The organism is Streptomyces panaciradicis, assembly GCF_023516615.1.
GTDB lineage: Bacteria > Actinomycetota > Actinomycetes > Streptomycetales > Streptomycetaceae > Streptomyces > Streptomyces panaciradicis.
In genome coordinates, this window is the sequence record NZ_JAMGBF010000017.1 from 1 (window position 1) to 57671 (window position 57671).

The window sequence follows — 57671 nt, forward strand, 5'->3', positions numbered from 1 at the left end:
GGGAGGTGAACACTCCCTGAAGAAGGGCGACGCCCCTACCGCCAAGCAGATGCGCCGCCCCACCCCTCTTACAAGGGAGCCTCCATCATGCCTGTCTCGCTGATCCACCCCGGCCGGCAGACCGGGGTCTCAGCACCGAGGATCGTTCGGCGTACGGCCCGCAGCTGCGCGGTGTGCGGCAAGACGCGCTGCCAGGACGCGAATGCCTGCCGTACGGCCTTCGGCACCACTGAGTGGCTGGAGTGCCCTGCCTGCGCGGGCAGCGGCTACGACACCACTGGATTCCAGCTCTACTGCCCCGACTGCGGTGGCGCGAAGGTCCTGGAGGTCGAGATCGTCGACGCTCCGGGGGTGGTCGAGTGACGGTGTTCCCCATCGCCCCCGAAGCCGTGGCCAGTGCTGCGGCCGCCGTGGGCACCGACCCCGTGACCCTGGCTGATCTGCTCCGGGTCGCCTCGGCTCCCGGCTTCGAGCGCTGGCGCGATCAGGTGCGCCGTACGGGTGGCTGCTCGGACCCGATCCATCTGTCCGGTACGACGATCACCCGTGACGCCCGGACCGGGGATGTCCTCTACTCGTACTCCACGGCGGAGGAGCCGGGCGGACGTCTGCGGGTCGCCTGCGGGAATCGGCGGGCCTCTCGCTGCCCTTCCTGCGCCTGGACTTACGCCGGAGACGCCTACCACCTGATACGGGCCGGGCTTACCGGTGACCCGCGCATGGGCATCCCGGACGGCGTACGCATCCACCCCGGCGTGTTCGCCACTCTGACCGCGCCCTCCTTCGGCCCGGTCCACAATCGTCCCGAGACCGGCCGCTGCCGCTGCGGTGTCGCCCACTCCCAGGACGCCCCGGAACTCGGTACCGCGCTCGATCCAACGACGTACGACTACGCCGGGGCCGTCCTGTGGAACAACCATGCCGGGGACCTCTGGCGCCGGTTCACGATCTACCTCCGCCGGGAGATCGCCGCCCGCGCCGGGATCACTCAGAGCGCGCTCCGGGAGGTCTGCCGAATCTCCTTCGGCAAGGTCGCCGAGTTCCAGAAGCGCGGGGCGATCCACTTCCATGCCATCGTGCGCCTGGACGGCCCGACCGGTCCCGATGACGCCCCGCCTGAGTGGGCCAGTACGGCGCTGCTCGGCGACGCGATCCGCGATGCCGCCGCCCGTGTGTCCGTCCCGGTCGCGCCTGCCGGTGACATCCCGGCGCGCGTCCTGCGCTGGGGTGCCCAGGTCGACGTACGTGCCATCGGCACCGACGGTCAGGAGCTGACCGAGCAGGCCGTGGCCGCGTACGTCGCGAAGTACGCCACCAAGGCCGCCGAGTCCACCGGCACCGTTGATCGCCGCGTCGGGGAGCTCTCGGAACTCGACAAACGGCCGGATCTTCCCGACCACACCCGCCGCTTGATTCGAGCCTGTCATGCGCTTGACCGGCACTACCCGGACCGCAAGCTCTGGGCCTGGGCCCACATGCTCGGCTTCCGCGGCCATTTCCTCACCAAGTCCCGCCGCTACTCCTCGACCTTCGCCGAGCGCCGCCAGGTCCGCGCCGACTTCCGCGCCCGCCAGGAGCGTCGGGAGCGCGGGCTGTCCGAAGACCTGGACGACTCGGAGAGCTCCACGCTCGTGCTCGCCCACTGGTCCTACGCCGGTCACGGCCATACGCCCGGCGAATCCTGGCTCGCCGCCTCCATCGCCCGTGACATCCGCCATAACCGCGAAACCGCACGAGAAGAACTCCCCGCCCTGCTCGACCTGGAAGGAACCCCCGCATGACCGCCGCGCCCGAACTGCTCACCGTGACCGAGACCATGGCCCGGCTGAAGGTCGGCCGCACCAAGGTCTACGACCTGATCCGCACACGGCGCCTGCCTTCCCTCAAGGTCGGGGGATGCCGTCGCATCCCGGACTACGCCGTACGTGACTTCATACAGAGTCAGATGGAGTTGGGGGAGGCCGCCTGATGGCCAAGAGACGCCCCAACGGTGGGGGAACCATCAGCAAGCGCAAGGATGGCCGCTACATGGGCCGCGCGTACGTCACCGACACCGACGGCAACCGTGTCCGCAAGACCGTCTACGGCTCCTCGTGGGACGACGCGAACGAGAAGCTCGGCAAGCTCCAGGACCAGGAGCGCAACGGCATCCCGGTGCCCTCGCGTACATGGACCCTCGGCGAGTGGCTGCCGTACTGGCTGGAGCACATCGTCAAGCCGGAACGGGAGCACAACACCTACGCCAAGTACGAGTCCAAGGTCCGGCTCTACCTGCTTCCCCACCTCGGCAAGAAGCCGCTCACCAAGCTGACGCCAGCCCAGCTCCGCGCCCTCATGGCCACGCTGAGACGGGAGGAGGTGGGCGCGGCCACCCGCTTCGAGGTGCTGCGCGTCCTCAGGAACGCCCTCAACCGAGCCATGCGCGAGGAACTGCTCACGCGCAACGTCGCGCTCCTGGTCGACATGCCCAAGGTCGCCAAGGACAAGGGCGCCGCCTGGAACGCCCGGGAAGCGATCACGTTCCTGCGCTCCGTCCGCGCGCACCGCCTCTACGCGGCCTGCGTCCTGGTGCTCGTCCTGGGCCTGCGTCGAAGTGAGGTCCTCGGCCTGCGCTGGCAGGACATCGACTTCGAGGCCGGCCGGTTCACCCCGGTCAAACAGGTGCAGCGCGAGAAGGGCGTCGGCCTGGTCCTCAAGGACCTCAAGACCGAGTCCTCACAGGCAGTGCTCCCCCTGCCCGAGTTCTGCGCCCGCGTCCTCGACGAGCGGCGGGAACTCCAGGAACTGGAGCGAAAGATCGCCGGTGCCAACTGGGCTCAGCGGGACGGTCACGATCTGATCTTCTCCTCGGAGCATGGCGGCATGATCGACCCCACCGGCTTTTCCCGGACCTTCGATCGCCTCGTGAAGCGGGCTGGCGTCCGACGCATCACGGTCCGGCTCGCCCGGCACACCTGCGGCACCCTGCTGGCTTTCCTGAAGGTGCATCCCAAGGTCGCTCAGGCGATCCTCCGGCACAGCCAGATCAGCATGACCATGGACGTCTACACGCACGTGGTCGGTGACAGCGAACGGGAGGCCGTCGCGCTGCTCGCTGAGCTTCTGGAAGATCCGCTCATCGGCTGATCGTGGCCGTTGGTGTCAAGCGTTGGTGTCAAAAGACCCCCGGACCGATGGTCCGGGGGTCTTTTCGCTGGTGGGGCTAACAGGATTTGAACCTGTGGCCTCATCCTTATCAGGGATGCGCTCTAACCAACTGAGCTATAGCCCCGCCGCGCTCTGCGGTGTGTGTCCCGCGCGCTGACTCCTGAAGATTAGCGCACGACGTGGGCAGTCCCAAAATCGATACCCGTCAGGGCTCACTCGTCCTCGGCGAGCGTCAGCTCGATGCCCCCGACGAAGCCCGCGGAGAGGTTGTAGATGAAGGCGCCGAGGGTCGCCAGCGCCGTCGCGAGGACGACGTCGATGACCGCGATGATCGCGGCGAACATCAGCACGTGCGGCAGCGACAGGAACGACTGCAGGTCGAAGCCGTTCGACTCGTTGGAGCCGGTCGCCTCCGAGAGGGTGCCGCCCACCGACGAGAAGACGCCCATCGCGTCCATGACCATCCACAGCACCGCCGCGGCCACGACGGTGCAGATGCCCAGCGCGATGGAGAGCAGGAAGCTCATCTTCATCACCGACCACGGGTCGGCCTTCGCCACCCGCAGACGGGCCTTGCGGATACGGGGCGTGGTGCGCGCGCCGGTACGGGGACGGCGCACGGCACCGGTCGACGTCCGGTCCGGCCCCGCGCCGGCCGGCTCGGGGTAGGCCTGCGGCGGGTGGTAGGGCCCGGCGGGCTGCTGCGGCCGGCGCTCACCGGGGAGCGGGGAGGCCGCCTGCTGCGCCGGCGGGGTGGACGGCGCCGAGGGCCGGTCCCCCTGCGCGGGCGGAGCCGCCCCGGCCGCCTGCTGCGTCTGCGGACCTCGGGTGTCCGTCACGGTTCCCCCTTGGGATCCCTGGGAGTCGGCCGAGGGCGGACTGGTCGGGTCCGCCTCGACCTTGCGAAGTTGGGTCGTCTGCGGATCCGCCGCACGCGCGGCGGAGCCACGGCCGCCGCCGTCCGCATCCGTACCCGTCGGGGTACCGGCCGATCCGGCGCCCGTGGCTCCGCTCACGATGACTCACTCCTCGTGCTACTCGGCCGAGGGCGACTCACCCTCGTCCGTGCCGGTGGTCGCGGCACCTTCGGCGGTCTCGTCCACGATGTCCCCACCGTCGACCTCCTCCGCCTCGCGCCCCGCCTCGGCGTTACGTGCGATGCCGACCACGGCATCGCGCTTGCCCAGGTTGATCAGTTGGACGCCCATGGTGTCACGGCCCGTCTCCCTGACCTCGTTGACTCGCGTACGAATCACACCACCCGACAGCGTGATGGCGAGGATCTCGTCGGTCTCCTCGACCACCAGCGCGCCGACGAGCGAACCGCGGTCCTCCACGATCTTGGCGGCCTTGATACCGAGGCCTCCGCGACCCTGGACGCGGTAGTCGTCGACTGCGGTCCGCTTCGCGTACCCGCCGTCTGTGGCAGTGAACACGAACGTACCGGGTCGAACAACATTCATCGACAGAAGTTCATCGCCCTCGCGGAAACTCATGCCCTTGACACCGGAGGTGGCCCGGCCCATGGGACGCAGCGCCTCGTCCGTGGCGGTGAACCTGATCGACTGTGCCTTCTTGCTGATCAGAAGCAGATCGTCATCGGCCGATACGAGCTCCGCTCCGATCAGTTCGTCATCGGAACCGTCCTCCGTCTCACGGAGGTTGATCGCGATGACGCCGCCGGAACGAGGCGAATCGTAATCCTTCAGAGGCGTCTTCTTCACCAGACCCCCCTTGGTCGCCAGGACCAGGTAGGGCGCCGCCTCGTAGTCGCGGATCGCGAGGATCTCGGCGATGGCCTCGTCCGGCTGGAAGGCGAGCAGGTTCGCGACGTGCTGGCCGCGCGCGTCACGGCCGGCGTCGGGAAGCTCGTACGCCTTCACCCGGTACACGCGGCCCTTGTTGGTGAAGAACAGCAGCCAGTGGTGGGTGGTGGAGACGAAGAAGTGGTCGACGATGTCGTCTTCCTTCAGCTTCGCCCCGCGCACGCCCTTGCCGCCGCGCTTCTGCGCCCGGTAGTCGTCCGTCTTGGTGCGCTTGACGTAACCGCCGCGGGTGACGGTGACGACGATGTCCTCCTCGGCGATGAGGTCCTCGATGGACATGTCGCCGTCGAAGGGCACCAGCATCGTCTTGCGGTCGTCGCCGTACTTCTCCACGATCGCCGCGAGCTCGGCGCTGACGATGCCGCGCTGACGGACCGGGGAGGCGAGGATCTCGTTGTACTCGTTGATCTTCGCCTGGAGTTCGTCGTGCTCCTGGACGATCTTCTGGCGCTCCAGGGCGGCCAGTCGGCGCAGCTGCATCTCCAGGATGGCGTTCGCCTGGATCTCGTCGATCTCCAGGAGGTCCATCAGGCCCGTGCGCGCGATCTCGACGGTGTCGCTGCGCCGGATCAGCGCGATGACCTCGTCGATGGCGTCCAGGGCCTTCAGCAGGCCGCGCAGGATGTGCGCGCGCTCCTCGGCCTTGCGCAGCCGGAAGCGCGTACGGCGGACGATGACCTCGATCTGGTGCGTCACCCAGTGGCGGATGAACGCGTCCAGGGAGAGCGTGCGCGGGACGCCGTCGACCAGCGCCAGCATGTTGGCGCCGAAGTTCGACTGCAGGTCCGTGTGCTTGTAGAGGTTGTTCAGGACGACCTTGGCGACCGCGTCCCGCTTGAGCACGATGACCAGGCGCTGGCCGGTGCGCGAGGACGTCTCGTCGCGGACGTCCGCGATGCCGCCGATCTTGCCGTCCTTGACCAGGTCGGCGATCTTCTGCGCGAGGTTGTCGGGGTTGGTCTGGTACGGCAGCTCCGTGACCACCAGGCACTGGCGGTTCTGGATCTCCTCGACCTCGACGACCGCCCGCATGGTGATCGAGCCGCGGCCCGTGCGGTAGGCCTCCTCGATGCCCTTGCGGCCGACGACGAGCGCCCCGGTCGGGAAGTCGGGGCCCTTGATGCGCTCCATGAGCGCGTCCAGGAGCTCCTCGTGCGAGGCCTCCGGGTTCTCCAGGTACCACTGGGCGCCGGCCGCGACCTCGCGCAGGTTGTGCGGCGGGATGTTGGTCGCCATGCCGACCGCGATACCGGCCGAGCCGTTGATCAGCAGGTTCGGGAAGCGGGCCGGCAGGACGGTCGGCTCCTGGGAGCGGCCGTCGTAGTTGTCCGTGAAGTCGACGGTCTCCTCGTCGATGTCGCGGACCATCTCCATCGACAGCGGCGCCATCTTGCACTCGGTGTAGCGCATGGCCGCCGCCGGGTCGTTGCCCGGAGAGCCGAAGTTGCCGTTGGAGTCCACCAGCGGCATCCGCATCGACCACGGCTGCGCGAGCCGGACCAGCGCGTCGTAGATCGAACTGTCGCCGTGCGGGTGGTAGTTGCCCATGACGTCGCCGACCACGCGGGCGCACTTGTAGAAGCCGCGCTCGGGGCGGTAGCCGCCGTCGTACATCGCGTACAGGACGCGGCGGTGGACGGGCTTGAGACCGTCCCGGACGTCGGGCAGCGCACGGGACACGATGACGGACATCGCGTAGTCCAGGTACGAGCGCTGCATCTCCGTCTCGAGCCCGACGGGCTCGACACGCATCGCGAGGTCGCCGCCCTCTTCAGGGGTGACGGGAGTGTTCTCGTCGGCCATTGCTGGTGAAGATCCTTCCTGGTGCGGTCAGCTGAGACCGACTCAGATGTCGAGGAAGCGGACGTCCTTGGCGTTGCGCTGGATGAACTGGCGCCGGGCCTCGACGTCCTCGCCCATCAGGACCGAGAACAGGTCGTCGGCCTGGGCGGCGTCGTCGAGGGTGACCTGGCCGAGGACGCGGTGCTCCTGGTCCATGGTGGTCACGCGCAGCTCCTCGGCGTTCATCTCGCCGAGGCCCTTGAAGCGCTGGATCGAGTCCTCGCGCACCCGCTTGCCGCGCTGGCGGCCCATCTCGATCAGCGCGTCGCGCTCGCGGTCCGAGTAGGCGTACTCCACGTCGTCCCGGCCCCACTTGATCTTGTACAGCGGGGGGCGCGAGAGGTACACGTGCCCGGCCTCGACCAGCGGCCGCATGAAGCGGAACAGGAAGGTCAGCAGCAGGGTGGAGATGTGCTGGCCGTCGACGTCGGCGTCCGCCATCAGGATGATCTTGTGATACCGGAGCTTCTCGATGTCGAAGTCCTCGTGCACACCCGTGCCGAAGGCCGAGATCAGCGCCTGGATCTCCTGGTTCTGCAGGATCTTGTCGATCCGCGCCTTCTCCACGTTGAGGATCTTGCCTCGGATGGGGAGGATCGCCTGGTACTGCGGGTTGCGGCCGGACTTGGCCGAGCCGCCGGCGGAGTCACCCTCGACGATGAAGATCTCGCACTTGGTGGGGTCGTTCGACTGGCAGTCCGACAGCTTGCCCGGCAGGGACGCCGACTCCAGCAGGCCCTTGCGGCGGGTCAGGTCGCGGGCCTTGCGGGCCGCCACGCGCGCGGTGGCCGCCTGGATGCCCTTGCGGACGATGTCCGCGGCCTCGTTCGGGTTGCGGTCCAGCCAGTCCTGCAGGTGCTCGTAGACCGCCTTCTGCACGAAGGTCTTGGCCTCCGTGTTGCCCAGCTTGGTCTTCGTCTGGCCCTCGAACTGAGGCTCGCTCAGCTTCACCGAGATGATCGCGGTCAGACCCTCGCGGATGTCGTCACCCGTGAGGTTGTCGTCCTTCTCCCGCAGCAGCTTCTTGTCGCGCGCGTACTTGTTGATCAGGTTCGTCAGCGCGGCGCGGAAGCCCTCTTCGTGCGTACCGCCCTCGTGCGTGTGGATGATGTTGGCGAAGGAGTACACGCCCTCGCTGTAGCCGCTGTTCCACTGCATCGCGACCTCGAGGGACAGGCTCTTGTCCTTGTCCTCCGCCTCCAGGTCGATGACGGTGGGGTGCACCACCTCTCCCTTGCGGGAGTTGAGGTACTTCACGAAGTCGACGATGCCGCCCTCGTAGTGGTACGTGACGGTCTTGACCTCGTCCTTGACGTCCGCGCCGGCCTCGTCCGCCCCGGTGGTCGCCTTCGCCGAGTCGCGCTCGTCGGTGAGCTTGATCGTCAGGCCCTTGTTGAGGAACGCCATCTCCTGGAAGCGCCGGGAGAGCGTCTCGAAGGAGTACTCGGTGGTCTCGAAGATGTCGGCGTCGGCCCAGAAGGTGACCGCGGTGCCGGTCTCCTCGATCGCCTCGTGCTGGGCGAGCGGGGCGGTCGGGACGCCCATCTTGTAGTCCTGCGTCCAGCGGTGGCCGTCGGTCCTCACCTCGACGGAGACCTTCGACGACAGCGCGTTGACGACGGACACACCCACGCCGTGCAGACCACCGGAGACCGCGTAGCCGCCGCCGCCGAACTTGCCGCCCGCGTGCAGCACGGTCAGCACGACCTCGAGGGCCGGCTTGCCCTCCGAGGCGACGATGCCGACCGGGATGCCGCGGCCGTTGTCGACGACACGGACGCCGCCGTCGGCGAGGATCGTCACGTCGATGGTGTCCGCGTAACCCGCCAGGGCCTCGTCGACCGAGTTGTCGACGACCTCGTACACGAGGTGGTGCAGGCCTCGCTCACCGGTCGAGCCGATGTACATGCCGGGGCGCTTGCGGACCGCGTCCAGGCCTTCGAGGACGGTGATGGCGCTGGCGTCGTACGAGGCGGTGACCTCGCCGTTCGACGAGGTCACCGCGGCGTTCTCGCCGGCGTCGGTGGACGGGATGTTCTCGTTGGGGTTGCCGGAATCGGCCACGAAGCGCCCTTTCTGGCACAGCACGAGCCAGGCTCGTCGGCGGGGTTGCCGGAGCGGCTGCGGCATGTTGCGTTGGTAAGCCTTGATCAGCGTTGCTCAGCTTTTCCCGGGCGTCCCCACGACTGGGGCGGGATTGGCTTCCAGTCTACCGGTAGCGCCGACAGTGATGGGGGTTTGCCGGTACCTGAGTCCGCATGTGCCGCCCTCAACCGGTCTTCTCCGGGTCCCCATATACGGAGCGGGGCTCCAAGAGGCTCACGGAGGCATTCAGCGCTTCTGGCTGTCAACCCTTGGCTACTTGGGAGTCAGGTCCCGATTCGCGACCGCGCGCGGCCGTACGACGGCACGGCGAACCGGCGTGCGAGCGGACCGCCCACAGCCTGTGGATGTGAGGTCTGTCACCCGTACGTATCGCCGGGTCCGGTGCTGCCCGGGGCACGCAGGGGACCGTAGCGACGGACGGGTCCGGCGGGGCCCTGCACCTTGATCACCCGCACCCGGCCGTGCCCCAGATCCTCGTTGAGACGGGCCACCAGGGTCGGCGCGAGCAGCCGCAGATTCGTCGCCCAGGCCGTGGAGTCGCACCGCACGACGAGCACCCGCTCGTCCTCGTCGTACTTCTCCGGCTCACAGTGCTTGGCCACGTCCTCGCCGACGATCTGCGGCCAGCGCCCCATCACCCCGCCGACCGCGGCCGGCGCCTCCCAGCCGCGCTCGGTGATCAGACGGTTGATCGCGGCGCCGAACGCCATCGGGTCGCGCCCGTCGGCCCGGGCACCGGAGCGCAGCCCGCCGCGCCGCGCCTGCTTCTTCTGCTGCGCGGCGTCCCCACGCGCGCGTGCGGCCTCCTTCGCCGCGCGCAACGCCACGCGCGCGAGGTCGACACCGCTGGGCTCGGGGGTCTTGCCGGGTGTGGGCTCCTGGTCCGTCATGCGCGCTCCACCGTCCCCTCCGACACCGTGTACCGCGTGCCGGTCAGCACGTGCGGTACGTCGTCGTCCACCGCGGCCGTCACCAGCACCTGCTCGCCGGGCGCGACCAGCTCCGCCAGCCGCTCCCGGCGGCGCGTGTCCAGCTCGGCGAAGACGTCGTCCAGCACCAGCACCGGCTCGTTGCCCTCGGCCCGCAGCAGGTCGTAGGAGGCCAGCCGCAGTGCCAGCGCGTACGACCAGGACTCGCCGTGCGACGCGTACCCCTTGGCGGGCAACTGACCCAGCTTCAGCAGCAGATCGTCCCGGTGCGGTCCGACGAGGGTGACGCCGCGTTCGATCTCGCCCTTGCGCGCCTCGGCGAGCGCCGCCATCAGCTGCTCGTAGAGGTCCTCCCGGGTGTGCGCCTCACCGGGGGCCGACGGCTTGTAGTCGAGGGCGACCGGCCCGCCGCCGGGGGCCAGTTGCTCGTACGCCTTGTCGGCCAGCGGCTGGATCGCGGCGATCAGGTCCAGACGCTGGGCGAGCAACTCCGCGCCCGCGCGCGCCAGATGCTGGTCCCACACGTCGAGCGTGGACAGGTCCATGGAGCGGCCGCCGTGACGCCGGGCCAGCGCCGCGCTCTTGAGCAGGGTGTTGCGCTGCTTGAGGACGCGTTCGTAGTCGGAGCGCACGCCGGCCATGCGCGGCGAGCGGGCGGTGATCAGCTCGTCGAGGAAGCGGCGCCGCTCGCCGGGGTCGCCCTTGACCAGCGCCAGGTCCTCCGGGGCGAACAGCACGGTCCGTACGATGCCCAGCACGTCACGCGGCTTGACCTGCGAGGACCTGTTGATGCGGGCCCGGTTGGACTTGCCGGGGTTCAGCTCCAGCTCGACCAGCTGCTGCCGCTCGCCCTGTCTGACCTGCGCCCGGATCACGGCGCGCTCGGCGCCCATGCGCACCAGGGGCGCGTCGGTGGAGACCCGGTGGCTGCCGAGGGTGGCGAAATAGCCGACGGCCTCGACGAGGTTGGTCTTGCCCTGGCCGTTGGGGCCGACGAAGGCGGTGACGCCCGGGTCGAGCGGCACCTCGACCCGGGCGTACGAGCGGAAGTCGGCCAGCGACAGATGCGTGACGTGCATGGTCGGTCGCCGACCTCCCCCAGCTTGTGGACTGTTTCGACAGCCCTGTGGATTACTTGCTCTCGACCGCGTGGCCGCCGAACTGGTTGCGCAGCGCCGCGATCATCTTCATCTGCGGAGAGTCCTCCTGGCGCGACGCGAACCGCGCGAAGAGGGAGGCCGTGATCGCCGGGAGCGGCACGGCGTTGTCGATGGCGGCTTCCACAGTCCAGCGTCCCTCACCGGAGTCCTGTGCAAAACCCTTCAGCCTGTCCAGGTGCTCGTCCTCGTCGAGGGCGTTGACCGCGAGGTCCAGCAGCCAGGAGCGGATGACCGTGCCCTCCTGCCACGAGCGGAAGACCTCGCGCACGTCGGTGACCGAGTCGACCTTCTCCAGCAGCTCCCAGCCCTCGGCGTAGGCCTGCATCATCGCGTACTCGATGCCGTTGTGGACCATCTTCGCGAAGTGGCCGGCGCCGACCTTGCCGGCGTGCACCGCGCCGAACGTCCCCTCGGGCTTGAGGGCGTCGAAGACCGGCTGCACCTTGGCGACGTTCTCCGCGTCGCCGCCGTACATCAGCGCGTAGCCGTTCTCCAGGCCCCAGACGCCGCCGGAGACGCCGCAGTCGACGAAGCCGGTGCCCTTGGCCGCGAGCTCCTCGGCGTGCTTCTCGTCGTCCGTCCCGCGGGAGTTGCCGCCGTCCACGACGACGTCGCCCGGCTGCAGCAGCTCGCCCAGCTCGTCGATCGTCGACTGGGTGGGGGCACCGGCCGGGACCATCACCCAGACCACGCGCGGGGCCGCGAGGCTCTCCACCAGCTCTTTGAGGCTGTGGACGTCCGCGAGGTCCGGGTTGCGGTCGAATCCGACGACGGTGTGGCCCGCGCGGCGGATCCGCTCGCGCATGTTGCCGCCCATCTTGCCGAGGCCGACGAGACCGAGCTCCATCAGAGTTGTTCCTTAGGTCGCTGTGTGGCGTGTGAGGCACGTTCGTACCCATGTCCGAGCCTAAACCCGGACGCTCGCGCACACCTGTGGGCATACGCGCTCATACGTACGCCCTCACCTGCGGCTTCTCCCCAGAAGGGCGTCGGGTTGTCCACGTCCTGTGGACAACCCGACGGACGTCCGGCCGCGTCAGCCGCTCAGCCGCACCGGCATGATCAGGTACTTGTAGGCCTCGTCCGCCTCGGCGTCCAGCGCCGGCTTGCCGCTCAGCAGCGCGGGCTTCGTCGAGGTCGTGAACGACAGCTGGGCCACCGGGGAGTCGATCGCGCTCAGGCCGTCCAGCAGGAACGTCGGGTTGAAGGCGATCGAGATGTCGTCGCCCTCCAGTTGCGCGTCGACCCTTTCCACAGCCTGTGCGTCGTCGCTGGAGCCGGCCTCCAGGATGAGCACGCCCTGCTCGAAGCTCAGCCGCACCGGGGTGTTGCGCTCGGCGACCAGGGCCACACGCTTGACGGCCTCCACGAAGGGGGCGGTCTCGATCACGGCGACGGAGTTGAACTCGGTCGGGAACAGCGTGCGGTACTTCGGGAGGTCGCCCTCCAGCAGCCGGGTCGTGGTGCGCCGGCCGGCGCCCTCGAAACCGATCAGGCCCTCGCCCGCACCGGAGCCGGACAGCGCCAGGGTCACGCTGTCGCCGCTGGTCAGCGCCTTGGCGGTGTCCAGGAGGGTCTTGGCGGGCACCAGGGCGACCGCGGAGGCCTCGGGGTTCTCCGGCTTCCACAGGAACTCGCGGACCGCGAAGCGGTAGCGGTCGGTGGAGGCGAGCGTGACGGTGTCGCCCTCGATCTCGATGCGCACACCGGTCAGGACGGGCAGCGTGTCGTCACGGCCGGCCGCGATGGCGACCTGGGAGGCGGCGGAGGCGAAGACCTCGCCGGGGACCGTGCCCGTCGCGTTCGGCATCTGCGGCAGGGCCGGGTACTCCTCCACAGGCAGGGTGTGGAGGGTGAACCGCGAGGAGCCGCAGACCACCGTCGCCCGTACACCGTCTGTGGAGATCTCCACCGGACGGTTGGGCAGGGCGCGGCAGATGTCGGCGAGCAGGCGGCCCGAGACGAGGACCGTGCCCTCCTCCTCGACCTCCGCCTCCACCGAGACCCGCGCGGAGACCTCGTAGTCGAAGCTGGACAGGCTCAGGGCCCCGTCCTCGGCCTTCAGCAGGAGGCCGGCGAGGACAGGCGCCGGCGGACGGGCCGGAAGGCTGCGCGCCGCCCAGGCCACGGCCTCCGCGAGTACGTCGCGTTCCACCCGGATCTTCACTGTTGCCGCCTCCTGCTGTTGCCGGCGCTTCTCGGCCTGCGTGGCTTCGTCGTCTGTCTCGGTGCTCGTCCCGGTGTAGTGGGCCCCCTGTGCGGGGAAGGACACCGGGGAACAGTCTGACGCACCGCACTGACAGTAGGTGCCTCTCGGGGTCAAGTCGTGACGAGGGGCAGCCGGGAGCCGGACGGCGAGTTGTGCACAGGGCCCTCTTCGAAACGGACTTCCCACTCTCTCTAGTCGGGAGTAGTAGTAGGGCCTGTGGATACGGTGGATAACCCTGTTTTCCCAGCTCAGATGCGAGATTTTGTCCACGGGCCCTGTGGGCGACGACGGTGGACAACTCGGTGGTTCTGTGGAGAACAGAAAGTTCTGCACATCCCGTGCACAGGCTGAGGCGACTTCTCCCCAGCGTCGTCCCCAGCTTTACCCGCCTTTCCCACAGCCCAACCCGGCACCTTCGTGTGACGGCTTTCACTCGGCCCGGTGATCGGGCGGGTCGGGTTGCCGAACAGTGGACAGCCATGTGGAGAAGCTGGGGATCGCTGGGGACAACCGCCCCGGGCCTGTGGGTTGTCGGTGGACAACTTCGTGCACAGCTTGTGGATCACTCGCTTGTCCACAGTCTGTGGACATCCTTCGTCCACGAATCCACAACCTGCTGACCTGGTGCGATGTCCTTTCCCCAGCGTGCCTGTGGACCATGATCTGGACAACTCGGCAGTCCCCAGGATGTGGACGGAAGAAAGTCACCGAATCTGTGGAGAGAGGCCGTAACCAGGCAGGTAATCGAACAGGCGGCGACGGCGGCATGAAGAAGGGCGCCCCCGGGATCTCGTCCCCGGGGGCGCCCTCGGCGTCGTCAGCCGGCCTGTGTCAGCCGTTCTTGATGCGGTTCGTCAGCTCGGTCACCTGGTTGTAGATCGAGCGCCGCTCGGCCATCAGATTGCGGATCTTGCGGTCCGCGTGCATCACCGTCGTGTGGTCGCGGCCGCCGAACAGCGCGCCGATCTTCGGCAACGAGAGGTCCGTCAGCTCACGGCACAGGTACATGGCGATCTGGCGGGCCGTGACCAGCGCGCGGCCGCGGGAGGTGCCGCACAGGTCCTCGACGGTGAGGCCGAAGTAGTCGGCGGTCGCGCTCATGATGGCCGTCGAGGTGATCTCGGGCGCCGAGTCCTCGCCGCCGGGGATCAGGTCCTTCAGGACGATCTCGGTCAGGCCCAGGTCCACCGGCTGCCGGTTCAGCGAGGCGAACGCCGTCACCCGGATCAGCGCGCCCTCCAGCTCGCGGATGTTGCGCGAGATCCGGGAGGCGATGAACTCCAGCACCTCCGGCGGCGCGTTGAGCTGCTCCTGCACCGCCTTCTTGCGCAGGATCGCGATCCGCGTCTCCAGCTCGGGCGGCTGGACGTCGGTGATCAGGCCCCACTCGAAACGGTTCCGCAGCCGGTCCTCCAGCGTCACGAGCTGCTTGGGCGGCCGGTCGCTGGAGAGCACGATCTGCTTGTTGGCGTTGTGGAGCGTGTTGAAGGTGTGGAAGAACTCCTCCTGCGTCGACTCCTTGTCCGCGAGGAACTGGATGTCGTCGACGAGCAGGATGTCCATCTCGCGGTAGCGCTTGCGGAAGCTGTCGCCCTTGCCGTCGCGGATGGAATTGATGAACTCGTTGGTGAACTCCTCCGAGCTCACGTACCGCACGCGCGTGCCCGGGTAGAGGCTGCGGGCGTAGTGCCCGATCGCGTGCAGCAGGTGCGTCTTGCCGAGTCCCGACTCCCCGTAGATGAACAGGGGGTTGTACGCCTTCGCCGGTGCCTCGGCGACGGCCACCGCGGCCGCGTGCGCGAAGCGGTTGGAGGCGCCGATGACGAAGGTGTCAAAGAGGTACTTCGGGTTCAGGCGCGCCGTGGGCTCGCCCGGGCCGGTCGCCGGCGCGGGCTTCGCGGCCAGCGGGCCGGGGGCGCCGCTGGAGGCGGGCAGCTGGGAGCCGACGGGGCCACCGCGGTGGACGTGCCCGGAGCCGGCAGGCGGCTCGGACAGCTCGCGCCGGCCGTCGCGCTGGTCGTAGTCCTGGCGTCCGCGGTCGTAGTCGGAGCGCGGCTTGTCGTAGTCGGGGCGGCCCTGGTCGTAGTCCGGGCGCTGGCCGTCGTAGGAGGGGCGCTCCATCGGCTGCGGGCGGTAGTCCTGGGCCGCGGAGTTGCCGTACGAGTCCTGGGGGGAGCCGTAGGAGTCCTGGGACGGGGAGGCGTACGGGTCCCGCTCGGGGAAGCCGAGGCGCTGCTGCTGCCAGCCGTAGTCGTCCTGCGGGGGACGCGGCCAGGCGCCGGGCTCGGGGCGCTGGTACTCGCCCGGATAGGCGGGGCGGGCCGTGGGCAGCTGGTCGCCGGGCGCGCCGGGCATCTGGTCGGGCCGGCCGGGGCGGTGGTCGTCGGCGCGGTGGCGGCCGTAGCCCTCGTACTGGCCGTTGTCGTAGCCACCGGAGGAGGGGAGCTCGGGTTCCTCGTAGCGCTGCTGGCCGCGGGCCGGGGGCGCCGGAGGGGCGGGGGGCTCGTTCGCGGAGTCGTCGACGGTGATCGCGATCCGGATCGGGCGGCCGCACTCGCGGCTCAGGGTCTCGCTGACGATCGGCGCGAGGCGCCCTTCGAGCACGCCCTTCGCAAACTCGTTCGGTACGGCGAGCAGCGCGGTGTCGGCGACGAGCGCGAGGGGCTGGCAGCGACGGATCCAGTGCTCGTCCTTCGTCTCCACACCCTGCCCGCGTCCCTCACCCAGGAGCTGCTCGAGTACTCGTGGCCACACTGCGGCAAGATCGGCAGGTACGTCAGCCACAGGGCACGCTCTCTCACGGGTCCCACGAACGTGTGGTTGTGGGACGGGTAGGGATTCACAGGGGGTGGAGCCATGAACAAGGGTTCAAGGGAACGAATCGGAGTTCAGTCACGGTAGTCAGGGCGACGGGTGCGGTTCAAGTTGTTGTCCCCAGCCTGTGGATAGTGTCTCTCCGTGATCCCTGGTTTGACCGGATGGCGTAGCCGCGCGTACCGTAACCAGGTCGAGTTGTCGATGGCTGCTGCCGCCTGCCTCCGAAGGGCACAGATCGCGTCAGGTGATCGGGAAGCGGTGCACTCGGGCGTAACTGCGAGCTACTCGTGGGCGCACGGTGACAGCCAGCACGGCACCCGCAACCACCGATTTGATTTCTGGAGCCCCCGAGTGAGCAAGCGCACCTTCCAGCCGAACAACCGTCGTCGCGCCAAGACCCACGGCTTCCGCCTGCGCATGCGGACCCGTGCCGGCCGCGCCATTCTCGCGAACCGTCGCGCCAAGGGTCGCGCCAGCCTGTCCGCCTGATCCCGGTCAGGTCATGCCGTCGTGCTGCCCACCGAGAACCGGCTGAGGCGGCGCGAGGACTTCGCGACCGCGGTACGACGAGGGCGCCGGGCCGGCCGCCCGTCCCTCGTCGTCCATCTACGCAGCGGTGCCACGGACCCGCACGCGCCTGGGGAGAGCGCTCCCCCGACGCGTGCGGGTTTCGTCGTGAGCAAGGCCGTGGGCGGTGCGGTCGTACGCAACAAGGTCAAGCGCAGACTGCGTCATCTGATGCGCGAGCGGGTGGCTCTCCTGCCCCCCGGTAGCCTGGTAGTCGTACGAGCGTTGCCCGGCGCGGGCGATGCCGACCATGCACAACTGGCCCGAGACCTGGATGCCGCCCTCGAGCGGCTGCTGGGAGGGGGCGCGCGATGAAGTACCCACTGCTGGCTCTGATCAAGCTGTACCAGTGGACGATCAGTCCGCTGCTCGGGCCGGTGTGCAAGTACTACCCGTCGTGTTCCCACTACGGCTACACGGCCATCGACCGGCACGGCGCGATCAAGGGCACGGCGCTCACCGCCTGGCGCATCCTGCGGTGCAATCCGTGGTCGCTGGGCGGTGTGGACCATGTGCCGCCCCGCAAGCGTCCGCGATGGCACGAAATGCTGCGTGACGCGTGGCGTGCACGCAGGGGCGGGTCCTCCGCCGCCGCAACGGCCCCCGAAGAGAATCCTGTTTCGAGCACCGAAGAGAATCCTCCTTCGAGCCCGGCCGCAGAGACCTCGTCCCATGCCCAAGGAGCATGATTAGTGGACACGATTGCCAGCCTCTTCAGCTTCATCACGACACCCGTCTCATGGGTCATCGTCCAGTTCCACTCCGTCTACGGGAAGATCTTCGGTCCCGATACGGGCTGGGCCTGGGGCCTGTCCATCGTGTCCCTGGTGATCCTGATCCGTATCTGCCTGATCCCGCTCTTCGTGAAGCAGATCAAGGCCACTCGGGCGATGCAGACGCTCCAGCCCGAGATGAAGAAGATCCAGGAGCGCTACAAGAACGACAAGCAGCGCCAGTCCGAAGAGATGATGAAGCTGTACAAGGAGACGGGTACCAACCCGCTCTCCTCGTGCCTTCCCATCCTGGCGCAGTCGCCGTTCTTCTTCGCCCTGTACCACGTGCTCAACGGCATCGCGACGGGCTCCACGATCGGCGTCATCAACGAGTCGCTGCTCGCCAGCGCCCGTAAGGCGCACATCTTCGGCGCCCCGCTGGCGGCGAAGTTCACCGACAGCTCGGCGAAGGTGGAGTCGCTCGGCGCCTCCCTGACCGACGTCCGCGTCGTCACCGCGATCATGATCGTCATGATGTCGGCGTCGCAGTTCTACACGCAGCGCCAGCTGATGACGAAGAACGTCGACACCACGGTCAAGACGCCGTTCATGCAGCAGCAGAAGATGCTGATGTACGTCTTCCCGGTCATGTTCGCCGTCTTCGGCATCAACTTCCCGGTCGGTGTCCTCGTCTACTGGCTGACCACCAACGTGTGGACCATGGGCCAGCAGATGTACGTCATCCACAACAACCCGACCCCGGGTTCCAAGGCTCAGGCCGCCTACCTGGAGCGTCTGGCCAAGCACGTCACGCACCACGGCAAGGTCCGCCGGCGCAGCGAGAAGACCATCGTCAAGGCGATCGTCGCCAAGGGCCGCGACCGCAACGAGTTCGAGCGCAAGTTCATCAACGGCCTCACCAAGGCCGGCCTCGCCGCCCAGACCGACGGCACCGTGGTGAAGAGCGACGTCGCCGTGGCCACGCAGACCGAGGACGGTACGCCGACCACCGGCACCGCCGCCCCCAAGCGCCAGCAGCCCAAGCGTCAGACCAAGGCCCAGCGTCAGTCCGGCACGGCCAAGCCGGGTGAATCCGGACCGACCACGTCGCTGAGCAAGTCCGACGAGCCCGAGGACGCCAAGCCCGAGGACGCCAAGCCTGCCGCCGCTGCCAAGAAGGCCGCCCCGCAGACCGGCAGCGGCACCCGCAGCAAGGCTCAGTCCGGGCAGCGCAAGGGCCCGCAGCGCCCCAAGTCCCCGTCCAAGAAGTAAGAAGGAGCCCATCCCGTGACGGAAGGCACCACCTCCGCCGCTGCCGAGGGTGCAGACACCCTGACCCGCCTGGAGCAGGAGGGCGAGATCGCGGCGGACTACCTCGAGGGTCTGCTGGACATCGCCGATCTCGACGGCGACATCGACATGGACGTCGAGGCCGACCGCGCCGCTGTCTCGATCATCAGCGACACGGGGAGCCGAGACCTGCAGAAGCTGGTCGGCCGTGACGGTGAGGTGCTGGAGGCGCTTCAGGAGCTCACGCGCCTGGCCGTGCACCGGGAGACCGGCGACCGCAGCCGTCTGATGCTGGACATCGCCGGCTACCGCGCCAAGAAGCGTGCCGAGCTCTCCGAGCTGGGCGCCAAGGCCGCGGCCGACGTCAAGAACACCGGTGAGCCGGTGAAGATGAAGCCGATGACGCCGTTCGAGCGCAAGGTCGTACACGACGCGGTCAAGGCCGCGGGCCTGCGCAGCGAGTCCGAGGGCGAGGAGCCGCAGCGCTTCGTCGTCGTCCTTCCCGCCTGATCGGTCCGTACGTTCCTCCGGCCCCGTCTGTAGCGCAGACGGGGCCGGACTTTGTCAGCCTGGTAGTTCTGGTGGTCGGCGCTCCGATGCGTCGATGCGGTACGGAAGGACGGTCCCCGTGACGGAGGCAGCGGAGCTCCCCCCTGCGCCCGAGCAGGCGCGTGAGGTGTTCGGTGATCGCTTCGCGGACGCGGTTCGCTATGCGGAGCTGCTCGCCGAGGCGGGTGTGCAGCGCGGTCTCATCGGCCCACGCGAAGTGCCCCGCCTGTGGGAGCGGCACCTGCTGAACTGCGCGGTGCTCTCGGAGGTCGTGCCCGAGGGCGTGACCGTGTGCGACGTGGGCTCGGGTGCCGGTCTGCCCGGTATCCCCCTGGCGCTCGTCCGGGAGGACCTGAAGATCACGCTGCTGGAACCCCTGCTGCGGCGCACGAACTTCCTCACCGAAGTCGTGGAGCTGCTGGGTCTCGACCATGTGACGGTCATGCGGGGCCGGGCCGAGGAGGTCATGGGCAAGCTGCCGTCGGTGCACGTGGTGACCGCACGGGCCGTGGCGCCGCTGGACCGCCTGGCCGCATGGGGTATTCCGCTGCTGCGTCCGTACGGAGAGATGCTGGCGCTCAAGGGGGACACCGCCGAGGAGGAGCTGAAGGCCGCCGCCACGGCTCTGAGCAAGCTCGGCGCCGTGGAGACCTCGATCCTGCACGTCGGTGAGGGCGTCGTCGATCCCCCGTCCACCGTGGTGCGGGTGGAGGTCGGCGAGAGCCCGGGCGGTGTGCGTTTTGCGGCCAAGCGAGCCAAGGCGGCTCGAACGGGCAGGGCTCGTCGGCGTCGCTGATCTCGCCGACGCCGGTTCATTCGGCGTCGGCGGCGATCCGTCCTGCCGACGAGACGTACTCCACACAAGCTGCCAAACCGATGCATGCCGGAGTGTCGCGGCAGTTCGACCCTCGTTGCGCTGCATCGTGTTTCACGTGAAACGTCGCTCACTGCTGCACGGCATCATCAGCCGGGGCCGCGCTGCGGCCGAACCCCGCGACCGCAACAAGCCCCTTGGTTCACTCGATGAGGGAACCGAGTTGTCCACAGAGGTGGATTTCTCCACAGAACCCCAGGCCTCACTGGTTCGCGACCCCGAAGACATGGGAGGCTCTGTTCATTGCGAGCCTGAAGTCGAGGAGAGTGAATCCTTGCGGTCCGACGCCAACATCGCGGGACCGATGACCGATCCGGTCCCCGGTCCCCGTACCGAGTCGATGGGGGAGGATGTTTCACGTGAAACACCGCCCCCGATGGACGACACTCCGATCGGTCGTGCTGCCCAACTGGCCGTGGAGGCTCTGAGTCGCGCGGGCGAGGGCCTGCCGCGGCCCGAGCAGACCCGTGTCATCGTGGTCGCCAACCAGAAGGGTGGCGTGGGCAAGACGACGACGACGGTCAACCTCGCCGCCTCGCTGGCCGTCCACGGAGGCCGGGTCCTCGTGATCGACCTCGACCCGCAGGGCAACGCGTCCACGGCCCTGGGGATCGACCACCACGCCGAAGTGCCGTCCATCTACGACGTTCTGATCGACAGCAAGCCGTTGGCCGATGTCGTCCAGCCCGTCCCGGATGTCGAGGGGCTCTTCTGCGCGCCCGCCACGATCGATCTCGCCGGTGCGGAGATCGAGCTGGTGTCCCTGGTGGCACGTGAGAGCAGACTCCAGCGCGCGATCCAGGCCTACGAGCACCCCCTGGACTACATCCTCATCGACTGCCCGCCCTCCCTCGGTCTGCTGACGGTCAACGCGTTGGTCGCCGGCGCGGAGGTCCTCATCCCGATCCAGTGCGAGTACTACGCGCTGGAGGGCCTGGGGCAACTGCTGCGCAACGTCGACCTGGTGCGGGGGCACCTCAACCCCAACCTGCATGTATCGACGATCCTGCTCACCATGTACGACGGCCGGACGCGGCTCGCGTCACAGGTCGCGGAAGAGGTGCGCACCCACTTCGGCGACGAGGTGCTGCGGACGAGCATTCCCCGCTCGGTCCGTATCTCCGAGGCGCCGAGCTACGGACAGACAGTGCTGACCTACGATCCGGGGTCCAGCGGTGCGTTGTCCTATCTTGAGGCGGCACGAGAAATCGCGCTGAAGGGTGTCGGTGTCAGTTACGACCCGACGCAGGCCCATATCGGCGCCCAGAGCAACCCGAGCATGGTGGAGGGTATTCAGTGAGCGAGCGACGGAGGGGTTTGGGCCGTGGACTCGGCGCACTGATCCCCGCTGCCCCGACGGAGAAGACGCCGGCTTCGGCCGCGGTGGGAGGCGCGGGTGCCGCGTCCCCGTCGTCGGTACCGGTGCTGACGACCGACCGCGGAGTGGCCGCGGCGAAGGTGACAACGCTGCCGCCGGTTTCCCATGAAACCGAGCTGCCGTCGGTGAACGGCGTCGAGGACATTCCCGCGGCCCCGATGGGGGCTCACTTCGCGGAGCTTCCCCTCGACTCGATCACCCCCAACCCGCGCCAGCCCCGCGAGGTCTTCGACGAGGACGCGCTGCAGGAGCTGGTCACCTCCATTCAGGAGGTCGGTCTTCTCCAGCCGGTCGTCGTGCGTCAGGTCGGCCCCGCGCGCTACGAGCTCATCATGGGCGAGCGGCGCTGGCGGGCCAGCCGTGAGGCGGGGCTGGAGGCCATCCCTGCGATCGTGCGGGCCACGGACGACGACAAGCTCCTCCTGGACGCCCTCCTGGAGAACCTGCACCGTGCGCAGCTGAACCCGCTGGAAGAGGCCGCCGCCTACGACCAGCTCCTGAAGGACTTCAACTGCACCCACGACCAGCTCGCCGACCGCATCGGCCGGTCCCGCCCGCAGGTGTCCAACACCCTGCGCCTGCTGAAGCTCTCGCCCGCCGTGCAGCGCCGGGTGGCCGCCGGGGTGCTGTCGGCCGGTCATGCGCGGGCTCTGCTGTCCGTCGAGGACTCGGAGGAGCAGGACCGGCTGGCCCACCGCATCGTCGCGGAGGGGCTCTCGGTGCGGGCCGTCGAGGAGATCGTGACCCTGATGGGGTCGCGTCCGCAGAGCGCTCAGCGGGCCAAGGGGCCGCGAGCCGGCGGTCGGGTCTCCCCGGCGCTGACGGACCTCGCCACCCGGCTCTCGGACCGTTTCGAGACGCGGGTGAAGGTCGACCTGGGGCAGAAGAAGGGCAAGATCACCGTCGAGTTCGCGTCGATGGAGGACCTCGAGCGCATCCTCGGCACCCTCGCTCCCGGTGAGGGACCGGTCCTTCAGCAGGGCCTGCACGACGGCGACTCCGCGGAGCCGGAGGCGTAGAGAGGGTGGCCGCCCACCCGTCGGTGGGACGGTGACCGGCCAGGCGGGCCGTGTTCCGGTGGTACCGGAACACGGCCCGCTCTTTGCTGTCAGTCGGTATCGATGGAATGGCATCGTGGATACGATGCGATCGGGTGTGGCGCATCCACCAGGCGACCTCTGAGGGGAGGCAGGGGCCATGGGAACGGTGAGCCGGACCGGATGGATGAGCGCGGCCCTGGGGCTGGGGGCGGTCGGCGGCTTCGTCGGCAGCCTGCTGAGGGAACGGAGCTCTCTGACAGCCGCTCGCGACGCCGCGGGCGAAGGAAGCGAGGAACAGCCTTCATGGGGCGTCGGCTCGTACCGCTCACGCTGGACAACCTTCAGGACCTTCCCAGCCGCTGCCGGTCTTGCGTCTTCTGGGAACTCGACCCGGTCAGCGGAGAAGCCGCGGTAAAGGCCGGTACGGCCGCCCTGGAGAAGGAGGCGTGGATCTCCGCCGTCCTGCTCGACTGGGGATCCTGCGGCCGGGTCGTCTACGTCGATGACGTGCCGGTGGGTTTCGTGCTCTACGCCCCGCCCGCCTATGTGCCCCGCTCCACGGCGTTCCCCACCAGCCCTGTGTCACCCGACGCGGTCCAGCTGATCACCGCGTCCATCATGCCCGGCTATCAGGGACAGGGGCTGGGGCGCGTGATGGTGCAGACGGTCGCCAAGGACCTCCTGCGGCGCGGTTTCAAGGCGATCGAAGCCTTCGGAGACGCGCGGTGGAAGGAGCCCGCCTGCGTTCTGCCGGCCGACCATCTCCTCGCCGTGGGCTTCAAGACGGTGCGACCGCACCCCGTCACCCCGCGCCTGCGGCTCGAGCTAAGGACGACGCTCTCCTGGAAGGAAGACGTGGAGATGGCGCTCGACCGGCTGCTCGGAGCCGTACAGAAGGAACCCGCTCTCCGACCCCTGTGAGTGGTTCTCTGCAACGCGAAGGGGCCGACCCGTCCGGGTCGGCCCCTGATGTTTCACGTGAAACGTCACTCGGCGATGAAGTCCTCGAGGTCACGGACGATCGCGGCCTTCGGCTTGGCACCGACGATGGTCTTGGCGACCTCGCCACCCTGGTAGACGTTCAGCGTCGGGATGGACATGACGCCGTACTTGGCAGCCGTACCGGGGTTCTCGTCGATGTTGAGCTTGACGACCTCGATCTTGTCGCCGTACTCCTTGGCGATCGCCTCGAGCGACGGAGCGATCTGGCGGCACGGGCCGCACCAGGCGGCCCAGAAGTCCACCAGGACGGGCTTGTCGCTCTTGAGGACGTCCTGCTCGAAGGAGTCGTCGGTCACGTTCTTCAGGTCGGCCACGGCGGGGGCTCCTTTTACTGGTGTGCGGTGGGGCGGGTGGACGGGGAGGATCAGACAGCGGTCTTCTCGGGCTCGGCCTGCTCCTCGTCCGCGAGGGCGGCGAGGAAGCGCTCGGCGTCGAGAGCGGACGAGCAGCCGGTGCCGGCCGCGGTGATCGCCTGACGGTAGGTGTGGTCGACGACGTCACCGGCGGCGAACACACCGGTCACGTTGGTGCGGGTCGAGGGGGCGGCGACCTTCAGGTAGCCCTCCTCGTCCAGGTCGAGCTGGCCCTTGAAGAGTTCGGTGCGCGGGTCGTGGCCGATCGCGATGAACAGGCCGGTGACCGGCAGGTCGCTCAGCTCGCCGGTCTTGAGGTTGCGCAGCTTCAGGCCCGACAGCTTCTGCTCGCCCTGGATCTCGGCGACCTCGCTGTCCCACACGAACTTGATCTTCGGGTCGGCGAAGGCGCGCTCCTGCATCGCCTTGGAGGCGCGCAGGGTGTCGCGGCGGTGGACGATCGTCACGGACTTGGCGAAGCGGGAGAGGAAGGTGGCCTCCTCCATCGCGGTGTCGCCGCCGCCGATCACGGCGATGTCCTGGTCCTTGAAGAAGAACCCGTCACAGGTGGCGCACCAGGAGACACCGCGGCCGGACAGCGCGTCCTCCTTCGGCAGACCGAGCTTGCGGTGCTGGGAGCCGGTGGTGACGATGACGGCCTTCGCCTTGTGCACGGTGCCGGCGGTGTCCGTGACGGTCTTGATGTCGCCGGTCAGGTCGACGGAGACGACGTCGTCGGGGACGAGCTCGGCGCCGAAACGCTCGGCCTGGGCGCGCATGTTGTCCATGAGCTCGGGGCCCATGATGCCGTCCTGGAAGCCGGGGAAGTTCTCCACCTCGGTGGTGTTCATGAGCGCACCGCCGGCGGTGACTGCGCCCTCGAAGACCAGCGGCTTCAGCGACGCGCGCGCGGTGTAGAGCGCCGCCGTGTAGCCGGCGGGCCCGGAGCCGATGATGATCACGTTACGGACGTCGCTCACGGCTTGTTTCCTCGTCTCTGGACTGCGTCGTCGGACCGGATGGAAGCCCCTTTCAGAGCTCTCACCCCACCCAACGGATCCTAAGGGGCGCGCATTCCCGCTGTGTCCGGGCACACGGAGCAGGGGACAGGGGCGTGCTCCGGACATGCCTCCGTACCGGCCATCACACGGGGCGGAGTCGAAGCGTCGGCCGCTACGGCTTGGCGTAGGAGTGCGTGAGCAGAACCTTGGCCTTGGCCGACGACGGGTGGGCCACGCAGGACGTCTCCACGAGGTAGGCGTCGACCTTGTTGCTGTCGGACGGGTCGGAGAGCACCACCAGCAGGACGTCGGCGCCCTTGTAGACGCCCTTCTCGGTCGCCAGTGCCGCGTCGTTGCGTCCGATGCCCTTCAGGACGCACGGGGGAACCGCGAGGGAGCGGTCCAGCTTCGGCGACATAATGCTGGGGCCGCCCTGGACGCCGACGCTGTGGTGCGGGGCGACGGAGCCCCGCCCGGAGTCGCTGCCCTTGGAGAGAAGGTCCGAGACCTGGCGGCCCAGCTTCTTGTCGGAGAAGGTGTCCGCCGCGGTGGTCTGCCGGCCTGACTCCCCGCTCGGCTTGCCGTCGTCGAACGTGGCGACCAGAACCGTACCGAGCCCGAGAGCGGCGACACCGAACACGCCGCCGAGGACGGCGATCCTGCGACGGCCGCCTCGCTTGCGGTCCTTGCGGCCCGGTCCCGTCGACGACGAGCGCGCGTGACCGGACGGGCGGTCGGCAGCCACCGATGTTTCACGTGAAACATGAGCGCTCTCGTCCACGCCGGTGTTCGCGTGGGGCGCGGTGACGGGCGATGCGAAGTCCTGCGCTGCGGGCGCCGTGGCGTTCAGCAGTGCCTCGGCGGCGAGTGCGGCGTCGATGCGCCCGGCGACATCGGCGGGCATGCGGGTCGGACCGGGCAGCGTGCCGAGCAGCCCCCGGATCTCCTCCAGCGAGACGTACACGTCCGTACAGAGCTCGCACTCGTCCAGGTGCTGCCGGATGTCGGCGGTCCGGGACGGCGGCAGCAGACCCTCGGTGAGGTCGGAGATCTCGGCGACGTCCGGGTGCCCGGCCATGTCCGTCGTGGAAGTCACGCTCGCCCACCTCCGCCCTTCACAGCAGCTGGATCACTCGGTCCGGTGTCACGGGGACCGACAGTCGGCGGTCCCGCTGCCGGTGGGACGGATGTCCCCTGAGTCCGGTTCCGCTCCTCGCCCTGTTGCTTTCCGCCACCGGAGCTTTCCGGTCGCAGATGAGTGAGGAGCGGCAGGAGTCTGGCTCGGCCGCGGGCGCAGCGGCTCTTCACCGTGCCGGTGGGGACGTCGAGGACACGGGCCGCCTCGGCGACCGGGTACCCCTGCATGTCCACGAGGACGAGGGCGGCACGCTGGTCGGGCGGCAGAGTGCCGAGGGCCTCCAGCAGCTGACGGTGCAGATCGTTGCGCTCGGCCGGCGCCGAGGCCTCCTCGTGCGGCTCCAGCAGCTGCTCCAGCCGCTCGGTGTCGTCGACCGGGGAGGTCTTGCGGGAGGCCGCCTTCCGGGCGCGGTCGAGGCAGGCGTTCACCGTGATCCGGTGCAGCCAGGTCGTGACGGCCGACTGGCCGCGGAAGGTGTGGGCGGCCCGGTAGGCGGAGACGAGGGCGTCCTGGACGGCGTCAGCGGCCTCCTCGCGGTCGCCCAGCGTGCGCAGGGCGACCGCCCAGAGACGGTCACGGTGCCGCCGTACGATCTCACCGAAGGCGTCCGGGTCGCCTTTCACATGGCGGGCCAGGAGATCCTGATCGCTCGCGTCGCCGTATGCGGTGTCATCTGCCATCGGACCCCCTCCCCCTGACGTGCTCAGCCGGTGAACTTCAGGTCGGTGATGGCCTGCTTGTAACCGGCGTTGCTGTAGTTGTCGCCCTGCGCGTAGGGAAGGGCGGTGAACCACACCAGCACGTACCGGCTCTTCACCGGCTTGGCGACCGTCACCTTGGCCGAGGTGCCCGCGGTCCTCACCGACCCCAGCTTCGTCATCGACGTGATCGGAACGGACGAGCTCATGGAATCGGTGCCGTACAGCGTGACCGTCGTGTGGTTGCCGCCGAACAGAAGCCCTATCGACGCGCCGGAGACCTCCTGCGCGGAGCCGAGGTCGTAGACGATGCCGACGCCCGGCTTGAAGGCCGGGTTCATGTCCGGGCCGTCCTTGTAGCTGGCGGTGCGCCAGTACGTGGAGCTGTCGTTGTCGTACGTCTTCCCGACGTCGCCCGGGTGCTGGGCGTCGCCCTTGGCGACGTACTCCTGAGCGCTCTGGATCTTGAGGGTCCGGACCGGCTTGGTCTTGCCGCTGTTCTTGTCGTTGCCGTCGGTCGTCTGGGTCTTGTTGGTGTCGTCGTTCTTGCTGCCGTTGTCCATGAGGACCTCGGCGAGCTGCCAACTGCCCAGACCCAGCGCGGCGATGAGGAGCGCCGAGACGGCCCACTTCAGCGCCTTGCCGGTGCGGCTCTGAAGGGGCGCCGGAGGAGCCGGGACCGGCTGGGTGACACCCGGGTGCGGCGCCGGCCGGCCGTACGTGCCCTGCTGGTAGGTCGTGCGCTGGTACTCCGGCGGCGCGGTGAACGTCGGCTCCGGCGGCCGGATGCGGGGCATCTCGCCGATCGCCTTCACCAGTTCCTCCGGCGTCGTGCACGCCGACTCGTGCCGGGAGGCGGTCGCCCCGTCGTTGGCGAGGGCCCGCATGGACAGCTCGGACAGGCCGCGGTGGACACCGGCCCGCACCTGGTCGGGTGCGATCAGGCCGACGTCCTTGGGCAGCCCCGACAGCCCGTAGGCGTCGCTCTCGTACGGCCAGCGCTGGGTGAGCGCCGCGTACAGCAGAGCGCCGACTGCCTCGGTGTCGGTGCGCTGCGGGGTCTCGGAACTGATGCCGCGCAGGGCGGCGTTGACGGCGAGTCCGCGGATGCGCCACTGGCCGCTCGACGTCCGCAGCACGGCGTTGGGGTTCAGGCGCAGATGGGCCAGGCCCTCGCGGTGCGCCGCGGCCATGGCGGCGGCGATCTGGCTGACCATCTGGTAGGCGTCGTACGGCTCCAGCGGCCCGGAGGCGAGGAGCGTGGTCATCTCGGTGGCGTCGGGCAACCACTCGTGGACGACGTAGACGAGGTCGTTCTCCTCGACGGCGTCGAGGACCTGGACGAAGCGCGGGTCGCCGAGCAGCGCCGCGGAGCGGGCGGCCGCGAGAACGGATCGTGCCCGCGCGTGGTCCGCGGGCAGGATGTGAACCCCGACGGCGCGACGCAGTTTCTCGTCGACGGCCCGCCAACTGCTGAATCCGTCCAGACGGGTGACGCACTCCTCGAGCCGGTACCGTCTGGCGAGCTTGTGCCCGCTGTGCAGCTCGGGCGTCGAGGCCTTCCCGGAACCCTCGGTCCCGCCACTCCCCTGTGCCTCGTCGATGTCCGTGTCCCGCTCCCGGTTCTGGGCCACCCCGTCGGCCGTGGACTGGTCCGCCTCCGCGGTCAGCGGCTTGTCGCCGCTGTTGTCTGCCACGTCGACGGCAGCCGTGCTCCGTTCCGCCACCGTCGTCCCTGCCTCCCCATCCATCGCGCGCCGACCGACTTCCGTGCGCGCCGTCCGACGCCGAAACCAATTGTGCCCACAGTCCGCCGCTATGCACGACACGCGGTGGCGGACGATGGTTGTGCGCGTACCCCCGCGTCAGCGCCCCAGACGCCCGCGGACCATGCCGACCAGTGAGTTCAGTTCCTCGATCCGCATCTTGCGGGCGGCGACGAAGAAGACTCCGAGCAGAACCGCCCCGCCGACCAGCATCGCCGCGAAGGATCCCACGACGCCCTGGCCGAGCGTGTGGCCGATCCCGTAGCAGACCGCGCCGCTGAGGGCGGCGGCCGGCACCGAGGCGATGCAGAGCCTGGCGTACGTCCGCAGCACGCGGGCGCCGTCCAGGTCGCCGCCCAGGCGCTTGCGCAGCCGGTTCCAGGCCACTCCGACGCCGATCGCGTAGGCCAGACCGTACGCGCAGGCCATGCCGGCGACGGCCCAGCGGGCCGGCAGCACGAGGTAACACAGCGCCGAGGCGCCCGCGTTGACCGCGGCCACGATGACCGTGTTGTAGAACGGCGTCCGGGTGTCCTCGTAGGCGTAGAAGGCGCGCAGGACGACATACTGCACCGAGTACGGGATCAGGCCGAGGCCGAAGGCCATCAGCATGTAGCCCATGTTGGTGGCGGCGCCGGTGCCCGAGGTGCCGAAGATGAGCGTGCACATCGGGATGCCGAGGGCCAGGAACCCGAAGGCGATCGGCACGATGGCCACGGCCGTGGTGCGCAGGCCCTGGGAGATGTCGTCGCGGACCGCGCCCTTGTCGCCCTCGGCCGCCGAACGCGAGATGCGCGGCAGCAGGGCCGCCATCAGGGACACGGTGATGATCGCCTGCGGAAGGCCCCAGATGAGCTGGGCGTTGGCGTAGGCGCTGAAGCCGGTGCCGGCGATGTTCGTGTCCTTCACGGCCGCCGTCGCCAGCTGCGTGACGACCAGGGCGCCCGCCTGGTTGGCGAGGACGAACAGCACCGTCCACTTGGCGAGCATCGCGGCCTTGCCGAGGCCGTGGCCCTTCCAGTCGAAGCGCAGGCGCAGCCGGAACCCGGTCTCGCGCAGGTAGGGGATCATCGCCAGGGCCTGGACGACCAGTCCGAGGAGAACGCCGATCCCGAGGAGCCGCTGGCCCTCCGGCGGGATGCTCGTGACCGTGATGTTCGAGTGCGCGGACGTGCCGTACACCCAGAGGAACATGCCCAGCGTCACGATGATGACGATGTTGTTGAGGACCGGCGTCCACATCATCGCGCCGAACTTGCCGCGGGCGTTGAGGATCTGGCCCATCACCACATGGATGCCCATGAAGAAGATGGAGGGCAGGAAGTAGCGGGTGAAGGTGACGGCGACCTCGTTGGCCGCCGGGTCGCCCGCGACGTTCACCGAGAGCACCCGCACCAGCACCGGCGCCGCGAGGACCGCGACCGCGGTGAGCGCCGCGAGAGCGACGATCACCAGCGTCAGCAGCCGGTTGGCGAAGGCCTCGCCGCCGTCGTCGTCCTCCTTCATGGCCCGCACGAGCTGAGGCACGAAGACCGAGTTGAGACCGCCGCCGACGGTGAGGATGTAGATCATCGTCGGCAGCTGGTAGGCGACCTGGAAGGTGTCACCGAGAAGAGCCGTGCCCAGCGCGGAGACGATCAGCGCCGAGCGGATGAAGCCGGTGAGGCGGGAGACCATCGTGCCCGCCGCCATCACGGCGCTGGACTTGAGCAGACCGCCGGCCTTCCCGCCCTTCTTCGCGGCGGGGGCGGGCGCGGGGACCTCGGGGGCCACGACGGGCACGGCACCCAGGTTCAACGTCTGATCGGCCCCGGGGGTGGGGGCGAGGTTCATGGTCTGCTCGCCCGCGGGCGCCGGAGCAGTCGGCTGCGCGTACTGCGCCGCCGGAGCCTGCCCGCCGGGGGCGCTGGCAGGTCCGGGCACCGACGGCGGATCCGTCGGACGCCCGCTGCCCTGCTGCTGGTCCCGGAAGAGGTGCGCGAACGCGTCCGGCTCGTGGCGCTCCTCGCCGGCCTCGGTCACCAGGTCGTCGACGCCCACGTACTGGGCGGTGCGCCGGTTGTCGCCGTAGGGGAGGTACTGGGTCGCGCCGTCCGGCTCGGGAGCCGGGGTCTGGGCCCACACCTGCGGGTCCGGGGCGTACGCCGACTGGGGCGGGCGGCCGTACTGCGGCTGCTGCGGCTCGTACGTGCCGGGGGGCGGCGGGGGGTGCGCGGCGCGGTCGTAGAGGGCCTCGGCGACCGGGTCCTGGGCGGCGAGGTCCTGCGCCCGGTAGGGGTCCTGGTCGTAGGCGTCCTGCAGGTACGCGTCGGCGGGCGGCTGCGGCGGCACCTGGCCGGGCTCGGGCGGCGGGCCCTCGGGGTGCCCCGAGCTGCCCACGGCCTGGCCGCGGTCACCGTCGTACGGCGCGTTCATGGTTACCCCACCTCATCGTCCCGGGCCCACCGGCCACGACATCGCTCAACGGTCCACTCTCTCACCCGTGGCGGAGGGGTCCGTGCTTTCCACCGCGGTGTCCGGTGTCGGGTCACTCGGCTGCTGCGGGTCGCCTGCCCGGGCATCGGTGCCGGACTCCTCCGTGAGACGTGCCGCGGGGCTCTCCGGGTTCTCCGGTTCCGCGTTCTCCTCGCCCGGCTCGTCGTCGGGCCCGTTCTCCCCGGCCTGGCGGGCGGCCCGCTTGCGCTGCGTGTACATACGGAAGCCGGCCAGGACCAGCAGGAGGAAGCCGCCGCCGATGACCAGCATGACGGTCGCCGTGAACTCGGTGACCTTCACGTCGAAGCTGACGGGGTCGCCGTACTTCTGACCGTCCTGCGTGTACAGCTGGGCGACCACGGTGGCCTGGCCGTTGGCCTTGGCCGTCGTGGTGAACTTCACCGTCTGGCTGTGGCCGCCGGAGACGGTGATCGGCTGCTCGTCGAAGGCGTAGTCGCCGATCTTGAGGCGGTTGGGGCTGGTCGAGGTGAGGCGCAGCACCAGGTGCTGGACGCCCTGCACGAGGTTGTTCCGGACGGTCACCGGGATCGTGGCGCTGCGTCCGGACAGCTTGGTGTCGGACTTGTCGATCAGTTCGACCTGACGGGTCAGCTCGCCGAGGTGGTTCTCCACACTGCTGCGGAAATCCTCCGCGGCGCTCGCGCGACCTCGCCACGAGGTGGACATGTCGCGGTTCATGGCCCGCCCGAAGGGGGTCACCACGCGCGAGTCGTTGGTCAGGATCACCTTGAAGTTGCCGAGGGTGTCCTGCGTCCGCGCGATCTGCTCGAAGGCGGAGCGCGGCAGCTCCTGCCTGCGCAGCGCGGACGGATAGGCGGAGGCCGACGGCAGCCTGGTGGTGGCGCCCGGATCCGGCTTGGCCTTGGCGGCCGCGGAGAGCTTCTGGGTCCGCGACCAGTTCCCGCTCTGCAGGGCCGACAGCGCGTCCGCCATCGCCTGCGCCTGGGAGGTGGTGGGCATGCGCTGCGGTGCCACGACGATGCTGCGCTGCTTGTCCGACTGGGCGTTGAGCGCCAGGCTCTGGGCCAGGAACCGCTGCACGGCGAGCGTGGAGGAGGAAGCCGTCGTCAGATCGCCCTGGAAGGCCGTCGACAGCCGTGCGTCCGCGACGACCGCCGTGGTGCCCCCGCCGATCGGACGGGCCGCGGAGGGCGTGTAGGGCAGGCCGCCGGTCTCCTGGAGGCTGTCGCTGCGGACGATCACCTTGTCGGCGCCCGCCGAGGTGGCGACCTTGACGATCGACGGGTCGACCGCGCCGTCCACGGGCCAGGCGAAGTCCGTGGCGGGCGTCACGTGCAGCACGGTCCTGACCGTGGTGGCCGCCACGTCGGTGGCCTCGTTCAGGTGGCTCAGGGAGCCGGTGACTCCGGTGCCGTTGTGCGCCAGGGACGCGAGGTCCGGGTCGGCGAAGGGCAGAGCGACGACCTCCTGGTCCGCCACCGCCTTCTGCAGCTCGTCGAGCCACCGCTTGGCGACCGCCTGGTGGGTCCCGACCGTGGTGGTGCCGTCCTCGTTCTTGATCTTGTAGCTGCGCGCCATCGCGTCGACGGAGGCGATCAGGTCGGGGTCGAGCACCCAGGTGACGTCGAGACCCTCGCCGAGGGTCAGCATCTCGTCCAGGCGGCCGCCGGGGGAGATCTCCTTGGCGAGGTCGTCGTTGAGGAAGACCGGCGTCTGCTGGTCGTTCGGGCCCGTCTCGGCGGTCAGGTGGACGGTGGAGACGAGCGGCCACAGGAAGGTCGTCTTCGTCTTCGTGTCCGCCCCCTCGGCCTGCCAGGGGAGGAAGGTCCGCTGGACGCCGAGGGTCTGGACCCAGGGCTGGGCGGTGGTCTGCCCGGACAGCGCGACGGCGAACTGGTAGATCCCGTCACCGCCGAGGTCGAGCTTGTCGACCGGCACCGAGATGCTGAAGTGCTCGGCGACCCCCGGAGTGAGCTTGGCGAACTTCTCGGCGTACTTGCCGCCGACCTCGGGGCCGCTCGCGCCCTGCACGCTGTCGCTGCTGCGGGCGATGTCGTCGATGCCCGAGCGCGTGCTGATCTCGGGGCCCACCCGCAGCCCCACGTGGGCGCCGGTGACCGGTTGCTTGCCGTTGTTGGTCACTGTGCCGGAGACGGTCAGCGTGTCGCCGTCCGTGGGCGCGGAGGGACTGAGGGAGTCCAGGGCCACGGACACCGAGCCGGCGCCGGAGGCGTCCCGTGCAGAGGTCTGCGTGGCCGCGCCCGCGGGCAGCTGCAGCAGACCTGCCAGTAGGGGCGCTCCGGCGAGCAGTGCTCCGGAGCGCCGCAGCCACCGGCGGGCAGGTGAGGGAGTGGTCCCCTGGAAGTCTGCCGCTTCGGCCACGCGCTCGCCCGTCCCTCGTCGTCGTCAGTGGTCGTCGCAATGTGCGTCCACGCATGGTAACGATGCGCGCTGAGGGTAAGTGCCGCGGTCTGCTCCGCAAGATCGGCAAGGGGCGGCGGTACGTCCTATATGTTGCTGTATCGAGCGGTGCCGTGTCTTACCTCACGAGCACCGCTCTTGAGCAGGTATGACAGCAGACGCCCCGGCCGGGTTGTGCGCATTCAATGGAGGCGCCCCGGGTCCCCTTGGACACGTACTCTCTTCTGTTGTGCCGAACGCCAACGAAGACAACCCCCGTGCCCAGAGTGAGGTGCCGCCCCGCATGTCGAGTGAGCAGCTGTCGGTGGCCCCCGTCGCCGACGACCTCGCCCGTCGCTTCCAGGAGGCCGGGTTCTCGCTCGCCCTGGTCGGCGGCTCGGTCCGGGACGCGTTGCTCGGCCGGCTCGGCAACGACCTCGACTTCACGACCGACGCCCGGCCCGAGGACGTCCTGAAGATCGTCCGGCCCTGGGCGGATGCCGTCTGGGAGGTCGGCATCGCCTTCGGCACCGTCGGCGCGCAGAAGGACGGCTTCCAGATCGAGGTGACGACCTACCGGTCGGAGGCCTACGACCGGACGTCGCGCAAGCCCGAGGTGTCGTACGGCGACTCCATCGAGGAGGACCTCGTCCGACGGGACTTCACGGTGAACGCGATGGCCCTCGCGCTCCCGGAGAAGACGTTCATCGACCCGCACGAGGGGCGCGCCGACCTGGCGAGGCGCCTGCTGCGCACGCCGGGCACCCCCGAGGCGTCGTTCTCCGACGACCCGCTGCGGATGATGCGGGCCGCGCGGTTCGCCGCGCAGCTGGACTTCGAGGTGGCTCCCGAGGTCGTGACGGCCATGAAGGAGATGGCCGGACGCATCGAGATCGTGTCGGCCGAGCGGGTGCGGGACGAGCTGAACAAGCTGATCCTCTCCGCGAACCCGCGCAAGGGCCTGACGCTGCTCGTCGACACCGGTCTCGCGGACCACGTGCTGCCCGAGCTCCCGGCCCTGCGCCTGGAGAGCGACGAGCACCACCGTCACAAGGACGTGTACGAGCACACGCTCATCGTCCTGGAGCAGGCGATCGCCCTGGAGGAGGACGGGCCCGACCTGACCCTGCGCCTGGCCGCGCTCCTGCACGACATCGGCAAGCCCCGCACGCGCCGGTTCGAGAAGGACGGACGGGTCTCGTTCCACCACCACGAGGTGGTCGGGGCGAAGATGACGAAGAAGCGGATGACCGCCCTCAAGTACTCCAACGAACTGGTGAAGGACGTCTCCCGTCTGGTCGAACTCCACCTGCGCTTCCACGGATACGGCACCGGCGAGTGGACGGACTCCGCCGTCCGCCGGTACGTCCGTGATGCCGGCCCGCTCCTCGGCCGTCTCCACAAGCTCACGCGCTCCGACTGCACGACCCGCAACAAGCGGAAGGCGGCGGCGCTCTCCCGCGCCTACGACGGCCTGGAGGAGCGCATCGCCCAGCTCCAGGAGCAGGAGGAACTGGACGCGATCCGCCCGGACCTCGACGGCAACCAGATCATGCAGATCCTCGGAGTCGAACCGGGTCCCGTCATCGGCCAGGCGTACAAGCACATGCTGGAACTGCGTCTGGAAAACGGCCCCATGGACGAGGAGAGCGCCACCCGGGCGCTCAAGGAGTGGTGGGCCGAGCAGAGCTGAGGCCGCGAAAAAGGGGTCATGTTTCACGTGAAACATGACCCCGGGGATGTGCCGAGGGGCGGTGTTTCACGTGAAACACCGCCCCTCGCTCTGTCCGGCCTACTTCTTGTAGTCCTTCAGGCAGAGCAGGAAGTCGCTACCGTCACCGCTCTGGGTGTAGGAGTACTGGAAGTCCTTCGCAGCGGCCGTGCACTTCGACTCGGCCTCGACCGAGGAGTACTTGCCGCTGATCTTGGCCAGCACCACGAACTGGGCCTTCGAGTCAGTGCACTTCACGACCTCGAGGTCCGGGTTGTTGTCGTTGGTGCTGCCGCGGTGCATGCAGTCGCCGACCTTGGCCGTGTCGGCGTCGTCCTGGCCGGATATGAACTTGTACGCGCCGAAGCCCAGGGCGACGACGATGACCAGGATGATCCGGATCGCCTTGAAGCTGAGCTTGCGGCTGCGCTGCGGGGGAACCGGCGCGTAGGGCGCGGTGGGGAACCCGGGCTGACCCGCCTGCTGCGGGTAGCCGCCCTGGGGCGGGTACGGAGCCTGGCCCTGCGGCGCGGCCGGCGGCTGCTGTCCCTGTGCGAACGGGTTCTGACCCTGGGGCGGAGTGGACACGGTGGGTTCCCCCTGGAGAGTTGGTGAACGCTCTGTATAAGAGCGGCGTAAGACCCAGGTAAGTTACCGGCCGCCACTGACACTCCTGTCACCGGGAGGGACTCTGTGGCCTTGATGTGACACTTACCGGAGACCAAAGCGGGCCATAGTCACCGCAACCGCCCCGTAGATGAGGGCGACCGCGATGACCAGCGCCGTTGAGCGACCGTCCGGCGGCAGCATCAGGGCGGCCACCGCGGCGGCACCCACGAAGGCGACGTTGAACAGGACGTCGTAGACGGAGAAGATCCGGCCGCGGAAGCCGTCGTCGACCGAGGACTGCACCACGGTGTCGGTCGCGATCTTCGCTCCCTGCGTGGTCAGTCCGAGGACGAACGTCGCGACCAGCATCGGGCCGGTGGCGAACGGGAGGCCGAGAGCGGGCTCCAGGATCGCCGCCGCGCCGGCGCAGACGACGATCCAGCGGCCCGGGCCGAGCCGCCCCGCCGCCCAGGGCGTCAGCACCGCCGCCGCGAAGAAGCCGGCGGCGGAGGTCCCCAACGCCAGCCCCAGCAGCCGCAGACCCTCCTCGGCGGTCGAGGAGAAGGCGTACCGGCACAGCATCAGCAGCGTCACCAGCAGGGCCCCGTAGCAGAACCGCATCAGGGTCATCGCGAGGAGCGCCCAGGCCGCCTCCCGGCGCGGTGGGGCGGCGAGGTGGCGTACCGCTCCGGCCAGGTCGCGTGCGGTGCCGGTGAGCGCCGCGGCCAGCCGGGGCTGCACCAACTCCGGATCGGGGCCCAGCTGTTCGCGCCCCAGCCGGAGGGCCGCCAGCGCACCGCACAGATACAGCAGCGCGCCCAGCAGCACCACGGCGGCGTCGGAGTCGGCCACCACCAGGCGTACGACGAAGGCGAGCCCGCCACCGGCGGCCGCGGCGAGGGTGCCGGCGGTCGGGGAGAGGGAGTTCGCCAGCACGAGCCGTTCGGCGTCCACGACACGGGGGAGGGCGGCGGACAGGCCCGCCAGGACGAAGCGGTTGACGGCGGTGACCGACAGGGCGGAGGCGTAGAAGAGCCACTCCGGGGCGTGACCGAGAATCAGCACAGCCGTCGCGGAGGCCATCAGGGCCCGCAGCAGATTGCCGTAGAGGAAGACCTGGCGGCGGCGCCAGCGGTCCAGGAGGACGCCGGCGAAGGGGCCCACCAGGGAGTACGGCAGAAGTAGGACCGCCATGGCGGAGGCGATCGCGGCGGCCGAGGTCTGCTTCTCCGGTGAGAAGACGACGTAGGCGGCGAGCGCGACCTGGTAGACGCCGTCCGCGCCCTGGGAGAGCAGCCGTACGGCGAGCAGGCGCCGGAAGTACCGGAGGCGGAGCAGGACGCGCAGGTCACGGACGACGGGCATGGGGCACAGCCTCACACAGGGAAGGGTCCCCGGGTGGAGTACCCGGGGACCCTTCAAGCCCTGGCAGGAGCGTTTTCAGTGCGGGGGGCGCGTGGTCAGCGCTCGACCTCTCCCCTGATGAACTTCTCGACGTTCTCGCGGGCCTCGTCGTCGAAGTACTGCACCGGCGGGGACTTCATGAAGTACGAGGACGCCGACAGGATCGGGCCGCCGATGCCGCGGTCCTTGGCGATCTTCGCGGCGCGCAGCGCGTCGATGATGACGCCCGCCGAGTTCGGGGAGTCCCAGACCTCGAGCTTGTACTCCAGGTTCAGCGGGACGTCACCGAAGGCGCGGCCCTCGAGGCGGACGTAGGCCCACTTGCGGTCGTCCAGCCAGGCCACGTAGTCGGACGGGCCGATGTGGACGTTCTTCTCGCCGAGGTCCCGGTCGGGGATCTGGGAGGTGACGGCCTGCGTCTTGGAGATCTTCTTGGACTCCAGGCGCTCGCGCTCGAGCATGTTCTTGAAGTCCATGTTGCCGCCGACGTTCAGCTGCATGGTGCGGTCCAGGATGACACCGCGGTCCTCGAACAGCTTCGCCATGACGCGGTGCGTGATGGTGGCGCCGACCTGGGACTTGATGTCGTCACCGACGATCGGGACGCCCGCCTCGGTGAACTTGTCCGCCCATTCCTTGGTGCCGGCGATGAAGACCGGAAGGGCGTTGACGAAGGCGACCTTGGCGTCGATGGCGCACTGGGCGTAGAACTTCGCCGCGTCCTCGGAACCCACCGGCAGGTAGCAGACCAGGACGTCGACCTGCTTGTCCTTGAGGACCTGGACGATGTCGACCGGCTCGGCCTCGGACTCCTCGATGGTCTCGCGGTAGTACTTGCCGAGACCGTCGAGGGTGTGGCCGCGCTGCACCGTGACGCCGGTGGAGGGCACGTCGCAGATCTTGATGGTGTTGTTCTCGGAGGCGCCGATCGCGTCCGCGAGGTCGAGGCCGACCTTCTTGGCGTCGACGTCGAACGCGGCGACGAACTCCACGTCGCGCACGTGGTAGTCACCGAACTGCACGTGCATCAGGCCGGGGACCTTCGACGCCGGGTCGGCGTCCTTGTAGTACTCGACTCCCTGCACCAGCGACGCGGCGCAGTTGCCCACGCCGACGACGGCTACGCGAACCGAACCCATTCCGGCTGCTCCCTGTGTGTACGAGTGAGGCCCTGACTGGGCGCTCACGTGGCGGTGTCGCCGGGCGTATCCGCGCCGGGGGTGTCCCCGGAACGGGGCAGGCCGCCCGTCGATCCATGTGTGGTGTCCTGCTGAGCGGTCCCCCCGGAGCCGGAACCGCGGAGGTCCCGTCCGGCCCGCTCGCTCTCGATGAGCTCGTTCAGCCAGCGCACTTCGCGCTCCACGGACTCCATCCCGTGGCGCTGTAGCTCAAGCGTGTAGTCGTCGAGTCGTTCCCGGGTGCGGGCGAAGGAGGTGCGCATCTTCTCCAGGCGCTCCTCCAGCCGGCTGCGCCGGCCTTCCAGCACCCGCACGCGGACGTCGCGCGACGTCTGTCCGAAGAAGGCGAACCGGGCGGCGAAGTGCTCGTCCTCGTACGCGTCCGGACCGGTCTGCGAGAGCAGCTCCTCGAAGTGCTCCTTACCTTCCGCCGTCAACCGATAGACGATCTTGGCGCGACGTCCTGTGAGCGATGCGGCGAGCGCGTCCTCCGAAGAGGTCCCCGGCTCCTCGATCAACCAGCCGTTGGCGACCAGCGTCTTGAGGCAGGGGTACAGCGTTCCGTAGCTGAACGCACGGAACACACCCAGTGAGGTGTTGAGCCGTTTGCGCAGCTCGTAGCCGTGCATCGGGGACTCGCGGAGCAGGCCGAGTACGGCGAACTCGAGAATCCCGGAACGCCGGCTCATCCGCTCGCCTCCTCGCTTTATCTCGCTCCGATGTATCGACTCGATACATCATGACGATAGAACGGCCTTCCCCGTGCGACAAGTGGGGGGACGGTGAACGGGATCACATCACTTATTCATCCGAGGCAAGTTGCCTGATTTGGGATGAACTTGTGTGCTCGGCGGGTTTTGACGGTGCGTAGTCTGTGCGCCATGCACACCACCGGGAGCCAAGTGACGTACGGGGGCGTCGGCGTCCCGGAGTCGGTACGGATGAATGCGGGATCGACCACATCCGTACTTCGGGGGGACCGGAAACCAGCCGCCGTTTCCAGGCGCGCACGGGTGCGCCTGCCCGAGGAGTAGTCGTTCGATGAGCGAGCACCGTCGCAAACCGCCGCAGCCGCAGGGAGGCGGACGTGCCGCGGCCCGACGCGGCCAGTCCGGCTCGTCCTCCGGCCGCCGCGCGGCACCGCGAGGCGCCACCGGGTCCCCGGCCGATTACGGGCTGGGACAGCAGCCGGCCGAGGAGGAGCGGTCGTACAGCGGCCGCGCCGATGCCCGGCGTGCGGCACAGAGAAGTACGGGCAATCGCCGCAGGGCGCCCGAGCCCGCCCGCGGAGGTCGACGCGGTGCGCCGCCCGGCGGGCCGGGGGGCCCTGGCCGGGGCAGGGGCCGCGCGGCCCCTCCCGGCAAGAAGCGGATCATCGACTATCCGCGCGCGGGCAAGTACGGGGCGGCGCGGTGGATGCCGTCCTGGAAGCTTGTGGCCGGCCTGTTCATCGGCTTCATCGGCAGCCTGGTCGCCGTCGCCGGCGTCGGCTACGCGCTCGTGAGCATTCCCGACCCGGCCAAGACCGCGACCGCGCAGAACAACGTCTTCTACTGGTCCGACAAGAGCGAGATGGTCGCCACCGGTGGTGAGACCAACCGGCAGATCGTCAACATCTCCCAGATCCCGAAGGCGATGCAGCACGCCGTCGTCTCCCAGGAGAACAAGACCTTCTACACCGACAGCGGCGTCGATCCCAAGGGCATCGCCCGCGCCGTGTTCAACATGGCCCGGGGCGGCAACACGCAGGGTGGCTCGACCATCACCCAGCAGTACGTGAAGAACGCCCGCCTGGACGACCAGTCGCAGACGCTCACGCGGAAGTTCAAGGAGATCTTCATCTCCATAAAGGTGGGTGCCACGGTCTCCAAGGAGGAGATCATGGCCGGCTACCTCAACTCCGCGTACTACGGGCGCAACGCCTACGGCATCCAGGCGGCCGCTCGCGCCTACTTCAACAAGGACTCCGTCGACCTGAACCCCGGCGAGTGCGCCTTCCTGGCGGCGATGCTCAAGGGCGCCACGTACTACGACCCCGCGGGCGCGATCTCCATCGACCCAGCGGCCACGCCGGACGCCAACCGCAGGCGTGCTCTGGCGCAGATGCAGGACACCCTCGACAAGATGGTCGAGTACCACTACCTGACCCCGACGGACCGGGCCAAGTACACCAAGCTCCCCGCGGTGAAGAACCCTCGGTCCAACACCCAGCTCAGCGGCCAGATCGGCTATCTCGTCGACCTCGCCAAGGCGTACCTGGTCAACAACAAGATCATCAGCGCCGACAAGCTGCAGCAGGGCGGCTACTCGATCTACACGACCTTCGACAAGAAGAAGGTCAACCAGCTCAAGGCCGCTGTCCAGAACGTCCAGAAGACCAACATCAAGCCCAAGCAACGCCCGAAGACGGACACCCACGTCCAGTTCGGCGGTGCCTCGGTGGATCCGGCGACCGGCGCCATCCGGGCCATCTACGGCGGTGAGGACGCGACCAAGCACTTCACGGACAACGCCGACTCGACCGGTGCCCAGGTCGGTTCGACCTTCAAGCCGTTCGTGCTCGCCGCGGCCATGAAGTGGGGTGTGCGCAACCCCGACGGCCCCGCGGAGCAGCCGCAGGACGAACGCACCCAGGTCTCGCCGAAGAGCCTCTACAGCGGCAAGAACAAGCTCAAGATCAAGGAGTACAACGGCGACTTCTGGAAGGACGACAAGGGCAAGGAGTGGCTCCAGACCAATGACGGCAACGAGTCGCTGGGCAATCCGCCGAACTACCAGATCGACCTCCGTCAGGCGATGCAGTTCTCCGTGAACTCCGCCTATGTCCAGCTGGGCATGGACGTCGGCCTGGACAAGGTCAAGGAGTCCGCGATGGACGCGGGCATCCTGAAGGGCAGCCTCGCCGGCACCAACTTCCCCTCGTTCTCCATCGGTATCTCCGACCCCAGCGCGATCCGCATGGCCGGCGCGTACGCCACCTTCGCGGCCAGCGGCGAGCAGCGCGACCCGTACTCGGTGCAGAAGGTCACGAGCAAGGACGGCGAGGTCTTCAACCACAAGGTCGTCACCGACCAGGCGTTCACGCCGCAGGTCGCCGACAACGTCACGGACGTCCTGAAGACCGTGGTCGACAAGGGAACCGGTACCAGCGCCCGGCTGACGGGTCGGCAGGTGGCCGGCAAGACCGGTACCACGGACGGCAACAAGTCCGCCTGGTTCGTGGGCTACACCCCGCAGCTGTCCACCGCGATCACCATGTTCCGGCTGGACGACAACGAGAAGAACAAGCAGCGTGAGTTCCTGGAGATGTACGGAACGGGAGGCCAGGAGAAGATCCACGGTGCCTCGTTCCCGGCCGAGATCTGGCACGACTACATGGAGCAGGCCCTGAAGGGCTCGCCGCCGAAGGACTTCCCGACGCCGGAGCCCATCGGTGAGATCGTCAACGACGTGCCCAGCCCGACGCCGAGCGTCACGCCGAGTCAGACCACGGCGAGCCCGACGCCGAGTCCGACCCCCAGCGAGACGCTGACCAGCCCGTCGCCCTCGCCGACGGAGTCCTGCAAGTTCAGCTGGCAGTGCAGCACCAACGGCGGCACGAACACCGGCGGGACGGACGGAGGTGTCACCTCGTCGCCGACGGCGACCGACACGACCGGGACCGGGAGTACGAGAGGAAACGGCAACGGGGGCCTCTTCGGAGGCACAGGCGGTTAGCCGCCAAAACGCCCAGCACGGGTGTTTCACGTGAAACACGCATATGTGTTTCACGTGAAACAGGGGCCGCCGCACCTGAGAGGGTGAGGCGGCCCTCGGCGTATTCCCAGACATGTACGGCAGGATGTGCGACATGCCCAGCGCAGAATCGACGCAAGCGAGCGTGCACGAGCAGGACACGGTGCGTCCGACTCGGGAGGACCCGATCGCCCGGTCCGGCAGTGAGCTGATCGGCGGCCCTCTCGGCCGGCGGGCCCTGCTCGGGATGTCCTGGTGGACCCCCGTCCGGGTCGTCGCGCTCGTCGCGATCGGCATGTTCGCCCTCGGAATGATCCAGAAGGCGCCCTGCTACAACAGTGCCTGGTTCTTCGGCGCCAGCTCGCAGTACACGAAGGCCTGCTACTCCGACATCCCGCACCTCTATCAGGGACGCGGCTTCGCCGACGGGCTCGTGCCGTACTTCGACAAGCTCTCCGGCGACATGCCGTACCTCGAATACCCGGTGCTGACCGGCGTGTTCATGGAGGTCGCCGCATGGCTCACACCGGGCAGCGGCAGCATCCAGGACCAGGAGCAGTGGTACTGGATGGTCAACGCCGGGATGCTGATGGTCTGCGCGGCGGTCATCGCGGTCTGCGTGGCCCGGACGCAGGCCCGCCGGCCCTGGGACGGTCTGCTGGTCGCCCTGGCGCCCGCCTTCGTGCTGACCGCCACCATCAACTGGGACCTGCTGGCGGTCGCTCTGACGGCCGCGGCGATGCTGATGTGGTCCCGGGGCCGCTCCCTGGCCTTCGGCGTCCTCTTGGGCCTTGCCACGGCCGCCAAGCTGTATCCCGTGTTCCTGCTGGGCCCACTGTTCTTGCTGTGCTGGCGGGCGGGCAAGTGGCGGGACTTCGGCAAGGCGCTGGGCGGCGCGGTCGTCTCCTGGCTCGTGGTGAACGGGCCGGTGATGTACTTCGCCTGGGACGGCTGGTGGCAGTTCTACAAGTTCAGCCACGACCGGGGCGTGGACTTCGGGTCCTTCTGGCTGATCCTGGCCCAGCACTCGACCGACCCGCTGTCCACCGACACGGTCAACAACATCGCCACCTCACTGGTGGTGCTCGGCTGCGTCGGTATCGCGGTGCTCACCATGACGGCTCCCCGCCGGCCGCGCTTCGCCCAGCTCGCGTTCCTGATCGTCGCGGTGTTCATCGTCACCAACAAGGTCTACTCGCCGCAGTACGTCCTGTGGCTCGTCCCGCTGGCCGTCCTGGCCCGCCCCAAGTGGCGGGACTTCCTGATCTGGCAGGCGTGCGAGGTCGTGTACTACCTCGGGATCTGGATGTACCTCGCGTACACGACCAGCGGGGACGCCCACAAGGGACTGCCCGAGGTCGGCTACCAATGGGCGATCGGCGTCCATCTGCTGGGGACGGTCTACCTGTGCGCCGTCGTCGTACGCGACATCCTCATGCCGGAGCGGGACGTCGTGCGCAGGGCGGGGGACGACGACCCCTCAGGGGGCGTGCTGGACGGCGCGGAGGACGTCTTCGTGGTCGGTGCCGGGGCCCATCCCCCGCGGCACGCGGCCCACTTCGAGGGGCCGCAGGTGGAGTGGGGCGGTCAGGGAACGGCGTCCCCGACGGACGGTTCGCTCTGAGCGAACAGCCTCCGAAGGCCCAGGTGAAAGGCCGTACACGAAGTGCTCGTGTACGGCCTTTCAGGTGCTCAGGAGTTCTTGCTCAGCGGTCGACGATCCGGTCGAACTGCGTGGTGGTGTGCCGCAGATGGGCCACCAGCTCCTCCCCGACCTTCGGCTCGGGCGCGTCCGACGGCACGAACAGGATGGAGACCTGCATGTGCGGCGGCTCGGCGAACCAGCGCTGCTTGCCCGCCCAGACGAACGGAGAAAGGTTCCGGTTCACCGTGGCCAGGCCGGCCCTCGCGACGCCCTTGGCGCGCGGCATGACGCCGTGCAGCGCCTTCGGGGCCTCCAGGCCCACCCCGTGCGACGTACCGCCCGCCACGACCACCAGGAAGCCGTCGGAGGCCGCCTTCTGCTGGCGGTAGCCGAACCGGTCGCCCTTGGCGACACGCGTGACGTCCAGGACCGCCCCGCGGTACTCGGTCGCCTCGTGGTCCCCCAGCCACAGCCGGGTGCCGATCCGGGCGCGGAAACGGGTCTGCGGGAACTGCTGCTGCAGCCGGTGCAGTTCGTCGGCCTTGAGGTGGCTGACGAACATCGTGTGCAACGGCAGCCGTGCCGCGCGCAGATGGTCCATCCAGCCGATGACCTCCTCGACGGCGTCCGAGCCGTCCGTGCGGTCCAGCGGCAGGTGGATGGCGAAGCCTTCGAGGCGCACGTTCTCTATGGCGGCGTGCAGCTGCGGGAGCTCCTGGGCGCTGATGCCGTGGCGCTTCATCGAGGACATCACCTCGATGACCACCCGGGCGCCCACGAGGCCGTACACGCCGTCGATGGACGACACCGAGCGGATGACCCGGTCCGGCAGCGGCACGGGCTCCTCGCCGCGCCGGTAGGGCGTCAGCACCAGCAGGTCCCCGCCGAAGAAGTCCTTGATGCGCGCGGCCTCGTACGTCGTGCCGACGGCGAGGACGTCCGAGCCCAGCCGCGTGGCCTCCTCCGCCAGCCGCTCGTGCCCGAAGCCGTAGCCGTTGCCCTTGCAGACCGGGACGAGACCCGGGAACTGCTCCTGCACCTGCTTGTGGTGCGCCCGCCAGCGCGCGGTGTCGACGTAGAGCGTGAGCGCCATGGCCGGACCTGGAACCTTTCTGGTGGCTGCGGTGTCGCAGAGGTATGGGAGCTATTGAAGCGAAGGACGCGGCCTCAGCGGCGCGACACGGGGATTCAGCGGCGTGACATGTAGATGTCGAGCGCCTTGTGGAGCAGCTTGTTGAGCGGGAAGTCCCACTCGCCGAGGTACTCGGCGGCCTGGCCGCCCGTGCCCACCTTGAACTGGATCAGGCCGAAGAGGTGGTCGGTCTCGTCCAGCGAGTCGGAGATGCCGCGCAGGTCGTAGACCGTGGCGCCGAGCGCGTAGGCGTCGCGCAGCATCCGCCACTGCATGGCGTTGGAGGGGCGGACCTCGCGGCCGATGTTGTCGGAGGCGCCGTAGGAGTACCAGACGTGCCCGCCGACGATCAGCATGGTGGCCGCCGAAAGGTTCACGCCGTTGTGCCGGGCGAAGTACAGCCGCATGCGGTTGGGGTCCTCGCTGTTGAGGGCCGTCCACATGCGCTGGAAGTACGACAGCGGGCGCGGCCGGAAGTGGTCGCGCACGGCCGTGATCTCGTACAGCCGCTGCCACTCCTCGAGGTCCTGGTAGCCACCCTGGACGACCTCGACACCGGCCTTCTCGGCCTTCTTGATGTTGCGGCGCCAGAGCTGGTTGAAGTTCTTGTGGACCTCTTCCAGGGAGCGGTTGGCCAGCGGCACCTGGAAGACGTAGCGGGGCTGGACGTCACCGAAGCCGGCGCCGCCGTCCTCGCCCTGCTGCCAGCCCATGCGGCGCAGCTTGTCGGCCACCTCGAAGGCGCGCGGCTCGATGAAGTCGGCCTCGATGTCCCGCAGCCGCTTCACGTCCGGGTTCTGGATGCCCTGCTTGATGGAGTTGGCGTCCCAGCGGCGGATGATCACCGGCGGGCCCATCTTCACCGAGAAGGCGCCCTGGTGCTTGAGGTGGGCGAGCATCGGTTCTAGCCACTCGGTCAGGTTCGGCGCGAACCAGTTGATGACCGGGCCCTCGGGCAGATAGGCGAGGTAGCGCTTGATCTTCGGCAGCTGGCGGTAGAGGACGAGACCCGCGCCGACCATCTCACCGGTCCGCTCGTCGAACCACCCCAGGCTCTCGGACCGCCACTCGGCCTTGACGTCGGCCCAGGCCGGGACCTGCATGTGGCTCGCCGACGGCAGGCTCTGGATGTACGCCAGATGCTGCTCGCGGCTGATCGTCCTCAGGGTCAGGCTCATGTCGGGGCGCTCCTCGGGCTGGTGTGTCCCCATGGGTACAGGGGCTCCGGCTCTGGGGCCGAAGCCTACTGCGCCTTGCGCGCGCCCCGGCTGGGCGTACGGAACCCACGCCCCGGCTCATGGGCCGCCGGGGCGTTCCGTCGTGCTTTGTGTCGAGTTGCGGGGACGGTGTCCCAGGCGTCAGCCGCCGATGATCCCGCCGAAGAGGCCGCCGTGCGCCATGCCGAGGAAGAAGCCGACTCCGGAGGCACCGAGACCCAGGATGAGTCCGAAGCGCTCGCGTGTCGTCTCCGAGATCCACTGGCCGTACGCACCGGTGAGGATGCCCACCAGGCCGGCCCAGGAGGCCAGCAGGTGCAGATGATCGAAGAAGCCCGTCACGAACGCCGTCACACCGAGCACCAGGGTGACCGCCAGCAGCGTGTCCTGGATGGGGTGGGACTTTCCGTCCGTGGCGAAGAGGCCTCCGGCGGTGTTGGGTCGCAATGCCTGTGCCATGGGGCACCTCCTGCGAAAGGCGGCGCATCGTAGCGCCATACACACCCGATGTGTACAGACTGACGGTCCCCCGGGCCGGATTTCAACCGGAAGCCGGTGTACGGGTAGTCTGTACCGTCTGCATTGGTGTCTGCCCAGGCCCGATCGGGTAAACCGCGAGGTCACCCCCGATTGTCAGTGGCGGCCGATACCGTTGCGTACGCATCACGACCCTCCTGCCACGGAACGACCGTGGCCGCTGAGTCCAAAGGAGGTGGGTTCCACATGCGTCACTACGAGGTGATGGTCATCCTCGACCCCGATCTGGAGGAGCGCGCTGTCGCCCCCCTGATCGAGAACTTCCTCTCCGTCGTCCGTGAGGGCAACGGCAAGGTCGAGAAGGTCGACACCTGGGGCCGTCGTCGTCTCTCGTACGAGATCAAGAAGAAGCCCGAGGGCATCTACTCGGTCATCGACCTGCAGGCCGAGCCTGCGGTCGTCAAGGAGCTCGACCGCCAGATGAACCTGAACGAGTCGGTCCTCCGGACCAAGGTCCTCCGCCCCGAGACCCACTGAGCTTCCGCTCAGCCGATCTCGGGATTCGAGTAGCAGCACAAGCAGCCAGCAGCAAACCCGCCGAGAGGTTCCCCCATGGCAGGCGAGACCGTCATCACGGTCGTCGGCAATCTTGTCGATGACCCCGAGCTGCGCTTCACCCCTTCCGGTGCGGCGGTCGCGAAGTTCCGTGTCGCGTCCACCCCCCGCACCTTCGACCGTCAGACGAACGAGTGGAAGGACGGCGAGAGCCTCTTTCTGACCTGCTCGGTCTGGCGTCAGGCGGCGGAGAACGTCGCCGAATCGCTCCAGCGAGGCATGCGCGTCATCGTGCAGGGCCGGCTGAAGCAGCGGTCCTACGAGGACCGTGAGGGTGTCAAGCGCACGGTCTACGAACTGGACGTCGAGGAAGTCGGCGCCAGCCTGCGCAACGCCACGGCCAAGGTCACCAAGACCGCCGGCCGCGGTGGGCAGGGCCAGGGTGGTTACGGCGGCGGTGGCGGCCAGGGTGGCGGCAGCTGGGGCGGTGGCTCCGGTGGCGGCCAGCAGGGCGGCGGCGGTGCTCCCGCCGACGACCCGTGGGCGACCGGCGCTCCCGCCGGTGGCCAGCAGGGCGGCGGCGGTGGCTGGGGTGGAAACTCCGGCGGCGGTGGCGGCGGCTACTCGGACGAGCCCCCCTTCTAGACCTTCGGGTCCGGATCTCCGGACCTGGCGGGTCGAGGGCGGGTCGTTACCCAAACTTCTTGATCACACAGGAGATACACCATGGCGAAGCCGCCTGTGCGCAAGCCGAAGAAGAAGGTCTGCGCTTTCTGCAAGGACAAGGTCACGTACGTGGACTACAAGGACACGAACATGCTGCGGAAGTTCATTTCCGACCGCGGCAAGATCCGTGCCCGCCGCGTGACCGGCAACTGCACGCAGCACCAGCGTGACGTCGCCACGGCCGTCAAGAACAGCCGTGAGATGGCGCTGCTGCCCTACACGTCCACCGCGCGCTAAGGAAAGGGTGACCTACACATGAAGATCATCCTGACCCACGAGGTCTCCGGCCTCGGTGCCGCGGGCGATGTCGTCGACGTCAAGGACGGCTACGCTCGCAACTACCTGATCCCGCGGAAGTTCGCGATCCGCTGGACCAAGGGTGGCGAGAAGGACGTCGAGCAGATCCGTCGTGCTCGCAAGATCCACGAGATCCAGACCATCGAGCAGGCCAACCAGGTCAAGGGTCAGCTCGAGGCCGTCAAGGTCCGTCTGGCCGTCCGCTCCGGCGACGCCGGTCGTCTCTTCGGTTCCGTCACCCCGGCCGACATCGCTTCCGCGATCAAGGCTTCCGGTGGCCCCGAGGTCGACAAGCGCCGCATCGAGCTGACCTCTCCCATCAAGACCCTGGGCGCCCACGAGACGTCCGTGCGTCTGCACCCCGAGGTTGCCGCCAAGGTCAACATCGAGGTCGTCGCGGCCTGACGCCGTGCTCGGCTCGAGCAGCTTCGGCTGACGAGCCTTCGGCTGACAAGCTGAGAAGGGGCCGTACCTGTGAGGTACGGCCCCTTCTGCATGCTCGTGATGTTTCACGTGAAACGGTCAGTCCGGCCGACCCTGCGATGTTTCACGTGAAACCGTCAGCGGGTCGCCCCGGTCACCAGCCAGCGCCCGGAGCGGGCTCGCAGCCACAAGGTCAGCATCCGCACCGTCATCATCAGCGTCATGGCGGCCCACAGAGCGGTCAGTCCACCGCCCAGTACGGGGACGAGCAAGGCGGCCGGGGTGAAGATCGCCAGCGTGACCAGCATGGCCTTCGCCAGATAGGGCCCGTCTCCCGCGCCCATCAGAACGCCGTCGAGAACGAAGACGACCCCGCAGATGGGCTGCGAGAGCGCCACGATCACCAGAGCGGGCAGAGCGACGTCCTTCACCGCGGAGTCACTGGTGAACAGGGGCAGGAAGACCGGCCTGGCCAGGACGACCACCAGACCGAGGACGACGCCGACCGCCACGCCCCACTCCACCATGCGACGGCACGCCTGGCGGGCACCCTCGGCATCGTCCGCGCCGAGATAGCGTCCGATGATCGCCTGGCCGGCGATGGCGATGGCATCGAGGGCGAAGGCGAGCAGGCTCCACAGGGAGAGGGCGATCTGATGGGCCGCGATGTCGGCGTCCCCGAGACGGGCGGCGACGGCGGTGGCGATCATCAGGATCGCCCGCAGCGAGAGCGTGCGCACCAGCAGAGGTGCGCCGGCCTGGGCCGAGGCCCTGATGCCGGCGGAGTCGGGCCGCAGGGAGGCTCCGTGTCTGCGCGCTCCGCGGACGACCACCACCAGGTACACGGCTGCCATCCCGCACTGCGCGATCACCGTGCCCCAGGCGGAGCCGGCGATACCGAGGCCGACGCCGTAGACGAGGCCCACGTTGAGGGCGGCGTTGGCGACGAAGCCCGCGACGGCGACGTAGAGGGGGGTCTTCGTGTCCTGCAGTCCCCGGAGGACACCGGTCGAGGCGAGGACGACGAGCATGGCCGGAATGCCGAGGGCCGAGATCCGCAGGTAGGTGGTCGCGTAGGGAGCCGCCGTGTGGGAGGCGCCGAAGAGGTCCACGAGGGCGGGCGCCGTGGGCAGGACGACAGTGATCACGAGGGCGCCGAGGAGGATCGCCAGCCAGATTCCGTCCATGCCCTGGCGGATGGCCGCCGGGAGATCGCCTGCGCCGACGCGTCGCGCGACCGCTGCCGTGGTGGCGTAGGCGAGGAAGACGAAGACGCTGACCGCGGTGGTGAGGAGGGCCGACGCCACCCCGAGACCGGCAAGCTGAGCCGTGCCGAGATGGCCGACGATCGCACTGTCGGCCATGACGAAGAGAGGCTCCGCCACCAGGGCGCCGAAGGCCGGGACGGCCAGGGTGACGATCTCGCGGTCGTGCTGTCGTCGGGTGTCCCTGGGAGTCACGGGCGCCTGTGTCATGTGCACCAATGTAATCGTCCACAGGTAAGAGATGCAAAGCGTCAGTGACCATTACCTACCGTCTCTTCGTGCGCTCATTCGCGCGCCGTTCGACACGATCTTGGCCCGACCGGGAAAGTTTTTCTTCTGCACAGCCGGTGGACGGCAAAAGGCCAGGTCAAGTGGGTTGCTCAAACTGAGGAGCGAGCTTGTTCACAGGGCTGTCCACCGTGTCGTGCACAGGTTTCGCGGAGTTCTCCACAGCATCCGGGCGGTCGTCCACATGGCCTGTGGATAACCAGATTGGCTGACGGTGCCCGCGGGCCTACCGTGGTCCGGCGCCCACTCCGTGCGTCGGCTGGGAAAGCAGCACAAAACCGACGCGCCACAACCGGAGTTGGGCCTCTCATTTGTCAGTGCCGTGCCGTAGAACTATGGGCACGGCTAGGTCCGCTCGGCGGACGGGAGGAGGTGGCTCGGTGAGTATTTCCGAGCCCTTGGACGACCCGTGGGCCGGCAGCGGCCCCAGCGATCGTCTGCCCGCCTCCCGCCGACGCGGTGACGGCGGCCGGAGTCGCGGCGAACAGCATGACCACGGCCGGGACGAGAGCGGCTGGGACGGCGGGGGCACGGCCTTCGAGCGGGTGCCGCCGCAGGACCTCGACGCCGAACAGTCCGTCCTCGGCGGCATGCTCCTGTCCAAGGACGCCATCGCCGACGTCGTCGAGATCATCAAGGGCCACGACTTCTACAAGCCCGCCCACGAGACGATCTTCCAGGCGATCCTCGACGTCTACGCCAAGGGTGAGCCCGCCGACCCCATCACGATCGCCGCCGAGCTCACCAAGCGCGGTGAGATCAACAAGGTCGGCGGCGCATCGTATCTGCACACCCTCGTCCAGACGGTGCCGACGGCGGCCAACGCCGAGTACTACGCGGAGATCGTGCACGAGCGCGCGGTCCTGCGCCGGCTGGTAGAGGCCGGCACGCGCATCACGCAGATGGGATACGCGGCCGACGACGACGTCGACGAGATCGTCAACCGCGCCCAGGCCGAGATCTACGCCGTCACCGAGCAGCGCACCAGCGAGGACTATCTGCCGCTCGGCGACATCATGGAGGGTGCACTCGACGAGATCGAGGCGATCGGTTCCCGCAGCGGCGAGATGACCGGCGTGCCCACCGGCTTCACGGACCTCGACTCGCTCACCAACGGTCTGCACCCGGGTCAGATGATCGTCATCGCGGCCCGTCCCGCGATGGGTAAGTCCACGCTCGCGCTGGACTTCGCGCGCGCGGCGTCGATCAAGCACAACCTGGCCAGCGTCATCTTCTCCCTCGAAATGGGGCGCAACGAGATCGCGATGCGTCTGCTGTCGGCCGAGGCCCGCGTGGCCCTGCACCACATGCGTTCCGGCACCATGACGGACGAGGACTGGACGCGCCTGGCCCGCCGGATGCCCGAGGTGTCCTCCGCCCCCCTCTACATCGACGACTCCCCGAACCTGTCGATGATGGAGATCCGCGCCAAGTGCCGCCGGCTGAAGCAGCGCAACGACATCAAGCTCGTGATCATCGACTATCTGCAGCTGATGCAGGCCGGTGGGTCCAAGCGCTCGGAGAGCCGTCAGCAGGAGGTCTCGGACATGTCCCGTAACCTCAAGCTCCTGGCCAAGGAGCTGGAGGTCCCGGTGATCGCGCTCTCGCAGCTCAACCGTGGTCCCGAGCAGCGCACCGACAAGAAGCCGATGGTCTCCGACCTGCGTGAGTCCGGCTCCATCGAGCAGGACGCCGACATGGTGATCCTGCTGCACCGCGAGGACGCGTACGAGAAGGAGTCGCCGCGCGCGGGCGAGGCCGACATCATCGTGGGCAAGCACCGTAACGGCCCCACCGCGACCATCACCGTCGCCTTCCAGGGGCACTACTCGCGGTTCGTGGACATGGCACAGACCTGACCGGCCCCGTCGGCCTGCTCACATGAACTCGACGACCAGGCGTCCCGCGGGATGGACTGGGGTCATGACGACACCCCAGGAAGAGCTGCTCCCCGGCACCCGCAGGGCGCTGCTGCACCGCATCGCCGTGGCCCAGGCCGAGGGACGCGCGCCGTCGCTCGTGGCGACGGTGGTGCGCGGCGGGCGGGCCGTGTGGCACGGTGCGCGAACGTCGGTGGACGGGCACGGGCCGGACGAGAACGTGCAGTACCGCATCGGCTCGATCACCAAGACCTTCACCGCCGTTCTGGTGCTGCGCCTGCGCGACGAGGGGCTTCTCGACCTCGGTGATCCGTTGGAGAAGCATCTGCCGGGCACCGGCGCGGGGGAGGCGACCATCGCCGATCTCCTGGCCCACACGGGCGGACTGGCCGCCGAGTCACCCGCGCCCTGGTGGGAGCGCACACCGGGATCCCTTCGGCCGGAGCTCGCCGACGTCCTGGGCGAAGGTCCGCTGCCGCATCCGGTGGGCCGCCGCTTCCACTACTCCAACCCCGGCTACACCCTGCTGGGGGCGCTCGTCGAGAAGTTGCGCGGAGCATCCTGGGACGAGGTGCTCCGGAGTGAAGTGCTGGAACCTCTGGGCCTGGACCGTACGAGCTTCCATCCGCGGGCGCCTCATGCGGGCGGCTGGGCGGTGCACCCCTGGGCCGACGTCCTGTTGCCCGAGCCCAGCGAGGACCTGGGACGCATGGCCGCGGCCGGTCAACTCTGGTCCACCACGGGCGACTTGGCGAAGTTCGCGGTCTTCCTGGCGGCAGGGGACGACCGGGTGCTGAGCGCCGACAGCGTACGGGAGATGCGGACGCCCGCCGCTCCCGCGGAGGCCGCGGACGTGATGGACGGGACGTCGTACGGCCTGGGGATGCAGGTCCTGCGGCGGCACGGCCGGCTGCTCGTGGGTCATTCCGGCTCGCTGCCGGGCTTCCTGGCGAACCTCAGCATCAGCGTCGAGGACGACGTCGCGGCCGTCGTGCTGGCCAACTGCACGTCCGGCCCGCTGCTGTCCGCAGTGGGGGCCGATCTCGTGCGCATCGTCGCCGAGGCGGAACCGCGCATCCCCGAGCCGTGGCGGCCGTTGCGCGAAGTCGACGCGGACGTAATGGAGTTGGCGGGCCAGTGGTACTGGGGCACGTACGGCTTCGCCCTGCGGCTGACGGCCGACGGACTGGCTTCGCTGGAGCCGTTGTCCGGTGCGGGGCGCCGCTCACGTTTCCGGCCGAACGGCGACGGCACCTGGACCGGACTGGAGGGGTATTACGCCGGAGAGCTCCTGAAGGCCGTACGGCGGCCGGACGGGACCGTGAGCCATCTGGACCTCGGCTCCTTCGTGTTCACCCGTCAGCCGTACGACGAGGGGGCTTCCGTGCCGGGTGGAGTGGATCCGGACGGTTGGCGGGGGATCGGATAGGGCGCCGGCGCGGTGCGGGTGCCCTGTTTCACGTGAAACAGGGCCTTCGCCCCACGTGTTCCGATGGGCCTCACAGGGGGAGCTTGAAGCCCACGTGCGAAGCCGTGAAGCCGAGCCGCTCGTAGAAACGGTGGGCGTCGGTGCGGGTGTTGTCGGAGGTCAGCTGCACCAACTGGCAGCCTTCCCGACGGGACGCGTCGATCGCCCACTCGATGAGCCGCGTGCCCAGACCGCTGCCCCGCTCGTCCGCGTGGATGCGGACCGCTTCGATGATCGACCGGGTGGCGCCGCGCCGGGAGAGGCCGGGGATGACCGTGAGCTGAAGCGTGCCGACGACACGCTCTTCGCGCACGGCGACGACCAGGTGCTGGTGGGGATCGGCCGTCAGGCGTTCGAGCGCGGCGAGGTAGGGAGCCAGATCGTCCGGTGACTCCCGCTGAGCACCGAGTGGGTCGTCCGCGAGCATCGCGACGATTTCGGGGACGTCGTCGGCCGTGGCGGGCCGTATCTCAAGATCTCCCATGGCAGGCACCCTATGCCGACCGGCAGGAGGGCCTCAGCCCGCCGCGACGGTCAGGGGTGCGAAGCGCCTGGTCCAGTCCCCGGGCAGCTCCGGGACCCGGTGGGTCATGACCGCGTTGAAGGCGATCGAGGCCAGTCCCCGTTCCTTCGCCCAGGTCAGCAGCTCCTCGTGCCGCACGTCGATGTCGGTCCGCAGGGGACGGTCGCTGAGCGCCGCGAGTGAGGTGATGAGGGCCTTCGCCGTCGCCGTGTCGCGCGCGACCAGCGGACCGACGACATGGGTGTCCATGTTGGGCCAGGCGGCCGCGTATCCGATGAGCCGGCCGTTCTCCTCGGCGACCCGCAGATGGTCGGCGAAGGCAGGAAGCCGGGCGATCACGTGCGTGCGATCGCTGCCGAAGACCTCCCCGTCCAGCCGGAGGACGGCCGCGAGGTCTTCAGCGGTCGCCGCGCGGGTGACGGCATCGGGCTGGGTCCCGTGGGGAACGAACCGGCCGCGCAGCATCTCGGCCCGGCCGGTCACCTTGAAGCCGAGCTCCTCGTAGAGCGGCCGGCCGTTCGGCGTCGCGTGCAGGGTGAGCGGGGTGGTTCCGGTCTCCGCGAGGACGTGCCGCATCAGATGCCGTCCCACACCCTTGCGGGCGTGCCGCTCGGCGACCAGCACCATGCCGATGGCCGCGAGGTCGGGACGGTCCGGCTGTCCGTACTCGGTGACGACACAGGCGCTGACGAGACCGCCCCCGGGGTCGTCGATGCCGTACCCCTTTCCGGCCGTGAGGAGGAAGCCCCACTTGTGCTCCTCGCGTGGCCACCCCCGGTCTTCGGACAGGTCGGCGCAGGCGGCGAGATCGCGGAACGTCAGACGGCGGATGGGCAGGGCGGTGAGGGAAGGCATCGGCACGCAGGTCAGGCTGTCCGACCGCCGCCCTCCCCGTCCACCTCTTTCCGGCAGGACGAGGGAGCTTTTGGCCATGTCGTGGCCATCCGCACAGGATGCCGAAAGCTGCTGTTCGTTTCACGTGAAACGCCCGCACGGCGGATCGGGGTTTCGCCCGTCGGCAGCGTGTCATCCGGCGATTAGCCTCGTGCCTCATGGCGAGACTTCATCTCTTCGATCTGGACGGCACGTTGCTGCGCGGCACGACGTCGCCCGTGGAGATCTCACGGCAGCTGGGCCTGGAAGCCGAGGCCCTGGCGCTCGACGAGGCGATTTCCGCGGGGCTGATCGGCCCACCGGAGTACGCGCACCAGGTCCACGCTCTCTGGTCCGGGCTGACCGAGGCTCATGTGACGGCGGCCTTCGACGCGGCCCCGTGGCTGGAGCGGATCCGGGAGGTCTGGGCGGAGATCCGGCGGCAAGGCGGGTACTGCGCCGTCGTGTCCCTCTCGCCGTCGTTCTTCGTGGAGAAGCTCCTCGGCTGGGGTGCCCATGCCGCGTACGGGTCCCGCTTTCCCGCCGTGCCGTTCACCGAGCCGGTGGACCCGACGGGGGTGCTCAGCGCGGCCGCCAAGGTCGAGATCGCCGACCGGCTGTGTGCCGAGTTCGGAGTGACCAGGGACGACTGCGTCGCCTATGGGGACTCCCTGTCCGACCGGGACCTGTTCGGCGTGGTGCCGGTCTCCGTGGCGGTCAACGCGGACAGCCATCTGTCGGGTCTCGCGACCCACTCCTACCGGGGCGGCGACCTGTGGGAGGCGTATGAACTGGTGCGGTGAACCGGCACGTCATGAGCAGGGGCCGGCCGGTTCGGCGTCGGCTCAGCCCAGGTCCGGGGCGTGCATGGCGCGCACGCCCTCGATGTTGCCGTCCAGATAGTGCCGCAGCGACAGCGGTACGAGATGGACGGAGGCGATCCCGACCCGGGTGAACGGCACGCGGACGATCTCGTACTCGCCGGCGGGTTCGTCGACCTCGGGGCCGTGCCGCAGGTTCGGGTCCATGGACTCCAGACGGCAGACGAAGAAGTGCTGCACCTTCACACCGGTCGCGCCGCCGTCCTCACCGATGTGCTCGACGGTGTCGACGAAGCAGGGCACCACGTCGGTGATCTTCGCGCCGAGCTCCTCGTACACCTCACGGTGCAGGGCGTCGACGACGGTCGTGTCTGCGGGCTCGACCCCGCCACCGGGAGTGACCCAGTAGGGATCGACGCCGGGTTTCGTGCGCTTGATGAGGATCAGGTCGTCACCGTCCAGCAGAACGGCACGGGCGGTGCGCTTGACCACGGGTCGGACGGTCATGGGGGGAATGTGGCCCGGATGGTTCCACGTGAAACATCGCATGTCGTCACGGGGCGAGCTCACCCCGTCACTACCGCTCCGACCGGCGAAAACCGCAGCTCAGCACCAGTCGGTCGCGGCCCGCAGCAGCCATTCGTGAGCGCGTGCGATGTGCGGCATCGCGAGGGTGCCGGTACGGACCACGAGGAAGTACGTCCGCAGCGGCGGTACCGCGGGCTCGTGCAGGGCCACGATCTCTCCTCGCGCCAGCGCGTCCGTGCACAGATAGCGCGGCAGCACCGCGAGACCGGCGCCCGCGACGGCACACGCCAGGACCGCGCGCAGGTCGGGGACGATGACAGTCCCCGGAGCGGCCGGGCGGGAGTCGAAGACGGAGGCCCAGTAGCGCGAGACGAAGGGCAGCGACTCGTGCACCTCGATCACGGGGACGTCCTCGAGGGCGGGCGCGCCCTGTCGGCGGGGCTTCCAGCGGCCGATCTTCTCGGCCCGCCCCGGGGAGGCGACCAGGACGTGCTCCTCGTCGCAGAGCGGAGTCGCCGTGAGCAGGGCGCCGCGCGGACGGGCCGTACTGATGGCCAGATCGTGATGCCCGGCGGCGAGCCCTTCCAGGGTCTCCTCGGCGTTCCCGAAGGAGGCGCGCAGCGCGAAACCCTGGCCGTCGTCCCCGGTCAGCTCGGTGAGGGCGGGCAGCGCGCGTTCCGCGGTGAACTCGGGGGGACCGGCGAGATGCAGGGTCCTCAAGGACGATTCGTCGTCGAGGCCGGTCTCCGCGATCTCCACCAGGGCGTCGAGATGCGGGGCGGCCTTGTGTGCGAGCTCGTCGCCGATGCTCGTCGGGGTCACTCCGCGGGCCTGCCGCAGGAACAGGGGGCGTCCCAGCTGCCGCTCCAGGGTGCGTATCTGGGAGGTCACGGCCGGCTGTGACAGGCCGAGCAGGGCGGCGGCGCGGGTGAAGGAACCGGCCCGGTGCACCGTGACGAACGTGCGCAACAAGGCCAGATCCATGGTCCGCTCTCCCCTTTGCCCTGCCCTTTCCCCAGCCCCCGGGCAGGGCCCAACTATAAATAAGTCGATAGGTCTCTGTCGCTACTGTGATTGGACACTGACAGAGAGTCAACTAGCCTTGTTTGCGCGGTTCTTCGCGCGCGGAACCGAGGGCGGTCCGAGCCACGAGGGGGGAGGCTCGGACCGCCCGGCATGCAGGGTGGAACGCCCGCTCGACGCCCGTAAGACGGTCACCCGGCCGACTCCTCCAGCGCCCGCAGCACGTCCGCCACCAGGTCCTCGGGGTCCTCGGCGCCGACGGAGAAGCGGATGAAGCCCTCCGGCACCGGATCCCCGCCCCAGCGGCGGCGCCGCTCGGCCGTCGACCGCACGCCGCCGAAGCTCGTCGCGTCGTCCACGAGACGCAGCGCCTCCAGAAAACGCTCGGCACGCGCGCGCGTGGGCAGCGTGAAGGAGATGACGCAGCCGTAGCGGCGCATCTGCTGAGCGGCGACCTTGTGCGAGGGGTCGTCGGGCAGCCCCGGATAGCGCAGCCCGCTGATCTCGGGCCGCTCACGCAGTACTTCGGCGAGTGTGAGGGCCGTCGCGCACTGCCGGTCGACCCGCAGCTGGAGCGTGGCGATCGAACGGTGCGCGAGCCAGGCCTCCATGGGCCCCGGAATGGCGCCGA

51 protein-coding genes and 1 tRNA gene (1 of these 52 running past the window's edge) are annotated in these 57671 nt (G+C 68.9%); 23 read left to right on the top strand and 29 right to left on the bottom strand.

The window, feature by feature from the left end:
* Positions 1–87: 87 nt before the first annotated feature.
* Genes M8J74_RS07005 through M8J74_RS07020 form a run of 4 tightly spaced genes read left to right on the top strand, consistent with a single transcriptional unit; the run spans position 88 to position 3126 of the window.
* On the top strand, positions 88–363 hold the full coding sequence (locus M8J74_RS07005) for a hypothetical protein (RefSeq protein ID WP_249835583.1): 276 nt from the start codon (positions 88–90) through the stop codon (positions 361–363).
* Between the two features lie 26 nt (positions 364–389).
* On the top strand, positions 390–1781 hold the full coding sequence (gene repSA / locus M8J74_RS07010) for a replication initiator protein RepSA (RefSeq protein ID WP_249835680.1): 1392 nt from the start codon (positions 390–392) through the stop codon (positions 1779–1781).
* Complete coding sequence (locus M8J74_RS07015; RefSeq protein WP_249835584.1) at positions 1778–1969, top strand: helix-turn-helix domain-containing protein; 192 nt, start codon at positions 1778–1780, stop codon at positions 1967–1969. The genes repSA and M8J74_RS07015 overlap by 4 nt, the downstream gene beginning before the upstream one ends.
* Entirely contained in the window at positions 1969–3126 is a 1158-nt protein-coding gene (locus M8J74_RS07020; protein ID WP_249835585.1) for a tyrosine-type recombinase/integrase, read from the top strand. Before M8J74_RS07015 ends, M8J74_RS07020 begins: the two co-directional genes overlap by 1 nt.
* Positions 3127–3194: 68 nt before the next feature.
* Here M8J74_RS07020 and M8J74_RS07025 read toward each other — a convergent pair.
* The 9 genes from M8J74_RS07025 to dnaA form a co-directional block, all read right to left on the bottom strand.
* Positions 3195–3271 (bottom strand) — tRNA-Ile (locus tag M8J74_RS07025).
* 88 nt (positions 3272–3359) lie between these two features.
* Positions 3360–4163, bottom strand: coding sequence for a DUF3566 domain-containing protein (locus M8J74_RS07030; RefSeq protein WP_249835586.1), 804 nt, complete (start codon positions 4161–4163; stop codon positions 3360–3362).
* Positions 4164–4181: 18 nt separating this feature from the next.
* Positions 4182–6776 carry a DNA gyrase subunit A gene (gene gyrA / locus M8J74_RS07035; protein ID WP_249835587.1) on the bottom strand — a complete coding sequence of 865 codons (2595 nt, stop codon included), beginning with the start codon at positions 6774–6776 and terminating at the stop codon, positions 4182–4184.
* 42 nt (positions 6777–6818) lie between these two features.
* The gene (gyrB, locus tag M8J74_RS07040; RefSeq protein ID WP_249835681.1) at positions 6819–8879 is read right to left on the bottom strand and encodes a DNA topoisomerase (ATP-hydrolyzing) subunit B; all 2061 of its coding nucleotides are present in this window, start codon (positions 8877–8879) and stop codon (positions 6819–6821) included.
* 398 nt (positions 8880–9277) lie between these two features.
* Entirely contained in the window at positions 9278–9811 is a 534-nt protein-coding gene (locus M8J74_RS07045) for a DciA family protein (protein WP_058924295.1), read from the bottom strand.
* Positions 9808–10929 (bottom strand): DNA replication/repair protein RecF, encoded by a 1122-nt coding sequence (recF, locus tag M8J74_RS07050; RefSeq protein ID WP_249835588.1) that lies wholly within the window; start codon positions 10927–10929, stop codon positions 9808–9810. The genes M8J74_RS07045 and recF overlap by 4 nt, the downstream gene beginning before the upstream one ends.
* A 52-nt stretch (positions 10930–10981) precedes the next feature.
* Entirely contained in the window at positions 10982–11857 is an 876-nt protein-coding gene (gnd, locus tag M8J74_RS07055; protein ID WP_249835589.1) for a phosphogluconate dehydrogenase (NAD(+)-dependent, decarboxylating), read from the bottom strand.
* Positions 11858–12046: 189 nt separating this feature from the next.
* Complete coding sequence (dnaN, locus tag M8J74_RS07060) at positions 12047–13177, bottom strand: DNA polymerase III subunit beta (protein ID WP_058924298.1); 1131 nt, start codon at positions 13175–13177, stop codon at positions 12047–12049.
* Positions 13178–14050: 873 nt separating this feature from the next.
* On the bottom strand, positions 14051–16003 hold the full coding sequence (dnaA, locus tag M8J74_RS07065) for a chromosomal replication initiator protein DnaA (protein ID WP_308406014.1): 1953 nt from the start codon (positions 16001–16003) through the stop codon (positions 14051–14053).
* 384 nt (positions 16004–16387) lie between these two features.
* On the opposite strand from dnaA, the gene rpmH reads away from it, so the two are divergent.
* The 9 genes from rpmH to M8J74_RS07110 all read left to right on the top strand — a co-directional run bounded on the left by rpmH (position 16388) and on the right by M8J74_RS07110 (position 23368).
* Positions 16388–16525 (top strand): 50S ribosomal protein L34, encoded by a 138-nt coding sequence (gene rpmH, locus M8J74_RS07070; RefSeq protein WP_015659252.1) that lies wholly within the window; start codon positions 16388–16390, stop codon positions 16523–16525.
* Positions 16526–16546: 21 nt separating this feature from the next.
* Complete coding sequence (gene rnpA / locus M8J74_RS07075) at positions 16547–16918, top strand: ribonuclease P protein component (RefSeq protein ID WP_249835591.1); 372 nt, start codon at positions 16547–16549, stop codon at positions 16916–16918.
* Entirely contained in the window at positions 16915–17292 is a 378-nt protein-coding gene (gene yidD / locus M8J74_RS07080; protein ID WP_079078066.1) for a membrane protein insertion efficiency factor YidD, read from the top strand. Before rnpA ends, yidD begins: the two co-directional genes overlap by 4 nt.
* 3 nt (positions 17293–17295) lie before the next feature.
* A complete protein-coding gene (gene yidC / locus M8J74_RS07085) occupies positions 17296–18588 on the top strand; it encodes a membrane protein insertase YidC (protein ID WP_249835592.1) in 1293 nt (430 codons plus the stop codon).
* Positions 18589–18603: 15 nt separating this feature from the next.
* A complete protein-coding gene (locus M8J74_RS07090) occupies positions 18604–19116 on the top strand; it encodes a Jag family protein (protein WP_058924301.1) in 513 nt (170 codons plus the stop codon).
* A gap of 118 nt (positions 19117–19234) precedes the next feature.
* A complete protein-coding gene (gene rsmG, locus M8J74_RS07095; protein WP_249835593.1) occupies positions 19235–19951 on the top strand; it encodes a 16S rRNA (guanine(527)-N(7))-methyltransferase RsmG in 717 nt (238 codons plus the stop codon).
* Positions 19952–20255: 304 nt separating this feature from the next.
* The gene (locus tag M8J74_RS07100; protein WP_079078485.1) at positions 20256–21329 is read left to right on the top strand and encodes a ParA family protein; all 1074 of its coding nucleotides are present in this window, start codon (positions 20256–20258) and stop codon (positions 21327–21329) included.
* The gene (locus M8J74_RS07105) at positions 21326–22426 is read left to right on the top strand and encodes a ParB/RepB/Spo0J family partition protein (protein ID WP_058924304.1); all 1101 of its coding nucleotides are present in this window, start codon (positions 21326–21328) and stop codon (positions 22424–22426) included. The genes M8J74_RS07100 and M8J74_RS07105 overlap by 4 nt, the downstream gene beginning before the upstream one ends.
* Positions 22427–22750: 324 nt before the next feature.
* Positions 22751–23368, top strand: coding sequence for a GNAT family N-acetyltransferase (locus M8J74_RS07110; protein ID WP_249835594.1), 618 nt, complete (start codon positions 22751–22753; stop codon positions 23366–23368).
* Positions 23369–23433: 65 nt separating this feature from the next.
* On the opposite strand, the gene trxA is transcribed toward M8J74_RS07110, so the two are convergent.
* From trxA to M8J74_RS07145, 7 genes are all read right to left on the bottom strand, one after another.
* A complete protein-coding gene (gene trxA, locus M8J74_RS07115) occupies positions 23434–23763 on the bottom strand; it encodes a thioredoxin (RefSeq protein WP_058924306.1) in 330 nt (109 codons plus the stop codon).
* Between the two features lie 50 nt (positions 23764–23813).
* On the bottom strand, positions 23814–24782 hold the full coding sequence (trxB, locus tag M8J74_RS07120; protein WP_058924307.1) for a thioredoxin-disulfide reductase: 969 nt from the start codon (positions 24780–24782) through the stop codon (positions 23814–23816).
* Between the two features lie 193 nt (positions 24783–24975).
* Positions 24976–25899: an RsmA family anti-sigma factor gene (locus tag M8J74_RS07125; RefSeq protein WP_249835595.1), complete on the bottom strand. Its 924-nt coding sequence runs from the start codon at positions 25897–25899 to the stop codon at positions 24976–24978.
* Positions 25896–26621 (bottom strand): RNA polymerase sigma factor SigM, encoded by a 726-nt coding sequence (gene sigM, locus M8J74_RS07130; protein ID WP_249835596.1) that lies wholly within the window; start codon positions 26619–26621, stop codon positions 25896–25898. The genes M8J74_RS07125 and sigM overlap by 4 nt, the downstream gene beginning before the upstream one ends.
* A gap of 23 nt (positions 26622–26644) precedes the next feature.
* Positions 26645–28366 carry a protein kinase family protein gene (locus tag M8J74_RS07135; RefSeq protein WP_249835597.1) on the bottom strand — a complete coding sequence of 574 codons (1722 nt, stop codon included), beginning with the start codon at positions 28364–28366 and terminating at the stop codon, positions 26645–26647.
* A gap of 138 nt (positions 28367–28504) precedes the next feature.
* On the bottom strand, positions 28505–30820 hold the full coding sequence (murJ, locus tag M8J74_RS07140) for a murein biosynthesis integral membrane protein MurJ (RefSeq protein WP_249835598.1): 2316 nt from the start codon (positions 30818–30820) through the stop codon (positions 28505–28507).
* Positions 30821–30865: 45 nt separating this feature from the next.
* The gene (locus M8J74_RS07145) at positions 30866–33244 is read right to left on the bottom strand and encodes a DUF6049 family protein (protein WP_249835599.1); all 2379 of its coding nucleotides are present in this window, start codon (positions 33242–33244) and stop codon (positions 30866–30868) included.
* Between the two features lie 268 nt (positions 33245–33512).
* Between M8J74_RS07145 and M8J74_RS07150 the strand changes: the two genes are divergently transcribed.
* On the top strand, positions 33513–34955 hold the full coding sequence (locus M8J74_RS07150; RefSeq protein WP_249835600.1) for a CCA tRNA nucleotidyltransferase: 1443 nt from the start codon (positions 33513–33515) through the stop codon (positions 34953–34955).
* 99 nt (positions 34956–35054) lie between these two features.
* On the opposite strand, the gene M8J74_RS07155 is transcribed toward M8J74_RS07150, so the two are convergent.
* The 4 genes from M8J74_RS07155 to M8J74_RS07170 all read right to left on the bottom strand — a co-directional run bounded on the left by M8J74_RS07155 (position 35055) and on the right by M8J74_RS07170 (position 38853).
* The gene (locus M8J74_RS07155; RefSeq protein WP_249835601.1) at positions 35055–35561 is read right to left on the bottom strand and encodes an LppU/SCO3897 family protein; all 507 of its coding nucleotides are present in this window, start codon (positions 35559–35561) and stop codon (positions 35055–35057) included.
* 123 nt (positions 35562–35684) lie between these two features.
* Positions 35685–36947, bottom strand: a complete 1263-nt coding sequence (locus M8J74_RS07160) for an MFS transporter (protein ID WP_249835602.1) — start codon at positions 36945–36947, stop codon at positions 35685–35687.
* Between the two features lie 95 nt (positions 36948–37042).
* Positions 37043–38125 (bottom strand): inositol-3-phosphate synthase, encoded by a 1083-nt coding sequence (locus M8J74_RS07165; protein WP_249835603.1) that lies wholly within the window; start codon positions 38123–38125, stop codon positions 37043–37045.
* Between the two features lie 44 nt (positions 38126–38169).
* Positions 38170–38853 carry a PadR family transcriptional regulator gene (locus M8J74_RS07170; RefSeq protein WP_249835604.1) on the bottom strand — a complete coding sequence of 228 codons (684 nt, stop codon included), beginning with the start codon at positions 38851–38853 and terminating at the stop codon, positions 38170–38172.
* A 352-nt stretch (positions 38854–39205) separates the two neighbouring features.
* Between M8J74_RS07170 and M8J74_RS07175 the strand changes: the two genes are divergently transcribed.
* Both M8J74_RS07175 and M8J74_RS07180 read left to right on the top strand, forming a co-directional pair.
* Positions 39206–41881 carry a transglycosylase domain-containing protein gene (locus M8J74_RS07175; RefSeq protein WP_249835605.1) on the top strand — a complete coding sequence of 892 codons (2676 nt, stop codon included), beginning with the start codon at positions 39206–39208 and terminating at the stop codon, positions 41879–41881.
* Positions 41882–42014: 133 nt separating this feature from the next.
* Positions 42015–43523, top strand: a complete 1509-nt coding sequence (locus M8J74_RS07180) for a glycosyltransferase family 87 protein (protein WP_249835606.1) — start codon at positions 42015–42017, stop codon at positions 43521–43523.
* 82 nt (positions 43524–43605) lie between these two features.
* Here the strand turns inward: M8J74_RS07180 and M8J74_RS07185 are convergent, their stop codons facing one another.
* From M8J74_RS07185 to M8J74_RS07195, 3 genes are all read right to left on the bottom strand, one after another.
* Positions 43606–44637, bottom strand: coding sequence for an alanine racemase (locus tag M8J74_RS07185; RefSeq protein WP_058924320.1), 1032 nt, complete (start codon positions 44635–44637; stop codon positions 43606–43608).
* 95 nt (positions 44638–44732) lie between these two features.
* Positions 44733–45854, bottom strand: a complete 1122-nt coding sequence (gene femX, locus M8J74_RS07190; protein ID WP_249835607.1) for a peptidoglycan bridge formation glycyltransferase FemX — start codon at positions 45852–45854, stop codon at positions 44733–44735.
* Positions 45855–46034: 180 nt separating this feature from the next.
* Entirely contained in the window at positions 46035–46352 is a 318-nt protein-coding gene (locus M8J74_RS07195; protein ID WP_249835608.1) for a hypothetical protein, read from the bottom strand.
* A 264-nt stretch (positions 46353–46616) separates the two neighbouring features.
* On the opposite strand from M8J74_RS07195, the gene rpsF reads away from it, so the two are divergent.
* From rpsF to rplI, 4 genes are all read left to right on the top strand, one after another.
* Positions 46617–46907 carry a 30S ribosomal protein S6 gene (rpsF, locus tag M8J74_RS07200; RefSeq protein ID WP_005482942.1) on the top strand — a complete coding sequence of 97 codons (291 nt, stop codon included), beginning with the start codon at positions 46617–46619 and terminating at the stop codon, positions 46905–46907.
* Positions 46908–46982: 75 nt separating this feature from the next.
* The gene (locus tag M8J74_RS07205) at positions 46983–47570 is read left to right on the top strand and encodes a single-stranded DNA-binding protein (RefSeq protein WP_249835609.1); all 588 of its coding nucleotides are present in this window, start codon (positions 46983–46985) and stop codon (positions 47568–47570) included.
* A gap of 81 nt (positions 47571–47651) precedes the next feature.
* Complete coding sequence (rpsR, locus tag M8J74_RS07210) at positions 47652–47888, top strand: 30S ribosomal protein S18 (protein ID WP_003949403.1); 237 nt, start codon at positions 47652–47654, stop codon at positions 47886–47888.
* An 18-nt stretch (positions 47889–47906) separates the two neighbouring features.
* On the top strand, positions 47907–48353 hold the full coding sequence (gene rplI / locus M8J74_RS07215) for a 50S ribosomal protein L9 (RefSeq protein WP_058924324.1): 447 nt from the start codon (positions 47907–47909) through the stop codon (positions 48351–48353).
* 155 nt (positions 48354–48508) lie between these two features.
* Here rplI and M8J74_RS07220 read toward each other — a convergent pair whose 3' ends face one another.
* Entirely contained in the window at positions 48509–49846 is a 1338-nt protein-coding gene (locus M8J74_RS07220) for an MATE family efflux transporter (protein WP_249835610.1), read from the bottom strand.
* A gap of 458 nt (positions 49847–50304) precedes the next feature.
* Between M8J74_RS07220 and dnaB the strand changes: the two genes are divergently transcribed.
* Both dnaB and M8J74_RS07230 read left to right on the top strand, forming a co-directional pair.
* Complete coding sequence (gene dnaB / locus M8J74_RS07225) at positions 50305–51783, top strand: replicative DNA helicase (protein WP_058924325.1); 1479 nt, start codon at positions 50305–50307, stop codon at positions 51781–51783.
* A gap of 64 nt (positions 51784–51847) precedes the next feature.
* Positions 51848–53233 carry a serine hydrolase domain-containing protein gene (locus tag M8J74_RS07230; protein ID WP_249835611.1) on the top strand — a complete coding sequence of 462 codons (1386 nt, stop codon included), beginning with the start codon at positions 51848–51850 and terminating at the stop codon, positions 53231–53233.
* Between the two features lie 70 nt (positions 53234–53303).
* Here M8J74_RS07230 and M8J74_RS07235 read toward each other — a convergent pair whose 3' ends face one another.
* Both M8J74_RS07235 and M8J74_RS07240 read right to left on the bottom strand, forming a co-directional pair.
* Positions 53304–53756 carry a GNAT family N-acetyltransferase gene (locus tag M8J74_RS07235; RefSeq protein WP_249835612.1) on the bottom strand — a complete coding sequence of 151 codons (453 nt, stop codon included), beginning with the start codon at positions 53754–53756 and terminating at the stop codon, positions 53304–53306.
* 33 nt (positions 53757–53789) lie between these two features.
* Positions 53790–54656, bottom strand: a complete 867-nt coding sequence (locus tag M8J74_RS07240) for a GNAT family N-acetyltransferase (RefSeq protein WP_249835613.1) — start codon at positions 54654–54656, stop codon at positions 53790–53792.
* 191 nt (positions 54657–54847) lie between these two features.
* Between M8J74_RS07240 and M8J74_RS07245 the strand changes: the two genes are divergently transcribed.
* On the top strand, positions 54848–55471 hold the full coding sequence (locus M8J74_RS07245) for an HAD family hydrolase (protein WP_249835614.1): 624 nt from the start codon (positions 54848–54850) through the stop codon (positions 55469–55471).
* A gap of 42 nt (positions 55472–55513) precedes the next feature.
* Here the strand turns inward: M8J74_RS07245 and M8J74_RS07250 are convergent, their stop codons facing one another.
* The 3 genes from M8J74_RS07250 to M8J74_RS07260 form a co-directional block, all read right to left on the bottom strand.
* Entirely contained in the window at positions 55514–55996 is a 483-nt protein-coding gene (locus M8J74_RS07250) for an NUDIX domain-containing protein (protein ID WP_249835615.1), read from the bottom strand.
* Between the two features lie 99 nt (positions 55997–56095).
* Positions 56096–57001: a LysR family transcriptional regulator gene (locus M8J74_RS07255; RefSeq protein WP_249835616.1), complete on the bottom strand. Its 906-nt coding sequence runs from the start codon at positions 56999–57001 to the stop codon at positions 56096–56098.
* Positions 57002–57231: 230 nt separating this feature from the next.
* Positions 57232–57671, bottom strand: partial view of a cystathionine gamma-lyase gene (locus M8J74_RS07260; protein ID WP_249835617.1) — the 3' end only. The gene runs 712 nt beyond the window's last position; 440 of the gene's 1152 nt are visible here — the last part of the coding sequence; its start codon lies beyond the right edge, outside the window; the stop codon is at positions 57232–57234.

Bases quoted from the DNA above. Each gene is read 5' to 3' on its own strand.
- M8J74_RS07160 (WP_249835602.1), bottom strand. From the start codon at position 36,947: ATGCCCGTCGTCCGTGACCTGCGCGTCCTGCTCCGCCTCCGGTACTTC.
- M8J74_RS07235 (WP_249835612.1), bottom strand. From the start codon at position 53,756: ATGGGAGATCTTGAGATACGGCCCGCCACGGCCGACGACGTCCCCGAA.
- rpsR (WP_003949403.1), top strand. From the start codon at position 47,652: ATGGCGAAGCCGCCTGTGCGCAAGCCGAAGAAGAAGGTCTGCGCTTTC.
- M8J74_RS07170 (WP_249835604.1), bottom strand. From the start codon at position 38,853: ATGAGCCGGCGTTCCGGGATTCTCGAGTTCGCCGTACTCGGCCTGCTC.
- M8J74_RS07255 (WP_249835616.1), bottom strand. From the start codon at position 57,001: ATGGATCTGGCCTTGTTGCGCACGTTCGTCACGGTGCACCGGGCCGGT.
- M8J74_RS07250 (WP_249835615.1), bottom strand. From the start codon at position 55,996: ATGACCGTCCGACCCGTGGTCAAGCGCACCGCCCGTGCCGTTCTGCTG.
- gnd (WP_249835589.1), bottom strand. From the start codon at position 11,857: ATGGAGCTCGGTCTCGTCGGCCTCGGCAAGATGGGCGGCAACATGCGC.
- M8J74_RS07195 (WP_249835608.1), bottom strand. From the start codon at position 46,352: ATGGCACAGGCATTGCGACCCAACACCGCCGGAGGCCTCTTCGCCACG.
- M8J74_RS07045 (WP_058924295.1), bottom strand. From the start codon at position 9,811: ATGACGGACCAGGAGCCCACACCCGGCAAGACCCCCGAGCCCAGCGGT.
- rpsF (WP_005482942.1), top strand. From the start codon at position 46,617: ATGCGTCACTACGAGGTGATGGTCATCCTCGACCCCGATCTGGAGGAG.
- M8J74_RS07205 (WP_249835609.1), top strand. From the start codon at position 46,983: ATGGCAGGCGAGACCGTCATCACGGTCGTCGGCAATCTTGTCGATGAC.
- M8J74_RS07230 (WP_249835611.1), top strand. From the start codon at position 51,848: ATGACGACACCCCAGGAAGAGCTGCTCCCCGGCACCCGCAGGGCGCTG.
- M8J74_RS07175 (WP_249835605.1), top strand. From the start codon at position 39,206: ATGAGCGAGCACCGTCGCAAACCGCCGCAGCCGCAGGGAGGCGGACGT.
- sigM (WP_249835596.1), bottom strand. From the start codon at position 26,621: ATGGCAGATGACACCGCATACGGCGACGCGAGCGATCAGGATCTCCTG.
- recF (WP_249835588.1), bottom strand. From the start codon at position 10,929: ATGCACGTCACGCATCTGTCGCTGGCCGACTTCCGCTCGTACGCCCGG.
- M8J74_RS07180 (WP_249835606.1), top strand. From the start codon at position 42,015: ATGCCCAGCGCAGAATCGACGCAAGCGAGCGTGCACGAGCAGGACACG.
- rplI (WP_058924324.1), top strand. From the start codon at position 47,907: ATGAAGATCATCCTGACCCACGAGGTCTCCGGCCTCGGTGCCGCGGGC.
- yidD (WP_079078066.1), top strand. From the start codon at position 16,915: ATGAAGTACCCACTGCTGGCTCTGATCAAGCTGTACCAGTGGACGATC.
- M8J74_RS07185 (WP_058924320.1), bottom strand. From the start codon at position 44,637: ATGGCGCTCACGCTCTACGTCGACACCGCGCGCTGGCGGGCGCACCAC.
- femX (WP_249835607.1), bottom strand. From the start codon at position 45,854: ATGAGCCTGACCCTGAGGACGATCAGCCGCGAGCAGCATCTGGCGTAC.
- M8J74_RS07110 (WP_249835594.1), top strand. From the start codon at position 22,751: ATGGGGCGTCGGCTCGTACCGCTCACGCTGGACAACCTTCAGGACCTT.
- M8J74_RS07165 (WP_249835603.1), bottom strand. From the start codon at position 38,125: ATGGGTTCGGTTCGCGTAGCCGTCGTCGGCGTGGGCAACTGCGCCGCG.
- M8J74_RS07220 (WP_249835610.1), bottom strand. From the start codon at position 49,846: ATGACACAGGCGCCCGTGACTCCCAGGGACACCCGACGACAGCACGAC.
- gyrA (WP_249835587.1), bottom strand. From the start codon at position 6,776: ATGGCCGACGAGAACACTCCCGTCACCCCTGAAGAGGGCGGCGACCTC.
- M8J74_RS07005 (WP_249835583.1), top strand. From the start codon at position 88: ATGCCTGTCTCGCTGATCCACCCCGGCCGGCAGACCGGGGTCTCAGCA.
- M8J74_RS07020 (WP_249835585.1), top strand. From the start codon at position 1,969: ATGGCCAAGAGACGCCCCAACGGTGGGGGAACCATCAGCAAGCGCAAG.
- murJ (WP_249835598.1), bottom strand. From the start codon at position 30,820: ATGAACGCGCCGTACGACGGTGACCGCGGCCAGGCCGTGGGCAGCTCG.
- M8J74_RS07100 (WP_079078485.1), top strand. From the start codon at position 20,256: ATGGGAGGCTCTGTTCATTGCGAGCCTGAAGTCGAGGAGAGTGAATCC.
- M8J74_RS07015 (WP_249835584.1), top strand. From the start codon at position 1,778: ATGACCGCCGCGCCCGAACTGCTCACCGTGACCGAGACCATGGCCCGG.
- M8J74_RS07245 (WP_249835614.1), top strand. From the start codon at position 54,848: ATGGCGAGACTTCATCTCTTCGATCTGGACGGCACGTTGCTGCGCGGC.